This window comes from Burkholderia cepacia complex sp. TUM26381 (genome assembly GCF_057439935.1).
Window position 1 is genome coordinate 623,050 of the sequence record NZ_CM172006.1, and the last position, 55,850, is coordinate 678,899.

The window sequence follows — 55,850 nt, forward strand, 5'->3', positions numbered from 1 at the left end:
ACGCGCCGCAAGCGCACGACCGGCCACGATTTCTGCGTGGTGCGCCTCGCGCGGCCGGGCGTGATCTACGGCGTCGATCTCGATACGAGCCACTTCACCGGCAACTTCCCGCCGGCCGCGTCGATCGAGGCGTGCGCCGTCGACGGCGACACGCCGCCCGACGACGCTGAATGGCGCCCGATCGTCCCCGCGACGACGCTGCAGGGCAATGCGCATCACTACGTGAGCGTCGACGACGCGCAGCCGGTCACGCACCTGCGCGTGAACCTGTATCCGGACGGCGGGCTCGCACGGTTGCGCGTGTACGGCCAGCCGCAGCGCGACTGGCGCCGCGTGCCGGCCGGCGAACTTGTCGATCTCGCGGCGATCGAGAACGGCGGCTATCTGGTGGCCGCGAACAACCAGCACTTCGGGCCGGCATCGCAGATGCTGATGCCGGGGCGCGGCGCGAACATGGGCGACGGCTGGGAAACGCGGCGCCGCCGCGAGCCCGGCAACGACTGGGCGATCGTCGCGCTCGCGCGGCCGGGCATCATCCGGCGCGTCGAGGTCGACACGGCGTTCTTCAAGGGCAATTTCCCCGATCGCTGCTCGCTGCAGGCCGCGCACGTCACGGGCGGCACCGACGATTCGCTGGTCACGCAGGCGATGTTCTGGGCCGAACTGCTCGGCGAGCAGAAGTTGCAGATGGATCATGTGCACACGTTCGACTCGCTCGCGGCGCACGGCCCCGTCACGCACGTGCGTTTCAACATCTTCCCCGACGGCGGCGTGTCGCGCCTGCGTCTGTGGGGCGAGCCGGCCTGAAGGAGGGCAACGTCATGACCGGATCCCGCATCCTGCGCGTCGAGCGCCTGACCCGCGACGCGTTCGCGCCGTTCGGCGACGTGATCGCGCTCGAAGGCGCACGGCATTTCCCGATCAACGGCGGCACGACCGAGCGCTTTCACGATCTCGCGACGATCGACGTGTGTGCGGACGGCGGCCGGCCGCTCGTCAGCGTGTTTCGCGCACAGCCGCGCGCGCTGCCGGTCGCGGTCACGCTGATGGAGCGCCATCCGCACGGCAGCCAGGCGTTCATCCCGCTCGCGGCCGTGGCGCGCTACGCGATCGTCGTCGCGCCGGCCGGCGACTTCCGGCCCGACGCGATGCGCGCGTTCCTCGCCGAAGGCTGGCAGGGCGTGAATTATGCAAAGGGTGTCTGGCACCATCCGCTGCTCGCGCTCGACGCGGTCAGCGACTTCGTGATCGTCGATCGCGGCGGGCCGCAGCCGAACTGCGACGAGATCCCGCTCGACGGCGCATGGGCGCTCGAATTCGAGCCGGCCTGCGCGAGCGTCGAAGGGCATTCGTAAGCCTTCCGGCGGCCCGCGCGCCGCGCGACGCGATCCGGAAAAGAACACGGCCCGGGCGGCGAGATGCCGGCCGGGCCGTGCTGCGTGCGCGGGTGGCGCGAATCAGTGCTTGCGGTGCGGGCAGTTCTCGGTCGTGCACGAACCGTACATCGCGAGCGAGTGCTCCTGGAGCCGGAAGCCGCGCTCCTTCGCGATCGCCTGCTGGCGGCCTTCGATCTCGGCGTCGAAGAATTCCTCGACACGGCCGCAATCGAGGCACACGAGGTGGTCGTGGTGCGAGCCTTCGTTCAGCTCGAACACGGCCTTGCCGGATTCGAAGTTGCTGCGCGTGAGCAGGCCGGCCTGCTCGAACTGCGTGAGCACGCGATAGACGGTGGCGAGCCCGATGTCGAGCTGCTCGTTGAGCAGGTTCCGGTAGACGTCTTCAGCCGTCAGGTGGCGCACGGGGCTCTGCTGGAAGATCTCGAGAATCTTGAGGCGCGGTAGGGTGGCCTTTAGCCCGATATTCTTGAGATCCGTCGGATTGGTCATGGCTAGGCATCCCTAGAGTACAATGCAGGGCTTCAATGTTACCGGCTTTTCGCCGTTCCAGAAACACGCGCGACCTGTACGCGGGTCAGCACGGTGAAGGAAATGATCCCAGAATCGCTTTCGCACTTTCAGAGGAGTCGCATGCGGAGTGCCATCATCGCTGCCGCCGCCGTCGTCGCGCTGGCGGGTTGTTCGTCGTACGACAGCGTGACGCAGCGCATTGCGCAGAGCATCACGCCCTATCGGATCACCGTCGTGCAGGGCAACTTCGTGTCGCAGGAGAAAGCCGCGCAGTTGCAGGCCGGCATGACGCGCGAGCAAGTCCGCGCACTGCTCGGCACGCCGCTGCTCGCGGACATGTTCCACGCGGATCGCTGGGATTACCTCTTCTACTTCAAGCGCGGCTCGACGTCGATCGTCCAGCAGCGTGACCTCGTGGTGACCTTCTCGGGTGACCGTCTCGCGGGCTGGACCGGCGCCGACAACCTGCCGTCCGAGCTCGACCTGCTGGCCGACATCGACGGCGACCGCGGCGGCAAGAAGGCGAAGGCTGCCGAGGCGGCGAAGAAGGCGAGGGCCGCTTCCGAGGCCGCCGCCGCGAGCGCTGCGCAAGCGGCGAACGCGCCGGCGCCGGAAGCCGTCGCCAGCCCGGCCGCCGCGCCGGCGTCCGGCGCAGCGGTCGACCAGGACGCGAACGCACAGGCTGCCCGCGCGGCGAACCGCGCGACCAACCAGGTGTCGGGGCAGGGTTCGGCTTCCCGCCGCTTCACGCCGTCCGCGCAGGCTTCGGGCGGCGCGCCGGTGCCGGGCGGCCAGCCGCCGGGCGCCGCGCCGGCGATCCAGCCGCAGTTCCAGTTCCATCGTCCGCCGCAGCCGAACGTGTCGAACGAGGCGTCGCCGCCCGTCGGCCCGCAAGGCTCGGACAACCTGCAGAACCAGCCGCTCACCGCACCGGCGCAGTAAGCCCGGCTTGCGGAACCAGGGCGGCTCGGGCCGCCCGCCTTTAGACCTGTCGTGTAGAAAGCCATGAAGATTGCGATTGCCGGCGCATCGGGCCGAATGGGCCGGATGCTGATCGAAGCCGTTCTCAACGAACCCGACGCGCAGCTCGTCGGCGCGCTCGACCGCGCCGATTCGCCGTTCCTCGGCCAGGACGCCGGTGCGTTCCTCGGCAAGGAAACCGGGATCAAGCTGACCGACGACCTCGACGCCGTGTTCGCGCAGGCCGACACCCTGATCGATTTCACGCGTCCGGAAGGCACGATGGCCCACATCGAGGCCGCACTGCGCCACGACGTGAAGCTCGTGATCGGCACGACCGGCTTCACCGCCGAGCAGAAAGCCGGGCTGCAGGCTGCTGCGGCCAAGATCGGCATCGTGTTCGCGGCGAACATGAGCGTCGGCGTGAACGTCACGCTGAAGCTGCTCGAATTCGCGGCGAAGCATTTCTCGCACGGCTACGACATCGAGATCATCGAGGCGCATCACCGCCACAAGGTCGATGCGCCGTCGGGCACCGCGCTGATGATGGGCGAAGCCGTCGCCGGCGCGCTCGGCCGCTCGCTCGACGCGTGCGCGGTCTACGGCCGTCACGGCGTGACGGGCGAGCGCGATCCGTCGTCGATCGGCTTTGCGGCCGTGCGCGGCGGCGATATCGTCGGCGACCACACCGTGCTGTTCGCCGGGATCGGCGAGCGCATCGAGATCACGCACAAGTCGTCGAGCCGCGTGTCGTACGCGCAAGGCGCGCTGCGCGCGGTCCGCTTCCTGTCGGCGCGTGGCGCCGGCCTGTTCGACATGCAGGACGTGCTCGGCCTGCGCTGACCCCACGGGGAAACTCCGATGGCGATACCCACCGGCGTTGTCCACTACCTCGAAAGCGGCGATGCGATCACGCATGCGGTCGCCTATGTCCTGCTGGCGATGTCCGTCGCCAGCTGGTGCTTCCTCTTCATGAAAGCCTGGCTCCTGGTCCGCGCGAAGCGGCAGGGGCCGCGTGCGCTCGCCGCGTTCTGGCGCGCGCCGTCGCTCGACGCGGGCATTGCCGCGCTCGCCGGCGCCGATCGCGAGCGCGTGTTCGTGCCGCTCGCCGAAGCCGCACGCGACGCTGCCGACGATCACGACCCGGCCGCGCTGGCCGCGCGCGTCGAGCGCAGCGAACGCGTGCTGCGCGCGCTGCGTCACGCGATGCTGCGCTCGCAGCGGCGTCTCGAATTCGGCCAGGTGCTGCTCGCGTCGATCGGCAGCACCGCGCCGTTCGTCGGGCTGCTCGGCACCGTGTGGGGCATCTACCACGCGCTCGGCAGCATCGCCGCGAGCGGGCAGGCGCAGATCGAGAACGTCGCGGGGCCGGTCGGCGAGGCGCTGATCATGACCGCGTTCGGGCTCGTCGTCGCGATTCCCGCGGTGCTGGCCTACAACATCCTCGGGCGGCTCGTCCGGCAGCTCGCCGAGGAACTCGACGGTTTCGCGCGCGACCTGCACGTGTTCGTGTGCGCAGAGGGCGCCTGACGGACGGGCCCGGGAGAAACGACCATGGCATTCGGTGGGCTCGAGCACCACAAGACGTCCGCGCCGATGGCGGAGATCAACATGACGCCGCTGATCGACGTGATGCTCGTGCTGCTCGTCATCTTCATCATCACCGCGCCGCTGATGACGCACGCGATCCGGCTCGACCTGCCGAAGGTCGCCGCGAGCGTCGCGCGCGACACGCCGCAATCCGTCACTTTGTCGATCGACGACGCGGGCAAGCTGTACTGGGACGATGCACCCGTGGCGCTCGACGCGCTGCCCGCGCGCTTCCGGGCTGCTGCCGCGGGCGCCGCGCCGCCCGAGCTGCGGCTGCGCGCATCGCGCGCGACGCGCTACGACGTGATCGCGCAGGTGATGGGGGCCGCGCAGGCCGCGGGCCTCACGCGGATCGGTTTCGTGACCGACATGCCGCCGCAGGCGGGCGCCGCCGCGCCGGCTGCCGCCGCGGCAAGACCCTGACACGCCGTCGTTGCGGGCCCCGGCCCGCGAGACCGGCCGTGCGAGCCCGCACGGGCGGTATAATCGACGTTTTCCCCGGCGCGGGAACAGCCAGCCTGTTCCCGCGCCGGGCGAGCACGATTTTCGATCCAATCCTGCGCGCGAGCCGTCGCGCCGCTTAAAGCCTAGCCCGAACCACACCATGCACGAGAGATACGTACCCGCCGACGTCGAAGCCGCCGCCCAGGGCGACTGGCGCGCAGCCGATGCCTACAAGACGCAGGAAGATTCGCAGAAGCCGAAGTTCTACTGCGTGTCGATGCTGCCCTATCCGTCCGGCAAGCTGCACATGGGTCACGTGCGCAACTACACGATCAACGACGTGATGTACCGCTATCTGCGTATGAACGGCTACAACACGCTGATGCCGATGGGCTGGGATGCATTCGGGATGCCGGCCGAGAACGCCGCGATGGCGAACGGCGTGCCGCCCGCGAAGTGGACCTACGACAACATCGACTACATGAAGGGCCAGATGCAGTCGATGGGCCTCGCGATCGACTGGTCGCGCGAGATCGCGACGTGCAAGCCCGACTACTACAAGTGGAACCAGTGGCTGTTCCTGAAGATGCTCGAGAAGGGCATCGCGTACAAGAAGACGGGCACCGTGAACTGGGACCCGGTCGACCAGACCGTGCTCGCGAACGAGCAGGTGATCGACGGTCGCGGCTGGCGCTCGGGCGCACTCGTCGAGAAGCGCGAGATCCCGATGTACTACCTGCGGATCACGCAGTATGCGGATGAGCTGCTGAACGACCTCGACGGCCTCGGCTGGCCGGAGCGCGTGAAGATCATGCAGCAGAACTGGATCGGCAAGAGCTTCGGCGTGAACTTCGGCTTCCCGTACGAACTCGACGGCGAGCAGAAGCTGCTGCGCGTGTTCACGACGCGCGCCGACACGATCATGGGCGTCACGTTCTGCGCGATCGCGGCCGAGCATCCGCTCGCCACGCGCCTCGCCCAGGACAAGCCCGAGCTGCTTGCGTTCATCGACGAATGCAAGCGTGGCGGCGTCGCCGAAGCCGATGTCGCGACGATGGAAAAGAAGGGCGTCGCGACGGGCTTTTCGGTCAAGCACCCGCTGACCGGCGAGCCGGTCGAGGTGTGGATCGGCAACTACGTGCTGATGAGCTATGGCGAAGGCGCGGTGATGGGCGTGCCGGGCCACGACGAGCGCGACTTCGCATTCGCGAAGAAGTACGACCTGCCGATCAGGCAGGTGATCTCGTCCGAAGGTCAGGCGTACTCGCTCGACGCATGGCAGGAATGGTACGGCGACAAGGAAACCGCGGTCTGCGTGAACAGCGGCAAGTACGACGGCCTGCGCTACGCGGAAGCGGTCGATGCGGTTGCGGCCGACCTGAACGCCGGCGGCTTCGGCGACAAGCAGGTCACGTGGCGCCTGCGCGACTGGGGCGTATCGCGCCAGCGCTACTGGGGCACGCCGATCCCGATCATCCACTGCCCGTCGTGCGGCGACGTGCCGGTGCCGGAGCAGGACCTGCCGGTCGTGCTGCCGGAAGACCTCGTGCCGGACGGCTCGGGCAACCCGCTCGCGAAGTCGGAAGCATTCGTGAACTGCGCGTGCCCGAAGTGCGGCGCGGCCGCGAAGCGTGAAACCGACACGATGGACACGTTCGTCGACTCGTCGTGGTACTTCTCGCGCTACACGGCGCCGGACGCCGACACGATGGTCGACGCGCGCACCGATTACTGGATGCCGATGGATCAATACATCGGCGGCATCGAGCACGCGATCCTGCACCTGCTGTATTCGCGCTTCTGGACCAAGGTGATGCGCGACCTCGGCCTCGTTAAGTTCGGCGAGCCGGCGAAGAACCTGCTCACGCAGGGGATGGTGCTGAACGAAACGTTCTACCGCGAAGACGCATCGGGCAAGAAGACCTGGTACAACCCGGTCGACGTGACGGTCACGCACGACGACAAGGGCCGCCCGGTCGGCGCGACGCTGAACGCGGACGGCCAGCCGGTCGTGCTCGGCGGCATCGAGAAGATGTCGAAGTCGAAGAACAACGGCGTCGATCCGCAGGTGCTGATCGACCTGTACGGCGCCGACACCGCGCGCCTGTTCACGATGTTCGCGGCGCCGCCCGAGCAGCAGCTCGAGTGGTCGGGCGCGGGCGTCGAGGGCGCGAGCCGCTTCCTGCGCCGCGTGTGGAGCTTCGGCTATGGCAACCGCGAAGCGCTTGCGGTTCGTGCGGGCTTCGATGCCGCTGCGCTCGGCGAAGCCGACAAGGCACTGCGCCGCGAGATCTACAGCGTGCTGAAGCAGGCCGATTTCGACTACCAGCGCCTGCAGTACAACACGGTCGTGTCGGCCGCGATGAAGATGCTGAACGCGATCGACGGCGCGAAGGGCGCCACGCCCGGCGTGCTGCGCGAGGCGTACGGCGTGCTGCTGCGCGTGCTGTACCCGGTCGTGCCGCACGTCACGTTCGAACTGTGGAAGGCGCTCGGCTACGCGGACGAATTCGGCCCGCTGCTCGATGCGCCGTGGCCGAAGGTCGACGAGGCCGCGCTCGAGCAGGCCGAGATCGAACTCGTGCTGCAGGTGAACGGCAAGGTGCGCGGCGCGCTGAAGGTCGCCAAGGACGCGAGCCGCGAGGCGATCGAAGCCGCGGCGGTGGCCGACGAAGCGTTCGCGAAGTTCAGCGACGGCAAGCCGGCGAAGAAGATCGTCGTCGTGCCGGGCCGCCTCGTGAACATCGTCGTCTGACGGCCGCGGCCGTCGGACGTACCCAGAAGGAGCGAAGGTGATCCGCAGATCGTTTTTGATGCTCGCCGGCAGCGCGGTCATGCTGTCGGCATGCGGCTTCCAGTTGCGCGGCCAGCAGGACTACGCGTTCAAGCACCTGATGGTGGCCGGCGCGCCGGCACCCGTCGAGGCGCGGCTCACGCGTCTCGTCGAGGCCGGCAGCGACACGAAGATCGTCAAGTCGGCGGACGACGCCGACGCCGTGCTGACCATGTGGGAATCGCGTGGCCAGAACACGTTGACGCTCAACAAGTATGGTTCCGCGCAGGAATACGCGCTCTTCTACACGCTGCGCTACACGCTGGCGAGCAAGGACGGCACCGTGCTGATTCCGCCGAGCGTGATCGCGCTGAACCGCGCGATGACGTACAGCGACCAGTACACGAACGCGAAGTCGCAGGAAGCCGACATCCTGTTCGGCGACATGCAGAACGACGCGGTCGACCAGCTGATGCGGCGTCTCGCGATCGTCCACTCGCTGACGCCGGCGCCCGAGGACGTGGTGCCGGGCGTTGCGCCGCGCGCACCGCTGCCGCCGCCGCCGCTCTGATCGACGGCGCACGTATCGATGCAATTGCGACTTGATGCACTGGAGCCGCACCTCGCGAAGGGGTTGGCCGGGCTCTATACCGTCTACGGCGACGAGCCGCTGCTCGCGCAGGAAGCGTGCGACCGCATTCGTGCGGCCGCGCGTGCGGCCGGCTTCACCGAGCGTTCGGTGCATACGGTCGAGCGCGGCTTCGACTGGAGCGTGCTGCTCGGCGCGACCCAGGCGATGTCGCTGTTCGGCGAGCGCCAGCTGATCGAGCTGCGCATTCCGTCGGGCAAGCCCGGCAAGGAAGGCGCCGACGCGCTGAAGACGCTCGCGGCCACGCCCAATCCCGACGCGCTGATGCTCGTCACGTTGCCGCGTCTCGATGCGGCCACGCAGAAATCCGCATGGTTTACCGCGCTGCAGAACGGCGGCGTCGCGCTGAAGATCGATCCGGTCGACCGTGCGCAGCTGCCGAACTGGATCGGCCAGCGTCTCGCGATGCAGGGCCAGCGTGCCGCGCCCGGCGACGACGGGCGGCGCGCGCTGCAGTTCATCGCGGAGCGCGTCGAAGGCAACCTGCTTGCCGCACACCAGGAAATCCAGAAGCTCGGGTTGTTGTATCCGCAAGGTGCGCTGTCGTTCGAGCAGGTGCACGACGCGGTGCTGAACGTCGCGCGCTACGACGTGTTCAAGCTGAACGAAGCGATGCTCGCCGGCGACGCCGCGCGGCTCGCGCGGATGATCGACGGGCTGAAGGGCGAGGGCGAGGCAATCGTGCTCGTGATGTGGGCCGTCGTCGAGGAATTGCGCACGCTGTTGCGGATCAAGCGCGGCGCGACGGCCGGCAAGCCGCTGGCGACGCTGCTGCGCGAGAACCGCGTGTGGGGGCCGCGCGAGCGGTTGATCGGCCCCGCACTGAACCGCGTATCGGAAGCCGCGCTCGAGAAAGCGCTCGCGTTTGCCGCGAAGCTCGACCGGCAGGTCAAGGGGCTCACGGCCGTCGCGCCGGGCCGCCGCACGCAGGACGAACCGCCGCCCGATCCGTGGGACGGGCTGTTCCAGCTCGCGATGACGGTCGCGGGCGCGCGCGGCGAGCGACCGCCGACCGCGGGTCGCGTGCGACGCTAAGTCCCGTCCGGGCCTTCAGCGCGCAGTGCGCAACCCGCTTACAATGTCTCGATAGCTGGCGCGGCTTCTCGGCCGCTGCTTTGCCGGATGGCTGTCCCGCGGATGGCCGCCCCACGCTTCCCCCACGAATTCATGCCGCTCCGTGCGGCGCGCTTCTCGAGTCACACGATGGATATCGATCAGTACATGACCGACCTGGGCCGTCGCGCCCGGCACGCTTCCCGCGCGATGGCGCGCGCCAGCACGGCCGCGAAGAACGCGGCGCTCGACGCGGTGGCCCGCGCGATCGAACGCGACGCGCAGGTGCTGAAGGACGCGAATGCACGCGACGTCGCCCGTGCCCGCGAAAAGGGGCTCGATGCAGCGTTCGTCGACCGCCTGACGCTGTCGGACAAGGCGCTGAAGACGATGGTCGAAGGGCTGCGCCAGGTCGCGTCGCTGGCCGATCCGATCGGCGAGATCGGCAACCTCAAGTTCCGCCCGAGCGGGATCCAGGTCGGCCAGATGCGTGTGCCGCTCGGCGTGATCGGCATCATCTACGAATCGCGCCCGAACGTGACCATCGACGCGGCCGCGCTGTGCCTGAAGTCGGGCAACGCGACGATCCTGCGCGGCGGCTCCGAAGCGCTCGAATCGAATGCGGCGCTCGCGAAGCTGATCGGCGAAGGGCTCGAGGCGGCCGGCCTGCCGCAGGACGCGGTGCAGGTCGTCGCGACGGCCGATCGCGCGGCGGTCGGCAAGCTGATCACGATGACCGAATTCGTCGACGTGATCGTGCCGCGCGGCGGCAAGAGCCTGATCGAACGCCTGATCAACGAGGCGCGCGTGCCGATGATCAAGCACCTCGACGGCATCTGCCACGTGTACGTCGACGATCGCGCCGATCTCGCCAAGGCGCTGACTGTGTGCGACAACGCGAAGACGCACCGCTACGGCACCTGCAACACGATGGAGACGCTGCTCGTGTCGAGCGGCATCGCGGCCGCGCTGCTGCCGCCGCTCGGCAAGCTGTATCGCGACAAGCAGGTCGAACTGCGCGTCGATGCGGCTGCGCGCGCGGTGCTCGCCGATGCGGGCGTCGGCCCGCTCGTCGATGCGACCGAGGAAGACTGGCACACCGAGTATCTCGCGCCGGTGCTCGCGATCAAGGTCGTCGACGGCCTCGACGCCGCGATCGAGCACATCAACCATTACGGCTCGCATCACACGGATGCGATCGTCACCGAGGATCACGACCGCGCGATGCGTTTCCTGCGCGAAGTCGATTCGGCGAGCGTGATGGTCAATGCGTCGACGCGTTTCGCGGACGGCTTCGAATTCGGCCTCGGCGCGGAAATCGGCATCTCGAACGACAAGCTGCACGCACGCGGCCCCGTCGGCCTGGAAGGGCTGACGTCGCTGAAGTACGTCGTGCTCGGACACGGCGAAGGCCGCCAGTAACCAGCGAGGCGCACCACCAATGGCAATGCTCTGGGTCAAGACGTTCCATGTCGTTCTGATCGCCGCGTGGTTCGCGGGGCTCTTCTACCTGCCGCGCATCTACGTGAACCTGGCCATGGAGACCGATCCGGCCGCGGTGCGGCGCCTGCTGCTGATGGCGCGCAAGCTGTTCCGCTTCATGACGATGATCGCGGTGCCGGCGCTGGCTTGCGGGCTGTGGCTGTGGCTCGTGATCGGCATCGGGCAGGGGCAGGGCTGGATCCATGCGAAGGTGACGGTCGTGCTGTTGCTCGTCATCTACCACGCGTACTGCGGGCATCTGCTGCGGGTGTTCGAGCGCGGCGAGAACCGCCGCACCGACAAGTGGTATCGCGTGTTCAACGAGCTGCCGGTGCTCGGCATGCTCGCGGCGGTCGCGCTGGTCGTGATCAAGCCGTTCTGAGCGGCGCGGCCGGCCACGCACGGCCGGCGGGCGCGTACCGCTTCGAATCATGCAAAACGGCGCCCCGAGGGGCGCCGTTGTTCGTTTACACGCTGTGCCGTTTCGCGCACGATCCCGGTTCAATCCTTCGTGCCGTCGTCGATCCGGCGCCGCGTGATCGCTTCCTTCGCACGGCCGACCCGCTCCATCAGCGCGGGGCCGCGCGACAGCGCGACGCCGACCGCGAGGATGTCGCCGATCGCGAGATGCGACATGCGTGACGTCATCGGCGAGAACACGTCCGTTTCCTCGGCGACGTTCGACGCGAGGCTGACGGTCGCGAGCTTCGCGAGCGGCGAATGGCTTTGCGTGATCGCGACGACTTTCGCGCCGCACGCGAGCGCGGAGCGCGCGGCGTCGACGATGTCGCGCGTGCGGCCCGTGTTCGAGATTGCGACGACGACGTCGTGCGGCCCGAGCAGCGCCGACGACATCGAGAACGTGTGCGGATCCGAGTACGCGACGCTCGGCACGCCGAGCCGGAAGAACTTGTGCTGGATGTCCTGCGCGGCGATACCCGAGCCGCCGGCGCCGTAGAACTCGATCCGCGACGCATTCGACAGCAGCGCGATCGCGTCGGCGACGCTGCCCGCGGACAGGCTGTTGCGCACTTCGATCAGCGCGCCGATCGTGCGGTCGAACACCTTGCCGATGATGCCGGGCGCCGGCTCGTCGGGCTCGACGTCGCGGTACACCGACGACACGCCCGGCGCGACGCTCTGCGCGAGCCGGATCTTGAATTCGCGAAAGCCGCTGCAGCCGAGCGCCTGGCAGAAGCGCGCGATCGTCGGCTGGCTGACGCCCGCGCGCGTCGACAGCTCGGTCATGGCGAGGTCGAGCACCTCGCGCGGTGCGGCGAGGATGTAGTCGGCGAGCTTGCGCTCGGACGGGCGCAGGTCGGCGCGGATCGCTTCAATGCGAGGCAGCATGGGACGGCATGTGGAAATCGGGTTCGGATGAGCGAGTGTATCGCAATCGAATTGTAGAAAATCTACATGAAAATACTAGCGTTGTTTCGAGGTGTTCGACGTCAAGGCGGGGTGGGTGATTAGGGTTTTCACTAGGTAAAGCCTTGCTGGTGGCGGGAATAAGGGTTGCGCGCCCATCAACCCGCATTGCATGCTTGTAGTTTTTCTACTAGACTGGCTTCGTTCAGTCGAAGCACTCGACGGTCCCCACGATTCCAACCGCCGGTGTCGGCCGGCATACAGGAGCGCCCAGCATGACGTCGCTGCACCCCACTCTGGCGAAGGTCACCGAACGCGTGATCGCCCGCAGCCAATCGACCCGTTCCGCCTATCTGCAGCGCATCGACGGCGCGCAGGGCAAGTTCCCGGCACGCGGCGCGCTGTCGTGCGCGAACCTCGCGCATGGCTTCGCGGGCCTCGAGGGTAACGACAAGTTCTCGATCAAGGCAATCCGCGAGCCGAACATCGGCATCGTGTCCTCGTACAACGAGATGCTGTCCGCGCATGCGCCGTACAAGGATTTCCCCGAGATCATCAAGGCGGCCGCGCGCGAGAACGGCGGCGTCGCGCAGTTCGCGGGCGGCGTGCCGGCGATGTGCGACGGTGTCACGCAGGGCAACCCGGGGATGGAGCTGTCGCTGTTCTCGCGCGAAGCGATCGCGATGGGCACGGCGATTGCGCTCACACACAACATGTTCGACGCGGCGCTCTGCCTCGGCATCTGCGACAAGATCGTGCCGGGCCTCCTGATCGGCGCGCTGCAGTTCGGCCATTTGCCGACCATCTTCGTGCCGGCCGGCCCGATGACGAGCGGCCTGTCGAACGACGACAAGGCGAAGATCCGCCAGCAGTTCGCGACCGGCCAGGTCGGCCGCGACGCGCTGCTCGAAGCCGAATCGGCCGCATATCACGGCCACGGCACCTGCACGTTCTACGGCACCGCGAACAGCAACCAGATGCTGATGGAGCTGATGGGGCTGCACCTGCCGGGCTCCGCATTCGTTCATCCGCACACGCCGCTGCGTACCGCGCTGACCGCCGAGGCCGCGCGCCGCGTGCTCGACCTGACGGTCGAGCGCGGCCACTACACGCCGATCGGCCATGTGATCGACGAGAAGGCGATCGTCAACGGGATCGTCGCGCTGCTCGCGACGGGCGGCTCGACCAACCACACGCTGCACCTTGTCGCGATCGCGCGCGCGGCCGGCATCCTGATCGACTGGAACGACTTCGACGAACTGTCGGCCGTCGTGCCGCTGCTCGCGAAGATCTACCCGAACGGCAAGGCCGACGTGAACCACTTCCACGCGGCGGGCGGCGTCGCGTTCCTGGTGCGCAACCTGCTCGAGGGCGGGCTGCTGCACGAGGACGTGACGACGGTTGCCGGCAAGGGTCTCACGCACTACACGAAGGAGCCGAAGCTGATCGACGGCAAGCTGACGTGGCTCGACGGCACGGCCGAGAGCCACGACACGAAAGTGCTGCGCGGCATCCGCGACCCGTTCCAGCCGGACGGCGGCCTGCGCCTGATGCAGGGCCGGCTCGGCCGCGGCGTGATCAAGATTTCGGCGGTCGCACCCGAGCACCGCAAGGTGACGGCGCCCGCGATCGTGTTCGATTCGCAGGAAGCCGTGCAGGAAGCCTTCGATCGCGGCGAGCTGAAGCGCGATTTCGTCGCGGTCGTGCGCTTCCAGGGCGCGCGCGCGAACGGGATGCCCGAGCTGCACCGTTTGACGCCGCTGCTCGGCGTGCTGCAGGATCAGGGCTTCCACGTCGCGCTGGTCACCGACGGCCGCATGTCCGGCGCGTCGGGCAAGGTGCCGGCCGTGATCCACGTGTCGCCGGAGGCGCTGCTGGCCGGCCCGCTCGGCAAGGTGAAGACGGGCGACACGCTCGTGATCGACGCGGAAGCCGGTGTGCTCGACATCGAGGTCGACGACGCCGAGTGGCACGCGCGCCCGGTCGCGCAGCCGCTGCACCAGGCCGAGAACGAAGTCGGTTTCGGGCGCGAACTGTTCGGCGTGTTCCGCGCGGCCGCGGCGCCGGCCGAGCAGGGCGCATCGGTTTTCGGGACGCTGGTCGGCGAAACGGCCGCCCACGTCGCCGCATGAATTTCAAGGAGCCAATTCAATGAAGACGATTGCTGAAATCGTGAAGCTCGGCCCGGTCATTCCGGTGCTCGCATTCGACTCGGTCGAGCAGGGTGAAAACGTGTCGCGCGCGTTGCACGCGGGCGGCGTGAAGGTACTCGAGATCACGCTGCGCACGCCGGCCGGCCTGGAAGCGATCCAGCGCGCGAGCCAGCTCGCGGACGACATCGTCGTCGGCGTCGGCACGATCACGAAGCCCGAGCACTGCGCGCAGGCGAAGCGCGCGGGCGCGAAGTTCGGCGTGTCGCCGGGCCTGACGAAGGAGCTGCACCTCGCGTCGCTCGACGCAGGCCTGCCGCTGCTGCCGGGCGTGATGACGCCGAGCGACATCATCCAGGCGCTCGAATTCGGCTACGAGATCGTGAAGTTCTTCCCCGCGCAGCAGGCGGGCGGCGTGCCGATGCTGCAGGCGTTCCACGGCCCGTTCCCGGCGCTGAAGTTCTGCCCGACGGGCGGCATCACCGTCGAAACCGCGCCGAACTTCCTGAAACTGCCGAACGTCGTGTGCGTTGGCGGCTCGTGGCTCACGCCGAAGGCCGCGCTCGCCGCGCAGGACTGGGCCGAAGTCACGCGCCTCGCGCAAGCCGCGAGCCAGTTGCCCCGCTGATGCTTGTATGAAATGAAGGATCGACCCTCGGTGACAAGCGCTTAGTGCTTGTTTTACCGAGGGTTTTTGCTGATGGAACCGGTTCTATCCGCAGGCCGCAAAGATAAGTAAAATTCAGCGTCCTGACGGGGTGGGTACCCCCCGTGTTTCGGAGACCTGCATAGCCGGGCATACTCGCAACAACTCGCCCGGTTCGAACAATTCTAGGAGGAGTGCCACATGGGGGCTGTTCAAGGCAGCATGCTGCTCGTATTCACGCTGATCGCGATTGCCGCGCTGATCCTGATGATCGCGCGCTACAAGATCTACCCGTTCCTGGTGCTGATCATCGTGTCGCTCGGCCTCGGTCTCGTCGTCGGCATGCCGATGGACAAGATCGTCAAGTCGTTCGAGGCGGGCACCGGTGGCACGCTCGGCCACATTGCGATCGTCGTCGGCCTCGGCACGATGCTCGGCAAGATGATGGCCGAATCGGGCGGCGCCGAACGGATCGCGACCACGCTGATCGACTGGTTCGGTGAAAAGAACATCCACTGGGCGATGATGTTCGTCGCGATCATCGTCGGCCTGCCGGTGTTCTTCGAAGTCGGCTTCGTGCTGCTGATCCCGATCGCGTTCAACGTCGCGAAGCGCACCGGCAAGTCGCTGCTCGTCGTCGGCCTGCCGATGGTGGCCGGCCTGTCCGTCGTGCACGGGCTGATCCCGCCGCACCCGGCCGCGCTGCTCGCCGTTCAGCAATACGGCGCCGATATCGGCAAGACGATCGCGTTCGGCCTGCTCGTCGGCGTGCCGACCGCGATCATCGCGGGCCCGCTGTTCGCGCTGACGATCTCGAAGTTCGTGAAGCTGCCGGAAAACAACCCGCTGGCGTCGCAATTCGTCGATTCGCACGCGGACGGCCGCAAGCGCGAACTGCCGAGCTTCGGCATCACGCTGTTCACGATCCTGCTGCCCGTCGTGCTGATGCTCGTCGGCAGCTGGGCCGACCTGCTGTTCACGCCGAAGTCGCTGCCGAACAACCTGCTGCGCTTCGCCGGCAACTCGGACGTCGCGCTGCTGATCGCCGTGCTCGTGAGCTTCTTCACGTTCGGCAAGCTGCAGGGCTTCAACCGCGACCAGATCCAGAAGTTCTGCAGCGAGTGCCTGGCACCGATCGCCGGGATCACGCTGATCGTCGGCGCGGGCGGCGGCTTCGGCGGCGTCCTGCGCGACAGCGGGATCTCGCAGCAGATCGTCGAGACCGCGAAGCACGCGCACCTGTCGCCGCTGCTGCTCGGCTGGTTCGTCGCGGCGCTGATGCGTCTCGCGACGGGTTCGGCGACGGTCGCGATGACGACGGCCTGCGGCATCGTCGCACCGATCGCCGCGGCGGCCGGCACGACGGTCAGCCCGGAGCTGCTGGTGCTCGCCACGGGCTCGGGCTCGCTGATCTTCTCGCACGTGAACGACGGCGGCTTCTGGCTGATCAAGGAATACTTCGGGATGACGGTCGGTCAGACGTTCAAGACCTGGTCGCTGCTTGAAACCATCATCTCGGTGCTCGGTCTCAGTTTCACGTTGCTGCTGAGCATGGTTCTGTAACAAGGGGTAGTCAATGATTCTGATCGCAATGGGCGTGTCGGGCGCGGGCAAGTCGCGAATCGGCGAAATGCTGGCGGAACGCCTGTCATGCACCTATACCGACGGCGACGCGTTTCACAGCGCGGCGAACAAGGAAAAGATGCATCAAGGCATTCCGCTGACCGACGACGACCGCTGGCCGTGGCTGCGCACGATCCGCGCGGCCATCGAGGAAAAGCAGCGTGCCGGCGAGACGGCCGTGTTCACGTGCTCGTCGCTGAAGCGGTCGTACCGCGACGTGCTGCGCGGCACCGACACCGACGTGCGGTTCGTGTATCTGAAGGGTTCGTTCGAGGTGTTGCACGAGCGCCTGAAGAGCCGCACCGGCCATTTCTTCGATCCGTCGCTGCTGAAGAGCCAGCTCGACACGCTCGAGGAGCCGGGCCCGGACGAAGCGATCGAGGTCAGCATCGAGCTGACGCCCGAGCAGATCGTCGATCAGGTCATGCTGAAGATCGGCATCGCGCAGCAGCCCTGAGCTGCGGTTCGCGGCAATCGTCATGAAAAAGGCGCCCCTCGGGGCGCCTTTTTCGTTGGCGGCGAGCGCGTCGGTCAGGCCGCATGCGCGCGCCGTGCGATGCCGTCGAGCAGCACGTCGAGCATCGTGTCGTGCACGGCCGCCGGGTCGAGCTGCGCATAGAGCGGGGCGGCCGACTTGACGAGCGGATGCTCAGCGTCGGACAGCGCGTGCATCTCCGCGAGCTCGACGTCGTTGGCCGCGCGCGTAAGACCGCCGGCCTCGGCGGCGGCCAGGCCGATCACGCTCGCATACCAGCCGACGCACACCGACGGCAGCGCCGCGCGCGGGATGCCGGCATCGGTCAGCGCGCGATGCACGGCCTCGATATGCGCGAGATCGGCCGGCCCCGTGCTCATGTGCCGCTGCAACAGCGCAAACGCGGCAGGGTAGCGCAGCGCGAGCGCGCGGTACTGGCGCGCGAGATCGCGCAGCCGCTCGCGCCACGGCTGCGCGGGATCGACCGGCACGAGCGAGCGCGACAGCGCGTTCGCGATCGCGCGGCTCAGGCCTTCCTTCGACTTGAAGTGATACAGCACGCTCATCGGGTCGCAGCCGACCGATTGCGCGAGCTTGCGCACGCTGAACGCGGCTTCGCCGACGTCTTCGAGCAGCGCGAGCGCGGCCGCGACGATCGCGTCCTTGTCGAGGCCGCGCGGGCCCTGGGCGGGTTTGTCTTTCATCGAGGCGGGCTGGCATGCCGGCGCGGCGCCGGCTGTAAACTTGACGAAAGCTTATTCTACACTGTAGAATTATTTCTGCGGTGTAGAAATTGGGTGTCCCGGCACCTTTCAATACGTGCTTTCGCACAGTCCGGGATCCAGGCGGCACGAGCGTGCCCGCCGTCAACACGGGCCATTGCGCCCTTTATCTCGTTGACACCCATGTGGAACCGGCTGCCCCACCCGCGAAGCCAGATGGCTCTTCGACAGGCGGCCCAAGACCATGCAAGTGCAATCATGACTTTCAACCATCAACCCCTGATCCAGGGCGAATCGCGTTTCGAGCAAACGCAACTGAACATCGAAAAAGACAACTGGAACTGGTGCGACCCGGCCCGCTACGACGGCGAGCGCCCGGCGAACTGGTACGAGGCGTCGCTGTCGCGCCACGCGAACGGCGCGCCGCTCGCGCACGACGCCGTATGCGACGTGCTCGTGATCGGCGCGGGGCTGCTTGGCGCATCGGCCGCGCTGCATCTCGCGGAAGCGGGCGTCGACACGATTCTCGTCGACAAGCATCACGTCGGCTCGGCCGCGTCCGGCCGCAACGGCGGGCAACTGACGCCCGGCCTCGCGCGCTGGGAAGCGGCCGACATGATCGACCACCTGTCGCACGACGATGCGAAGCGGCTGTGGCGCTTCGCATCGGCCGAGTCGATGGACCTGATCGATGCGATCGGCGCGCGCTACGCGCTCGAACTCGACCGCAAGCGCGGCCACGTCACGGCGGCCGTTCACCCGGGCCACATGAGTGCGCTGCTCGACGGCGCGGATGCGCGCCGCCATCTCGGCGACGCGGGCGTGACGCTCGTCGGCCGCCATCAGCTGCACGACGAATACGTGCGCTCGGGGCTTTACCACGGTGCGGCGATCGACGCGATCGGCGGGCAGATCCATCCGCTCGCGCTGGTGCGCGGCCTCGTGCACGGCTTCCGGCTGAATGGCGGCGCGCTGTTCGAGGGCACCGAGGTGCTCGAGCTCGACGAGACGCCGGCGGGCGTCGTCGCGACGACGCCGGGCGGCACGATCACCGCGCGCAAGGGTGTCGTGCTCGCGCTGCACAACGCGACGTTCCGGCTGCTCGACGACGGCGCGGCGACGACCGTGCCGTTCTTCACGTACGTGAGCGTGACGGCGCCGCTCGACGTCGATGTCGCAACGCTGATGCCGGCCGGCATGCCCGTGTACGACACGCAGTTCCAGATCGACTACTACCGGCCGGTGCGCGGCAACCGGCTGCTGTTCGGCGGGCAGGGCACCGGTACCTGCTGGGCGCAGCCCGACGTCAACGCGTATCTGCTGACGCGGCTGAACACGGTGTTTCCGCAGGCCGACGGCAGCTTCGCGCTCGACTACTGCTGGAGCGGCGTCAGCGATTTCACGCTGAACGGCGCCACCGACAGCCGCAAGACCGACGGCCGCGTGCCGATGTACATGGTGCAGGGCTGGAGCGGCCACGGCGTCGCGCAGACGGTGCGGATCGGCAAGGCGATCTGCGACGATTTCGTCGGCCGCAACGACGATTTCTCGATGCTCACGGGCATCGATCACCGTGCGATTCCGCTCGGCCGGCAGTTGTCGCCGATCGCGATTCCCGCCGCGAAGGCCGCGATGAGCGTGATGAGCGCGCTGAACCCGGGGCGGATGATCTCGTTCTGACCGGCTGCGGCCTGCGGCAGCCAACAAAAAAGCCCGATGCGATTGCTCGCATCGGGCTTTTTCTCGTCTGGCGACGGCGGCGCTTACGCGATCCGCTTCGCGAGTTCGACGGCCTTGCCGATGTACGACGCGGGCGTCATCGCGAGCAGCAGATCCTTCGCGTCCTGCGGGATCGCGAGCGTGCCGACGAATTCCTGCAGCGCTTCGCGCGTGATGCCCTTGCCGCGCGTCAGTTCCTTCAGCTGCTCGTACGGATTCTCGATGCCGAACCGGCGCATCACCGTCTGCACCGGCTCGGCCAGCACTTCCCAGCAGTTGTCGAGATCTTCGTTCAGGCGCTGCGGGTTCACTTCGAGCTTGTCGAGGCCGCGGATCAGCGAGTCGTACGCGAGCAGCGAGTAGCCGAGCGCGACGCCCATGTTGCGCAGCACCGTCGAGTCGGTCAGGTCACGCTGCCAGCGCGACACCGGCAGCTTGTCGGCGAGGTGGCGCAGCGTCGCGTTTGCGAGGCCCAGGTTGCCTTCCGAGTTCTCGAAGTCGATCGGATTGACCTTGTGCGGCATCGTCGACGAGCCGATTTCGCCGGCCTTCGTCTTCTGCTTGAAGTAGCCGACCGAGATGTAGCCCCACACGTCGCGGTCGAGGTCGAGCAGGATCGTGTTCGCACGCGCCACGGCATCGAACAGCTCGGCCATGTAGTCGTGCGGCTCGATCTGGATCGTGTACGGGTTGAACGCGAGCTTCAGGCGGTTTTCGATCACGTCGCGCGAGAACGCTTCCCAGTCGAATTCCGGATACGCGGACAGGTGCGCGTTGAAGTTGCCGACCGCGCCGTTCATCTTGCCGAGGATCTCGACCTTCTCGATACGGGTGATCGCACGCGCGAGACGTGCGGCGACGTTCGCGAGTTCCTTGCCGAGCGTCGTCGGGCTGGCCGGCTGGCCGTGCGTGCGCGACAGCATCGGCTGCTCGGCGTGCGCGTGCGCGAGGGCGACGAGGCGCTGGTAGACCGTGCGCAGCGCCGGCAGGATCACGTGTTCGCGCGCGCCGGCGAGCATCATCCCGTGCGACGTGTTGTTGATGTCCTCGGACGTGCACGCGAAGTGGATGAATTCGCTGGCCTTCTCGAGTTCGGCCTGGCCCTTCACCGATTCCTTCAGCCAGTATTCGACGGCCTTCACGTCGTGGTTCGTCACGCGCTCGATTTCCTTGATGCGGGCGGCGTCGTGCGCGGTGAAGCGCTCGGCGAGCTGCAGCAGGAACTGCTCGGACGCATCGGAGAAGCGCGGGACTTCCGCGAAGCCGGCGCGCGACAGCGCGATCAGCCAGTGCACCTCGACGGTGACGCGGTGGCGCATGAAGGCGGCTTCGGAGAGCCAGTCGCGCAGCGCTTCGGTCTTGCTGGCGTAGCGGCCGTCGATGGGCGAGAGCGCGGTGAGGGCGAAAAGCGTATCGGGACGAGTGTCGGACATGATCGGGCGGGCCTTGGGGCCGGGTCGAGCGAGGGGAGGAGAATCCGGCATTTTACCATTGGCGCGCGACGATCCCGGGGACCGGCGGCCGGCCGCCGTTGCCGCGTGCCGCCGCCGCGCCGGCGCGGGTTCGCCGCGGGCTTGCCGGGCCGTGCGCGCTGCCGCCGGCCGGGCCCGCCCGCCGGTAGAATGCAGGCTTCTTCCCGACCGCCGCCCGCCGCGCCCGCCTGCATGGAACTGAAATGGCTCGAAGACTTCGTCTCGCTCGCGGAAACGCGCAGCTTTAGCCGGTCCGCCGAGCTGCGGCACGTGTCGCAGCCCGCGTTTTCGCGGCGGATCCAGGCGCTCGAGGCATGGCTCGCGACCGAACTGATCGATCGTTCGGTCTATCCGACGCGGCTCACGCAGGCCGGCCAGATCTTCTACGAACAGGCGCTGACGATGCTGTCGCAGGCGCACGAGGCACGCACGCTGCTGCGCGGCCACGTCGGCGCGCCGGTGCCGACGATCGAGTTCGCGGTGCCGCACACGCTGTCGCTCACGTATTTTCCGCGCTGGCTGCAGCGGATCGAGGCGAAGATGGGCCCGGTCCACACGCGGCTGCGCGCGCTGAACGTGCACGACGCGGTGCTGTCGCTCGTCGAGGGCGGCTGCGATCTCGTGATGGGCTATCACCACCCGAGCCACCCCGTCGCGCTCGACCCGGCGCGCTACGACATGCTGATCCTCGGCAGCGAGCCGATCAGCCCGTTCTCGGCGCCCGGCCGTGCGGGCCGCCCGCGCTATACGCTGCCGGGCGCGGCCGACGCGCGCGTGCCGTACCTGTCGTACACGCCGAACGCGTATCTCGGCCGGATGACCGAAGTCATCATCGCGAACGCGCCGACGCGGCTGTTCCTCGATCGCGTCTACGAAACCGACATGGCCGAAGGGCTGAAGGCGATGGCGCTCGCGGGCCACGGCGTCGCGTTCCTGCCGCACAGCGCGGTCGAGGATGCGGTTGCGGGCGGCCGGCTGATCCGGCTCGACCGGTCGGTGCGCGGCGGCGCGCATCCGTTCACGCTGACGATGGAAATCCGGCTGTACTGCGACAAGCTCGCGCTGCAGGGCGACGATCCGCGCCAGAAGCTCGTGCGTGCGCTGTGGGACGTGGTGCGCGACGAACTGCGCGACCCCGCGAATTAACCGCCGGCGGTTAATTTACCGCGGCCGGTCGGGCCCGGGCGGCTGACGGCGGGCTTGCAGCGCCTGTCGGACGCCTGTCCGGCGGCCCGCCCGCACCCATTCCGTGCGATTTTTCCCGGGCGCGATGCACGGCCGATCGCGGGCGTTCTTGCGCAAATCGACCGCAGATTTGCGAAAAATCGCGATCATGCAAGAAACGCATAATCGAATAAGCAAACGGCATTGGATAAAAAAAACGGGTTTTTCGACAATGTGCGCACTTCGTTGAACGTTGGAGCATCCATGTCTTCGCAACAGCAGTCCATCCCGTCCTACCTGCACGCCGACGATCTCGGCCCGTGGGGCAACTACCTTCAGCAGGTCGATCGCGTCGCGCCGTACCTCGGTTCGCTGTCGCGCTGGCTCGAAACGCTGAAGCGCCCGAAGCGCATCCTGATCGTCGACTGCCCCATCGAGCTCGACAACGGTACCGTCGCGCACTTCGAAGGCTATCGCGTGCAGCACAACGTGTCGCGCGGCCCGGGCAAGGGCGGCGTGCGCTACCACCAGGACGTGACGCTGTCGGAAGTGATGGCGCTGTCGGCATGGATGTCCGTGAAGAACGCAGCAGTGAACGTGCCGTACGGCGGTGCGAAGGGCGGCATCCGCGTCGACCCGCGCAAGCTGTCGCGTGGTGAGCTCGAGCGCGTGACGCGCCGCTACACCAGCGAAATCGGCATCATCATCGGCCCGAACACCGACATTCCGGCGCCGGACGTCAACACCAACGAACAGGTGATGGCGTGGATGATGGACACGTACTCGATGAACCAGGGCCAGACGTCGACCGGCGTCGTGACCGGCAAGCCGATCGCGCTCGGCGGTTCGCTCGGCCGCAAGGAAGCAACGGGCCGCGGCGTGTTCGTCGTCGGCTCCGAAGCGGCGAAGAAGAAGGGCCTGGAAATCGAAGGCGCGCGCATCGCGGTGCAGGGCTTCGGCAACGTCGGCGGCATCGCGGCGAAGCTGTTCCAGGAAGCGGGCGCGAAGGTGATCGCGGTGCAGGATCACACGGGCACGATCTACCAGCCGGCCGGCCTCGATTCGAACCAGCTGCTCGACCACGTGGCACGCACGGGCGGCGTCGCGGGCTTCGAAGGCGCTGAACCGATGCCGAACGACGAGTTCTGGACGGTCGAGACCGACATCCTGATCCCGGCGGCACTGGAAAACCAGATCACCGAGAAGAACGCAGCGAAGATCCGCACGAAGATCATCGTCGAAGGCGCGAACGGCCCGACGACGACGGCGGCGGACGACATCCTGAGCGCGAACGGCGTGCTCGTGATCCCCGACGTGATCGCGAACGCAGGTGGCGTGACCGTGTCGTACTTCGAGTGGGTGCAGGATTTCTCGAGCTTCTTCTGGACGGAAGACGAGATCAACCACCGTCTCGAGCGCGTGATGCGCGAAGCCTTCGCCGGTGTGTGGGCGGTCGCGGAAGAGCACAAGGTGACGGTGCGTACGGCGGCGTTCATCGTTGCGTGCAAACGCATCCTGATGGCGCGCGAAATGCGTGGCCTCTACCCCTGATCGTTGACTATGATCAATTCATGACGCAATCCACCCGATTGCGGATATGAACCCTCGCGGGCGGTGCCGGATCCGGCATCGCCCGCGCGCGCATTCGGGGCGCCCGGAGCCGGGAGGAAGGCTTCGTGCAGGGCGATTCGTAGTGCGGTAAACAACCAGTACTTTCAAAAATATTACTTTGATACACTGGCGCGGGTTTTAGCCAAGGAGATGACCAAAATGAAATACCACAAGGCAGTCCTGATGGTCGCGGCGCTTTGCGCGTTCGCAAGCGGCGCGCATGCTCAGGAGACGGGCACGCTGAAGAAGATCAAGGACACGGGCGTGATCGCGCTGGGCCACCGCGAATCGTCGATTCCGTTCTCCTACTATGACGAAAAGCAGCAGGTGGTTGGCTATTCGCGCGAATTCCAGATGAAGGTGGTCGACGCGGTGAAGAAGAAGCTGAACCTGCCGAACCTGCAGGTGAAGAACATCCCCGTCACGTCGCAAAACCGCATTCCGCTGGTGCAGAACGGCACGGTCGACATCGAGTGCGGCTCGACGACCAACAACGCCGAGCGCCAGCAGCAGGCTGCGTTCTCCGACACGATCTTCGTGATCGGCACGCGCCTGATGACGAAGAAGGATTCGGGCGTCAAGGATTTCGCCGACCTCAAGGGCAAGACGGTCGTGACGACTGCCGGCACGACGTCGGAGCGCCTGCTTCGCAAGATGAACAACGAGAAGCAACTGGGCATGAACATCATCAGCGCGAAGGATCACGGCGATTCCTTCAACACGCTGGAATCGGGCCGCGCGGTCGCGTTCATGATGGATGACGCACTGCTCGCGGGCGAGCGCGCGAAGGCGAAGCAGCCGGGCGAATGGGTGATCGTCGGCACGCCGCAATCGGAAGAGGCCTACGGCTGCATGATGCGCAAGGGCGACACCGACTTCAAGAAGCTCGTCGACGACGCGATCTCGCAAGTCGAGAAGTCGGGCGAAGCCGCGAAGATCTACGCGAAGTGGTTCGAGAACCCGATCCCGCCGAAGGGGCTGAACCTGAACTTCCCGCTGTCCGATTCGATGAAGAAGCTGTACGCGAACCCGAACGACAAGGCGCTCGACTGACCACACGGCCGTTGATGCAGAAATGACGCTAATGAGACGGAAGAGGCCACGCTTCTTCCGTCTCTTTTTGCTGGAGTCTTGCCCATGTCTTACCACTGGAACTGGGGCATCTTCCTGAGCCCCGTGTCGACCGGCGAGCCGACGACTTATTTCGGATGGCTGATGTCCGGCTTCTGGGTGACGATCGAAGTGTCGCTCGTCGCCTGGGTCATCGCGCTGATCGTCGGATCGCTGTTCGGCGTGCTGCGCACGGTGCCGAACAAATGGCTGTCCGCGCTCGGCACCCTGTACGTGTCGATCTTCCGGAACATTCCGCTGATCGTGCAGTTCTTCGTCTGGTATCTCGTGATACCCGAGCTGCTGCCCGCATCGATCGGCACCTGGATCAAGCAGTTGCCGCCGACCACGCAGTTCTTCACCGCGTCGATCATCTGTCTCGGCCTGTTCACGGGCGCGCGCGTGTGCGAACAGGTGCGCTCGGGGATCAACGCGCTGCCGAAGGGCCAGCGCGCGGCCGGCCTCGCGATGGGCTTCACGCAATGGCAGACGTATCGCTACGTGCTGCTGCCGGTTGCGTACCGGATCATCGTGCCGCCGCTCACGTCGGAATTCCTGAACATCTTCAAGAACTCCGCCGTCGCGTCGACGATCGGCCTGCTCGACCTGTCCGCGCAGGCGCGCCAGCTCGTCGACTACACCGCGCAGACCTATGAGTCGTTCATCGCGGTCACGCTCGCGTACGTGATCATCAACCTCGTCGTGATGTCGTTCATGCGCTGGATCGAAGGCCGCACGCGGCTGCCCGGCTATATCGGAGGCAAGTGATGCATCAGTTCGACTGGAGTAGTATTCCCGGCGCGCTGCCGACGCTGTGGACGGGGGCGGTCGTCACGTTCCAGATCACGCTGATCGCGATCGTGGTCGGGATCGTCTGGGGCACGCTGCTGGCGCTGATGCGGCTGTCGGGCGTCAAGCCGCTCGCGTGGTTCGCGCAGGGCTACGTGACGGTGTTCCGCTCGATTCCGCTCGTGATGGTGCTGCTGTGGTTCTTCCTGATCGTGCCGCAGCTGCTGCAGGGCGTGCTCGGGCTGTCGCCGACGATCGACATCCGCCTCGCCTCGGCGATGGTCGCGTTCTCGCTGTTCGAAGCCGCGTATTATTCCGAGATCATCCGCGCCGGCATCCAGGCGGTGCCGCGCGGGCAGGCGAACGCCGCGTTCGCGCTCGGCATGAACTACGCGCAGGCGATGCGCCTCGTGATCCTGCCGCAGGCGTTCCGGGCGATGGTGCCGCTGCTGCTCACGCAGGCGATCGTCCTGTTCCAGGATACGTCGCTCGTGTACGTGATCAGTCTCGCGGACTTCTTCCGCACGGCGGCCAACATCGGCGATCGCGACGGCACGACCGTCGAGATGGTCCTGTTCGCCGGCGCATGCTATTTCGTGATTTGCTCGTTGGCGTCTGCTCTCGTCAAGGGTCTCCAGAAAAAGGTCACAAGATGATTTCCATCAAGAACGTTTCGAAGTGGTACGGCCAGTTTCAGGTCCTCACCGAATGCACGACCGAGGTCAAGAAGGGTGAAGTGGTCGTCGTGTGCGGCCCGTCGGGCTCGGGCAAGTCGACGCTGATCAAGACCGTGAACGGCCTCGAGCCGTTCCAGCAGGGCGAGATCCTCGTGAACGGCCAGTCGGTCGGCGACAAGAAGACGAACCTGTCGAAGCTGCGCTCGAAGGTCGGGATGGTGTTCCAGCATTTCGAGCTGTTCCCGCACCTGTCGATCACCGAGAACCTGACGCTTGCGCAGGTCAAGGTGCTCGGTCGCGGCAAGGACGAAGCGAACGAGAAGGGCATGAAGCTGCTCGATCGCGTCGGCCTGAAGGCGCACGCGCACAAGTTTCCGGGCCAGCTGTCGGGCGGTCAGCAGCAGCGTGTCGCGATCGCGCGCGCGCTGTCGATGGACCCGATCGCGATGCTGTTCGACGAGCCGACGTCCGCGCTCGATCCCGAGATGATCAACGAAGTGCTCGACGTGATGGTCGAACTCGCGCAGGAAGGGATGACGATGATGGTCGTCACGCACGAGATGGGCTTCGCGAAGAAGGTCGCGCATCGCGTGATCTTCATGGACAAGGGCGCGATCGTCGAGGACGACCGCAAGGACGATTTCTTCTCGAATCCGAAATCGGAACGCGCGAAGGACTTCCTCGCGAAGATCCTGCACTGAGCGTGTGCGCGTTTTACGCGCGCCCGTGCGAAAACCGCCCGGCTGACCGCCGGGCGGTTTTTTTTCGTCCGCGTGCGACGGCGTTACCGGCGCGTTACCAGCTGTACCGGTAGCCGACCTGCCCGACGATCCCGCGCCGGTAGTCGCCGCCGATGTTGCGCGCGATTTTCGCGTTCGCGTACAGCTCGCCCGACTTGCCGAAGCCCGCGGTCACGCCGACGCCGAGCTCGTACCAGGTGCGGCCGAGGTGCGTCGCGAACGGCGTGCCGCCGACGACGGTCTGGCCCGGCGACAGGAAGTCGTGCAGCACGTCTGCCGTGAAGTACGGCGTCGCGGCGCCGCCGCCTGCGTCCGACTGGAGGTTCGGCCGGAAGATGCGCACGCCGACGCGGCCGCGCAGCGCGTTCGTCGCCGTGCCCGAGACGGCCGATACGTTGTCGTTGAACCCGTTGAGCTTCAGGTACTGATACATCAGCTGTGCCTGGGGCTCGACCGCGACGGGCAGGCTGCCGATCGCGAACGGCTTGCCGACTTCCTGCGACAGCGCGACGCCGAAGCCGTTCTGCGACGCCTCGTTGCCGTAGCTGTCGCGATAGCGGTTGCCGTAGTGCGTGACCTGCCCGACGCTGTCGAAGTAGGTGCCGTCGGACAGGTAGCGGGTCCAGTAGCCGCCGACGCTCTGCGCGTGCATCTCGACCGAGCCCGTCGACGTCGACAGGCCCGGCGTGCCGGCGCGCGCCATGTCGCTGAAGCTCGCATTCGACACGCCGATGCTCGCCGTCACGCCCGCATGCGTGCTGCCGGCGCCGTTCGGCGCCTGCTCGAGCGTCCAGTCCTTGCCGAACTGTGCGAAGAACGTGCGCGCGTCGGCCGCGAACCGGCCCGCGTTTGCGTCGAGGCTCTGGCCGCCGATGCGCCCCCACACGCCATCGCGGTTGCCGGGCTGCTGCTTCTCGAGGTTGTAGATGTCGCCGACGCGCTCGTGCAGCTTGCCGAGTGTCGAGAAGCCGTAGTCGGCGTTCAGCAGCGGCGTCAGCGCGTAGCCGGCGACGCCCGGGCGATACGCGAGCGTGCCGCCGTTCCCGTTCCCGCCGCCGTCACCGCCGCCGGACGGGTGGATCGGATCGCCGGGGTCGGACTGGTCGAGCTGCGAACGCAGGTACCAGCCGTTCGCGTCGCCTTGGCCGCCGCGATAGAGCCGGTATTCGTACGCGCCGGCCTGTACCGGGCCCGCGAGATGGAATGCCGATGGGGCGGTCGTGCCGCCGTTGGCCGTGACGACCACGGGAATCCCGTCGCCGGTCGTCTGCGCGCCGGTGCCGGCCGTGTTGGCGATCTTCAGGCCGGTCGTGCCGTTCGCGGCGCCGCCGTTCACGATCAGCCGGTCGGTCGGCGACGCATCGGCGCCGAGATACGTGTTCAGCGCGATCGTGCCGCCGTTGCCGACGTAGCTGCCCATCGTCAACGTCTTGTAGCTGCCGGTGAGCGTCGGCGAGCCGGCCGGCGCGGTGAAGGCGACGAGGCCCGCGTTGTTCAGGCTGCTCAGGGCCGAGCTGCCCGTCATGCGCCACGTGCTCGTGCCGTCGATGGTCAGCGCGACCGGATCGATCCTGCCGGTCAGCGTCGTGCCGTTCGCGAGGAGCACGGTGCCGGTGCTCGATGCGTCGGAGACGATGTCGCCCGCGAGGTTGACCGCCGATGCGCTGAACGTCACGTTGCTGCCGTTCGCGAGGTTCAGCAGCGTGCCGTTGCCGGCCGTGACGACCGTGCCGTTGCGCACGGCGATGTCGGCGGTGCCGCCGCGCGCGGCGAAGGCCGGCCCGGCGGTGGAGGCCACGCTGCCGCCGTCGACGAGCACCGAACTCGTCGTGCCGTTCGCGAGCGTGTCCGACGTCAGCACGCCGGCCGTCGCGCCCGCGAGCGTCGTGCCGGTCAACGCAAGCACGCCGCCGCTGTTCGCGGTCGCGCCGTTGCCGGCCGCGCTGGCGATCGACGAACCCGCATCGGCGATGCGGCCGCCGTTCTGCGCGACCATGCCATCGGCCGCAGCACCCGATGCGGTGACTTTCGCGCCCGACAGCATGGCCGTCGCCCCGCCGTCCATGAAGACCGCATGCGCGCCGGCGCCCGTCGTCGCGACGGTCGTGCCGCTGGCCGAGAGTGTCGAATCCGCGCCCGATACGAACAGGCCGCGCGCGTTGGCGCCGGTGGTGCGCACGAGCGCTGCCGCATCGGCCGCGATGCGCGCGCCCGCACCGGTGGACGCGAGGCCGTCGGCGCCGGTGCCCGTCGTGGCGATCTGCGTGCCGGCCAGCGCGATCGTGGCGTTCGCCCCGAGGTTGCGGATCCCGCTGCCCGATCCGCCGACCGCGATCGACGTCGCGCCGGCCGCGATGCCGCCGCCCGTGACGGTCGAATCGATCAGCACGCCGTCGGCGCTGCCGTTCGCGATCACGGTGCCGGCGCCCGACAGCGCGACCGATGCACCGGCGCCCGTGAGGCGCACGCCCGCGACGCCGTCGTCGGCTTCGATCGAGCCCGCGTTGGCGAGCGTTGCCGCCGCACCCTGCACGAGTGCCCCCGTACCGTTGGACACGCGGATCGTCGACGCGTTGTTCACCGTGCCTTGCGTGCCGACGACGACGCCCGTCGAGCCGGCGCCGGTCAGCAGCACCGTGCTGCGGTTGTCGAGCGTGCCGAGGTTTTGCGCGACGAAGCCCGTCACGCCGGCGGTCGACGACGTGACGGCGGCGTGGTTGGTCAGCGTCGTCGCGACCGGCGCACCCGCATTTGCACCGGCGAGGTCGTGCGCCTGGCCGTCGACGATGCCCGCGGTCGCGCCGGCCGCGTTCAGGTTGATCGTCGCACCCGCGTCGATCGTGCCTGTCGCGCCGCCTTCTACCGCGATCGCGATGCCGTTCGCGCCGTTGACGTTGTAGATCGCGTTGCCGGTCGACAGCGTGGTGCCGGCGTCGGTCGCGAGCACGCCGCGCGCACGCTGGCCGTTGACGTCGGTTGTCAGCGTGCCGGCCGTCGACGTGCCCGTATAGGCCGCGCCGCCTGCGACGCGGAACAGCGTCGAATCGTCGGTGTCGACGCTGAGGTGCTGCGCGGCGACGTTGATTTTCGAGCCCGCGCCGTACGCGTAGAAGCCGATCTGGTTCGTGCCGGACATGAAGGCCGGCACCGCGTTGGCGCCGACGTCGATCGTCGCGCCCGCGCGTGCGTGCACGCCGATTGCGCCGGTGCCCGTCAGGTTGAGCGCGCCGTCGAGCGTGGCTTTCGCGAGCGGCCCCTCGGCCCAGACGCCGTAGTTGCGCGTGCCCGAGGCGGGATCGAGGCCGCCGGCCACGTTGATCGTGCCGGTCGACGTCGCGGCCGTCGCGTGCGTGCCGGTCCCGACGACCATGATGCCGATGCCGTTGACACCGTTCAGCGTGATGGTGCCGGTGTTGGTCACGGTCGCGGCGGTATCGGCCGCGAGCATGCCGACGTTGGCGAGTGGCGTGCCGGTCGCCGCGCCGTTGACGACGATCGAGCCCGCATTGGTCAGCGAGCCGGAGGTCGAGCCGATGCTCGCCAGTGCGGCGCCGTTCTGCGTCTGCGAGCCGATCACGATCGTGCCGAGGTTGCTCGCGGTGCCCGACGCGCCGAGCAGGATGCCGTACGCATGCGCGGACAGCGCAACGTCGTTCGCGGCTTCGGGCGACGCGGCGTCGTACTGGGCCGCGCGCCCGAGATAGATCGTGCCGCCGGCTTCGTTCGTGAAGCTGCCGCCGGCGACGAGGCCGCCGATCACCTGGCTGTCGAGCGTCGTCGCATTGACGCCGACGTTGATCGTGCCGGCGTTCGAGGCGTACGCGCCGTCCGTCGCGGCCACCGCGTAGTTCTGCAGGTCGGGGCGCGTGCTGTTGTTGAAGGTCCATGCGCCGACGTTCATCACGCCGTTGTTGACGAAGCGCGTGCCGGCGCCGTTCGCGTAGATGCCGCTGCCCTCGGTGTACGCGTTGAGGCTGAAGTTGTAGGGCAGCGCGGTGCCGCCCGTGTCGAAGTTGTCGCCGGCCGCGTAGCCGGACGAGATCACGCCGTTGTTCACGCCGCTCGCGCCGGTCAGCAGGCGCACGAGCGTGAAGTCGCCCGACAGGCGCCCGTCGTTGACGAAGTGCGCGCCGTTCTCCGCGAGGACGGCCGAGCTCGAGTCGATCGTATTGGTGCCGCGGAAGTCGATCTGGCCGTCCTTGCCGATGTGCAGCGTCGCGTTGGCGCCGGTGCCGTGCATGACCGTCAGGTAGTCCATCTGCAGCGTGTTCTTGTCGCCCGGCGACACGTTGTTCGCATACTCGAACGATTGCGTGGAGAACGTGACGGCCTGGCTGAAAGCGTGGTCGTACGCGGCCTGCGAGCCGAGCGCGCCGCTCTGGACCGAGCGCACGAGAAAGGTGTTGTACGCGGCGAGCGACGCGGCGTCGGTGACCGTCCACGCGCTACCGTCGAAGGCGGTGAAGGTGCCCGCATACGCCGGCACGTCGAGCAGCACATGGCTGACGGGGCCGCCGCTCGCCAGATAGTCGCCGGTGCCGAGCCACACCTGGTTGCGCGAGTTCCAGTTGACGACGCTTTGCGCCGTGCCCGTGCCGTCCGCGACGAACAGGTCGGTCTGCTTCGGCGCCATCGTGATCGCGTTGCCGGCCGCCGCGGGCGACCCTGCCGGACTGCCGATCGACACGTCGAGCGTGCCGCCGGAGCGCTCGACGGTGCCGATCCGCGTGTTCACGTACTGGTTGCCGTTCACGTCGTGATAGACGGGCACGCTGGTCGAGCCCGCATTCGAGGCGGCGAACGCGGCCGAATCGTAGGTCGCGACCGAGCTGTGGCTGCCGGTGATCGAGTCGGGCGTGCTGACGCTTTGGGTCTTGCCGCCGATCGACAGCAGCGGCTGGTCGGGGTTGCCCGACACGACGGACGTGCTGCCGAGCGGCGTCAGCGTGTAGCCCATATCGCCGGTCGTGCCGGTCCATGCGCCCGTCAGTCCGACCCGGTCGCCGCCCGACACGGTCGTGGCGCCGGCCAGGTTGTCGTTGACGGTCGGGCTGAAACTGTCGAGTGCGCAGGCGCCGCCGTTCGCGACTGCCGCGCCGCTGCCGCACGTCGAAGCATGCGCGGCGCCGGTCGACAGCACGGCCAGCGCGGCACCGAGCGCCGCGACGCGAAGTGGCGACCGGCGCGCGGTCGCGCGTGCCGCACCGTGGCCGGTGCCCGATTCGCCGCGCGAGCGTTTGCCGCGCGCCCGTGCCGTTTCCGCAACCGCGACCCAGCAGCCGGCGGTTTCGCTCCATATCGATCGAAATGAGTGATTCACGACATACCCCTCTTTCTTCTTTTTGAAGTGGCATTCGCCGCCATTCGGCGAATTCGCATTCCGCGGTGCTGCAATCGATCGAAAGGGCGTGCGGCGGCTATGGCTGCGTAGCGCGCCAATCGTGTTTCGTTACACCGAGGATGGGCGGAGTCTACTGACTCGGGTGGCTGCCGATTATCAAGAAAATGGAAACTGTAATGATGCGAACCGTAACGGCCGGTATTTTTGATTTGTGTGGCTAATCGAACCGAAAGCTATGCTGGAGAAGGGTTTGACGGGCTTTGTGAAAGATCTTGAATGGCTGTCGGGGTAGGTGGGATAGCGCACGGTTCGGGTGAAGGCGGCGCGCTAAAATAAGAATCCGGGATTTTTTGATTTAGGCGGATGGTATTTTTTGTTTCGCCTGCGATTTATTTTCGCTTGTGAATGAATAAAATCAAGCGAATGTTGGGTGGCATCGAAGCGTTGCGCCGATGGCGGGGCCAACATGAATCCGTATCGGCCGGAGCGGGGCGATTTCCGCCGGTGGCGGGCATCGTCGTGCGTCTCGCGCGAGGTTCGCGCAAGCGGGCAGGAAGCGGGCAGGAAGCGGCCGCGGCCGGTGCCGCGCCGGGCTCAGAAGTCGATTGCGTCGTCGGAATCGCCGTCGGCCGCCGTGGCGAGCGCTTCGCGGGCCGTGCGCGGCGCGGACGCCGACGCGTCGAGCGCCGGATTGCGCAGCTTCTCGAGCACGCGCTCGGGCACCGGGATCTGCATCCGCGCGGCGACGTCGCCGCACTGGAACATGATCAGCTCGCCCGGCTCGAACGCGGTCCAGACTTCGTCGTCGGTGAGCGGCTGCGTCGCGATCACCGCGACGCGATCCTCGGGCGTCGTGTATTTCGCGAAATCGATCGACAGGTCTTCGTCGACCAGATGCGCGGTCGAAAACGGCCAGCGGCGCACGAGATAGTGCAGCCGCGTCGAGCAATGCGCGAACAGCGCCTGGCCGTTCGACATCAGGAAATTGAACACCCCGTGATCGGTGATCCCGCGCGTGAGCTCGCCGACGCGCTCGAACAGCTCGGGCAGCGGCGGCTGCGCGCCGGGAAAGGCCTCGCGCAACCCCTGCATCAGCACGCAGAACGCCTGTTCGCTGTCGGTCGTGCCGACCGGGTGGTAGACGCTGCCGTCCATGTTCGGCGCGTAGTCCTGCAGGTCGCCGTTATGCGCGAAGATCCAGTGCCGGCCCCACAGCTCGCGCATGAATGGATGGCTGTTCTCGAGCAGGATGTGCCCTTGCGTCGCCTTGCGGATGTGCGCGATCGTGTTCTTGGACTTGATCGGGTAACGCTTCACCATTTCGGCGATCGGCGACGTAGCCGATGCCTGGTGATCGATGAACAGGCGGCAGGCCTTGTCCTCGAAGAATGCGATGCCCCAGCCGTCGGCATGGTGATCGGTGAGCCCGCCCCGGGCCGCGAAACCTGTGAAGGAGAATGTGACGTCCGTCGGTGCGGCGCAGTTCATTCCTAGGAGTTGGCACATTTTACTTGGGGCGGCAGGCTGAAGCGGGGGGGTAACGAACCGGGCGAACCCCGGTACAATGCGGCTTCTAGCATATCACCGAGCCCTGAGCGGTAAAAAGCGGATTCCGCTGGCCAAAGGTCCCGTGTTGCGGTTTGCCGTCAGTCGGCCCGCGCACGCGCGTTCCGGCCCCGCCGATGGCAAGCCTGTTCCTCACGACGCCTCCTATGACTGCCTCGAACGCTTCTTCCCCGGCGACGCTCTCGCTCGCCCGTCCCGACGACTGGCACCTGCACCTGCGAGACGGCGACATGCTGGCCGCCGTGCTGCCGCACACCGCCCGCCAGTTCGGCCGCGCAATTGTCATGCCGAACCTGAAGCCGCCGGTCACGACCACCGCGCAGGCGCAGGCCTACCGCGAGCGCATCCTTGCCGCGCTGCCGGCCGGGATGACGTTCGAACCGCTGATGACGCTGTATCTGACCGACAACACGCCGCCCGACGAGATCCGCCGCGCGCGCGAAAGCGGCTTCGTGCACGGCGTGAAGCTGTATCCGGCCGGCGCGACGACGAACTCCGACCACGGCGTCACCGATCTCGCGAAATGCGCGAAGACGCTCGAGGCGATGCAGGAAACCGGCATGCCGCTGCTCGTGCACGGCGAGGTGACCGATGCGTCGATCGACCTGTTCGACCGCGAGAAAGTGTTCATCGACCGCGTGATGACGCCGCTGCGCCGCGATTTCCCGGGCCTGAAGGTCGTGTTCGAGCACATCACGACGAAGGACGCGGCCGACTACGTGCGCGACGCCGATGCGGCGCCCGGCCTGCTCGGCGCGACGATCACCGCGCATCACCTGCTGTACAACCGCAACGCGCTGTTCGTCGGCGGGATTCGCCCGCATTACTACTGCCTGCCGGTGCTGAAGCGCGAGACGCATCGCGTGGCGCTGGTCGAGGCCGCGACGTCGGGCAACCCGCGCTTCTTCCTCGGCACCGACAGCGCGCCGCATGCGCGCGACGCGAAGGAAACCGCATGCGGCTGCGCGGGCTGCTACACGGCGCTGCACGCGCTGGAGCTGTACGCGGAAGCGTTCGACACGGCCGGCGCGCTCGACAGGCTGGAAGGGTTCGCGAGCTTCTTCGGCGCCGATTTCTACGGGCTGCCGCGCAGCGCCGAGACAGTCACGCTGCGCCGCGAGGCGTGGGAACTGCCGCGCGAGATCTTCGCGGGCGACACGCCGGTCGTGCCGCTGCGCGGCGGCGAGACGATCGGCTGGAAACTGGCGTGATCGATGCGCCGCCGCGCGAGCCCGGCCATGCGGCCGGCCGCGCGGCGGCGGATTTCGCGCGGATCGACGGGGCCGCGCCGTGGTTCGCGCCCTATGCGGTGCCGGACCGGCCAGGCGGCCGCATTGGCGGGTGACGCCCGGTGCGATGCGCTGAACGGCGCGTTGCGCGACGGTGCGCGTGTCAGCGGTCGCGGCCGAACGCGCGACGCGCACTGACGAGCCGCGATTTCGCGCCGCTCCCGGCGCTTGGGGTACCGGGCGGGTGCGCCTCGGATGCCGATGCCGCGTTCTACGACGGTCCGGCCGAATTTCGCGGCGGCCGCCCCACGCGCGCTGCCGGCGGCGGCGCGCAGTGCTAGAATGCGCGTCGCAAAGCAGGCCAGGCAGTCGCGGCCTCGCCGCCTTCGGGCGCGCGGGGGCGAGGAAAGTCCGGACTCCACAGGGCAGGGTGATGGCTAACGGCCATCCGTGGCGACACGCGGAACAGGGCAACAGAAAGCAAACCGCCGATGGCCCGGCGCAAGCCGGGATCAGGTAAGGGTGAAACGGTGCGGTAAGAGCGCACCGCGGCGACGGCGACGTTCGCCGGCACGGTAACCTCCACCCGGAGCAATTCCAAGTAGGCAGGCGCGCATTTTCGGATGCAGGACGGGGCCCCCGTCTCGTCTGCGGGTAGGAAGCTTGAGCGCGTCAGCAATGGCGCGCCTAGAGGAATGGCTGCCACGCGCTGTGCGCTTCGGCGCGCAGTGTGCACAGAATCCGGCTTATCGGCCTGCTTTGCCGTTCGAATGCGAAAGGGCCGGCGTCTCCTTGCGGAGCGCCGGCCCTTTTTTCATGCGCGCGCCGCGCGATCAGACGGCGACGATGTCGAACGAATGCGTGAGTTCGGCCGTTTTCGCGATCATGATCGACGCGGAGCAGTACTTGTCGTGCGACAGGTTGATCGCGCGCTCGACCGTGGCCGGGTTCAGGTTGCGGCCGGTGACGGTGAAGTGGAAGTGCACCTTCGTGAACACCTTCGGATCTTCGCTGGCGCGCTCGGCCTTCAGCGTGACCGAGCAGCCGGTCACTTCCTGGCGGCTCTTCTTCAGGATCAGCACGACGTCATAGGCCGTGCAGCCACCGGTGCCGAGCAGCACCATTTCCATCGGGCGCGGCGCGAGGTTGTGGCCGCCGCCTTCGGGGGCGCCATCCATCGTGACGAGATGCCCGCTGCCGGTCTCGGCGGAAAACGCCATGCCGTCCTGGCCCATCCAGCTTACTTTGCATTCCATGCTTGCACTCCAGCGTTGCCTGATTCGGATTCGATCCGGCATTGTAGCCCGCTGCGCAACGGCCGGCTGATGCGCTGCACGACGTGCAATGCCGGCGCCGCTCGGGCAGGGCGCCGGACGGCAATTTCCTCGCGTCTTTTAGGGGTTTTGCTCTAGACGAGGACGATTTCCGCTCATGCCTTGCAGTGGCATGTAATTGATTTTAAAGAAGAAGAGGGTTTCTAGCGCGCCCTGCTCGAAATTTCGCATTATGGTTTTGGATTTCGTAATGCAAATTTTCTTGTGAAGTCGGCGGTGCATTCGTATAATGAGCCTCATTGGTTGTCGCGCTGCGGCAACCTCCGAATGTCTCCTCCACCCTCCTCCTAAGGTGGATTAAGCCCGAACCAGCCGTTCGGGCTTTTTTTCGTCCCATGCAAACATCGGCGCGCGGTTTGCGCACGCTGGCAGCGTCACGCGGGCTGCCGTGCGGCCGGTTGCGATGTCGCATCGGGCGCCGTGGCGCGCGAGCGTGCGTCAGGCGCCGGTGCGTGGGCGGCCGACGCATGGCCGTGGCCGCGAGCGCAGAAATGGCGGACGCGTTCGCGCACCGCGCGCAGGCGGGCGACGCGATCCTCGGCATGGGCGTTCCGGGCTTCGGTGATGCGCGCATCGAGCGCGTCGAGCTTGGCTTCGCAGCCGGCGTGGGCGGCGACGGCGGGCGCCGCGGTGGCCAGCAGCGCGGCCGCGAGGAAGGGCGTAAGTCGTTGTTTCTTCATGCTGGTTTGTTGTTTTCCGTGTTCGGCCGGTCGGGCGCGGCAAGGTCAGGTGCCGCGTGTCGATGGGTGCCTCCCCGGGCGCTCGGATCGCCTGGTCAGTTGGGGCACGACCGGATTTTGGCCCATTTCGGCCGCCACGGGCACGGGACGTGGATTCCCTTTGACCGCGTTGCCGTATTTCCTTTATAATTCAGGGCTTTTCCGCATTCATGCCCACGGAAAAAGAACAGGGAGAGCCTGCACCGCGCCTTGAAGCGCACATAGACAAGCAGGAAGAACACATCGGGCAAAGCATTTTTTTTGGATCGATCATGAAGACGTTTTCCGCAAAAGCCCATGAGGTGACGCGCGAATGGTACGTGATTGACGCGACGGATAAGGTTCTCGGCCGTGTTGCCAGCGAAGTGGCACGCCGTCTGCGCGGCAAGCACAAGCCTGAGTTCACCCCGCACGTCGACACTGGTGATTTCATCATCATCATCAACGCGAGCAAGTTGAAGGTCACGGGCAACAAGACTCTGGACAAGAAGTACTACCGTCACTCGGGCTACCCGGGCGGTATCTATGAAACGACGTTCGGCAAGATGCAAGAACGCTTCCCGGGCCGTGCGCTCGAGAAGGCGGTCAAGGGCATGCTGCCGAAGGGCCCGCTCGGCTACGCGATGATCAAGAAGCTGAAGGTCTACGCTGAAGCTACGCATCCGCATTCGGCTCAACAGCCGAAGGCGCTCGAGATCTAAGGGGAGCCCACATGATCGGTAACTGGAACTACGGTACGGGCCGCCGCAAAAGCGCAGTCGCACGTGTCTTCATCAAGGCTGGCAAGGGCGACATCATCGTCAACGGCAAGCCCATCGCTGACTACTTCTCGCGCGAAACGTCGCTGATGATCGTGCGTCAACCGCTGGAACTCACGAACCACGGCCAGACGTTCGACATCAAGGTCAACGTCAACGGCGGCGGCGAAACGGGTCAGGCAGGCGCAGTTCGCCACGGCATCACCCGTGCACTGATCGACTACGACGCGACGCTGAAGCCGTCGCTGTCGAGCGCAGGCTTCGTCACGCGCGATGCGCGTGAAGTCGAGCGTAAGAAGGTCGGTCTGCGCAAGGCACGCCGCGCAAAGCAGTTCTCGAAGCGTTAATTCCGCTTCATGGCCTCGCCGCCTTCGGGTGGCGTCCGCCGGAAAAACCGCCAGCTTTCATGCTGGCGGTTTTTTTATGGCCGCTTGTTTGCCCGCGCCCAGGCCGCCGCCGCGGCAGTCCGCGCGGGCACGTTTGATGAAATCGACAAGAACCTATTGATTTCATGGACTTCAGCACGATCTTCTGATCGGCCCTACAATAGCGGCTAAAGCTTCTTGGAGAGTTCGAATGAACGCTGTTACCGAATCCGCAGCAACGACGACCGATATGCCGCTGCCGTTCGTCTTCACCGACGCCGCGGCCGACAAGGTCAAGCAACTGATCGACGAAGAGGGCAACCCCGACCTGAAGCTGCGCGTGTTCGTGCAGGGTGGCGGCTGCTCGGGCTTCCAGTATGGCTTCACGTTCGACGAGGAAGTCAACGAGGACGACACCGTGATGAACAAGAACGGCGTCCAGCTCCTGATCGACTCGATGAGCTACCAGTACCTGGTCGGCGCCGAGATCGACTACAAGGACGACCTCAACGGCGCCCAGTTCGTGATCAAGAACCCGAACGCGACCACCACCTGCGGGTGCGGTTCGTCGTTCTCGGTCTGAGCGCACGACAGTTTCGCGCCGGTTCGCCGGAATGAAAAACGGGGCTTCATGCCCCGTTTTTTTACGTCCGTCTGCCATGCGGCACCCGCCATGCGGCGGGCGTCGCATCAGCGCGGATAGAGTGCGCCGAGCACGCGGTTGCCGTCCGCGCCGGTGACCGTCGCGAGATTGCCGGGCTGGCGCGCGGTGAAGCGGTAGGCGAGCCACGCGAACGCGAGTGCCTCGACCTGCTGCGGCGGCACGCCGAGCGCGGCCGTCGTATCGACGGTGGCCGGTACGCCTGCCTCGCGCAGCGCGTGCCTGATCGCGTCGAGCAGCACCGGATTGCGTGCACCGCCGCCGCAGACGAAGACGGCCTTGCAGCCCGGAGCATGCGTGGCGATCTCGCGCGCAACCGACACGGCGGTGAGCGCCGTGAGCGTCGCCTGCACGTCCTCCGGCGCGATCTGCGCGAACGCGGCGAGCTTTGCGTCGAGCCACGCAGGGTTGAACAGGTCGCGTCCGGTGCTTTTCGGCGGCGGCGCGGCGAAATACGGTTCGTCGAGCAGCGCGTCGAGCAGCGGCGCATGCACGGTGCCGCGCGCGGCGAACTTGCCGCCGTCGTCGTACGGCTTGCCCAGATGGCGGGTCGCCCATTCGTCGATCAGCGCATTCGCGGGGCCGCAGTCGAAGCCGCGCACGTCGCCGCCTTCGCCGGGCAGGATCGTGATGTTGCTGATCCCGCCGAGATTGCAGACGACGCGAGTTTCGCCGGGCGCACCGAACACCGTCGCATGGAACGCCGGCGCGAGCGGTGCGCCGTGGCCGCCGGCGGCGACGTCGCGGCTGCGGAAATCGGCGATCACGTCGACCTGGGCCAGCTCGGCGAGCAGCGCCGGGTTGTTGAGCTGCCGCGTATAGCCGCGCTCGGGGCGATGGCGCACCGTCTGGCCGTGCACGCCGATCGCGCGGATCTCGTCGCGCGACAGCCCGGCCGTGCGCTGCAGCTCATGGCAGCACACCGCATAGCGCGCGACGAGCGCATTCGCCGCGAGCGATTCGCGGTCGATTTCGTTGTCGCCCGGCTGCTGCAGCGCGAACAGCGCGTCGCGCAGCGATTGCGCGAAGCCGACGAACGCTTCCGCGAGGACGACCGGCGCCTTGCCGGCCTCGAAACGCACGGCGACGCCGTCGACGCCGTCCATGCTGGTTCCCGACATCAGCCCGAAGTAGATGCCGTCGGCCGGATGGGCGTGTTGCGGCTGTCGTTGCGGCACGTTGGGTTCTCCTGGATCGTGCGGCGCGGGCCGGTGCCGCGCGCCTTGCGCCCGATTATCCGCGCAACCTGACGTGTCGTTAAGCGATGCGCGCGCAAGTTATGGGAAAATCCCTGTTTTTGCGACATTCTTCCTGGCACCGATGAGCACCGAACCCAGTTCCAAGCCTGTTTTCCCGATCACCGACGAAGTCCGGCATGCGCTCGCCGTCACGAAGCGCGGCGTCGACGAGCTGCTGATCGAGGAAGAGTTCGCGCAGAAGCTCGCGCGCAGCGCGGCCACGAACACGCCGCTTCGCATCAAGCTCGGCCTCGACCCGACCGCGCCGGACATCCACATCGGCCACACGGTCGTGCTGAACAAGATGCGCCAGCTGCAGGACCTCGGCCACACGGTGATCTTCCTGATCGGCGATTTCACGTCGCTGATCGGCGATCCGTCGGGCCGCAATGCGACGCGCCCGCCGCTCACGCGCGAGCAGATCGAATCGAACGCGAAGACCTACTTCGAGCAGGCTGCGCTCGTGCTCGATCGCGACAAGACCGAAATCCGCTACAACAGCGAATGGTCGATGCCGCTCGGCGCGGACGGGATGATCAAGCTGGCGTCGCGCTACACGGTCGCGCGGATCCTTGAGCGCGAAGACTTCACGAAGCGCTTCCAGGGCGGCGTGCCGATCTCGATCCACGAATTCCTGTACCCGCTGATGCAGGGCTACGATTCGGTCGCGCTGAACGCCGATCTCGAACTTGGCGGTACCGACCAGAAGTTCAACCTGCTGGTGGGCCGCGAACTGCAGAAGCAGTACGGCCAGGAACAGCAGTGCATCCTGACGATGCCGCTGCTCGAAGGCCTCGACGGCGTCGAGAAGATGTCGAAGTCGAAGGGCAATTACGTCGGCATCAGCGAGAAGCCGACCGACATGTTCGGCAAGCTGATGAGCATCTCGGACACGCTGATGTGGCGTTACTTCGAGCTGTTGTCGTTCCGCAGCCTCGACGAGATCGCCGGCTTCAAGCGTGAGGCCGAAGGCGGTCGCAACCCGCGCGACTTCAAGGTGCTGCTCGCGCAGGAAATCGTCGCGCGGTTCCATTCGCAGCCCGACGCCGAGCGCGCGCTCGAAGACTTCAACCACCGCGCGAAGGGCGGTGTGCCGGACGACATTCCGTCGGTCACGCTCGCGGGTGCGCCGCTCGCGATCGGCCAGCTGCTGAAGCAGGCGGGCCTCGTGCCGTCGACCAGCGAAGCGCTGCGCAACATCGAGCAGGGCGGCGTGAAGATCGACGGCGCGACGGTGTCGGACAAGGGGCTCAAGGTCGAAGCCGGCGAATTCGTCGTGCAGGTCGGCAAGCGCCGCTTCGCACGCATTACGCTGACCGCATGATCGCGCTGATCCAGCGCGTCAGGCGCGCCGACGTGCGCGTCGGCGACCGCACGACGGGCGAGATCGGTGCGGGCCTGCTCGCGCTGGTCTGCGCGGAGCGCGGCGACACCGAGGCCGCGGCCGACAAACTGCTTGCGAAGCTGCTCGGCTACCGGGTGTTCAGCGATGCGGCCGGCAAGATGAACCTGCCGGTGTCGAACATCGACGGCGAGGGCCGCGCAGGTGGCCTGCTGCTCGTGTCGCAGTTCACGCTGGCGGCCGATACCAACAGCGGGCTGCGTCCGAGCTTCACGCCGGCCGCGCCGCCCGACGAAGGCGCGCGGCTGTTCGACTATTTCGTCGCGGCCGCGCGGGCGCGTCATCCGGTCGTCGAGACGGGCGAGTTCGGCGCCGACATGCAGGTGTCACTCGTCAACGACGGCCCCGTGACGTTCTGGCTGCAAGTGCGGCCCTGATTCTTTCCCGGAGACGCGCCGCGATGGCCACCACGCAGATTCTTTTCATCCGCCATGGCGAGACCGCCTGGAACCGCATCAAGCGCATCCAGGGCCATATCGACATCCCGCTGGCCGACACCGGGCTCGCGCAGGCAAAGCGGCTGGCTGTCCGGCTCGAGCGAGAGGCGCGCGAGGGCGCGCGGATCGATGCCGTGTATTCGAGCGACCTGATGCGCGCGCAGCAGACCGCACAACCCTTTGCCGATGCGCTCGGTCTGCCGCTGCAGCTCCGCGAAGGGTTGCGCGAACGCTCGTACGGCGCGTTCCAGGGACACGACAGCCCCGAGATCGAGACGCTGTTTCCGGATGCATATGCGGCCTGGCAGACGCGCGACCCGGGCTTCGCGCCGGAAGGCGGCGAGTCGCAGCGCGCGTTCTATCACCGCGTGCTGCATGCGCTCGAGCCGATCGTCGCCGCGCATCCGGGCGGCCGGATCGCGTGCGTCGCGCACGGCGGCGTGCTCGACTGCGTGTACCGCTTTGCGAACGGGATCGAGCTGTCGGCGCCGCGCACTTATCAGCTGCTCAACACGAGCATCAACGTCGTCGATTACGTGGACGGCCGCGCGCAGGTCGTGCAGTGGGCCGACGTGTCGCATCTGGAAGCCGCGAGCGACGACGACGGGTACCGCAAGGTCCTCTGAACCCCTGCGCCCCGGCCGGCCTGCCGGCCGGGGTTTCTGCGACTGCGTGACGCTTATTGCGGCAACGCGTGGCGCGTCTTGTAGTCGAGCGCGTACGCGATCTTGCCGGGCTTGTCGGCCGTGACCGGCTGGCGCAGCTTGTCGAATTCCCCCTTGTTGTACTTCTTCCCGCCGTTGATCGCGTCGGCACGCCCGAGGTCGGCGCCCGTCTTGCCGTCGATCACCGGGTCCGTCGCCGCGACCATGCGCGTCGACGCATTCCAGACTGCATTCAGGTAGCCCGTGTCGGCTTTCGCCGGATCGGGATCGGTCGTGCCGCCGCGCGTGAGGTCGTAGTTCGCCAGCGCGAACGTGCCCGGCTGCGCGCGCAGCCAGTCGGCCCAGTAGAACTCGAGATAGTCGGTGGCTTGCGCGGGCTTGCTGTAGCCGATGTCGCGCGTGAAATAGACGAGCGACCGGTAGCGGTCGTTCGTCATCCCGAGTTTCAGGCCAAGCCCGGCCGGCAGTTGCGCGGTCGTGATCGGCTTGCCTTCGCCGTTCTTCAGGCGCAGGTAGCCGCGGCTTTGCATCTGTTGCCAGAACGCGTCGCCCGAGTAGTTGCTGAGGTTGTCCTTGACGACGACGTGCACGTGCAGCGCCGGGCCACCGTTGGGCGTCTCGTAGTAGGTCGACAGGCCGTGGTGGCCGTCGGTCAGGTACAGCGCATCGCCGTTCGGGCCGATCACGACGGGATTCAGCACCGAGCGGTCGCGGGCGTTCGCGTCGGTCGTCGTGCACGTGTAGCTTGCGGGCTCGCGCAGCGACGATTTGGCCGTGTAGCCGCTCGATGCGACGCCGCCGAGCCCTTCGTCCGCGCAGAAGTCGTCGAATTTCTTGTCGGGCTGCAGTTCGTAGCGACCAAGCTTGTAGTAGATCTGGTCGTAGCCGATCGCGCCCTGCGTCGGATGGAGATCGCCGAGCGTGACGTCGATCAGGTCGCCTGCGCGGGCGGCCTTCCACTTGCCCGGTTGCGGCGTGGTGGTCGCGGGTGGCGTGGCGGGCGGCGCGGTCGTCGTGCCGCCGGCAGGCGTCTGCGCGTCCGTGCGCGCAACGGCGGCGACTTCGTCGCCCCCGCACGCAGACAGGGCGAGCAAGGTGGACAGGCTGGCGGCAAGGGCGAGACGGATCGGCAGGCGTGGCATCGCGGGTATCGGGTGTCGGTCGGGTGGGCGGGGCACTGCGCGGGTAACGGACGGCGCGCACGGGACGTGCAGCACGTGCGACCGCGCGCGGGTGCAAGCCCGTCAGCTTGTCACAGGTATTTGACAGTAAATTGAAATGATCGGAGGAAGCCGATCGTCAGGCGGGCGGCGTGCCGTCGGAAGGGAGTGCGGTGGCACGGCGGCGCGCGCGCTTCGACGCGCCGTTGACGAGCGCCCAGCGCAGCACGGGGGCGACGGCGCGTATGCCGGGCCGGACCACCGCGCGCCGCAACGGCGCGAACGTCGACACGCCGAGCATGCGCTGCGCCCAAGGCGGCAGCAGGTCGATCCCCGCATGCACCATCAGCGACGCGGCCGGCCGCAGCGCAGGCTTCGCGACCGGTACGTTCAGCAGGATCGACATCACGTCGAACGTGTGCGGCCCGGCTTCGAGTTCGGGCTGCATGCGCGCGAAATACGCGGCTACCTCGGCGCGCGAACGGGGCACCTCGTGTGCGCCGAGCAACTCGGCGATCAATGCCGTTTCGGCGTAGTAGCGATCTTGCTGCTCGCCCGACAGCGCCGGATTCACATAACGCAGATGCGCGACGAGGAAACTCGACACTTCCGCGACATGCACCCAGGTCAGCAGCGCCGGATCGTCGGCGCGGTACGGCCGCCCGTCGGGCGCGGCGCCCGAGATGCGCGCATGGATCGTCTTCACGCGCTCGATCAGCGCGAGCGCGTCTGCGCGGCTGCCGAACGTCGTGCCCGTGATGAACGTGGCGGTGCGCCGCAAGCGGCCGAGGATGTCGGTGCGAAAGGAAGAGTGATCCCAGACGCCCGCGAGTGCGAGCGGATGGAGCGCCTGCAGCAGCAGCGCGGCGATGCCGCCCGTCATCATCGACGTGAAGTCGGCATGGACGCGCCAGCAGACGGCGTCGGGGCCGAACAGCCCCGGGTCGCCAGGTGGCGACGAAAGATCGATCGACGGGCCGCCGCCGCCCACCGTCAGGTGCGTGATGCCGGCCACGAGCCGCTTGCGAATCGGCTCGGCCCAGCGCGGGCCCGGTGCGGGTGCGGCGGGGTGGCGGGCAGGCGGCGTGGTCATGGCGGGGTGGCGCGGGCGACGGGTTACTTCCCGTCCGGGGTATTCCACTCGTCGCGTTCGGGGCGGCGGGCGTCGGGCACCGAAAGCCCGAAATGCCGATATGTGAGCAGCGTCGCGACGCGCCCGCGCGGCGTGCGCTGCAGGAAGCCCTGCTGGATCAGGTACGGTTCGAGCACGTCTTCGATCGTGTCGCGCTCCTCGCCGATCGCCGCCGCGAGGTTGTCGATGCCGACCGGGCCGCCGTCGAACTTGTACAGGATCGCTTCGAGCAGCTTGCGGTCCATCAGGTCGAAGCCGACCGGATCGACGTCGAGCATCGCGAGCGCGGCATCGGCCACGGCCGAGGTGATCTGGCCGTCGGCCTTCACTTCCGCGAAATCGCGCACGCGGCGCAGCAGCCGGTTCGCGATCCGCGGCGTGCCGCGCGAGCGCTTCGCGATTTCCAGCGCGCCGTTCGGATCGATCTGCGCGTTCAGCAGCGACGCCGAGCGCCGCACGATGCGCGACAGCTGATCGGCATCGTAGAACTCAAGCCGCGCGACGATCCCGAAACGGTCGCGCAGCGGGTTGGTCAGCATCCCCGCGCGGGTGGTCGCGCCGACCAGCGTGAACGGCTGCAGGTCGAGCTTCACGCTGCGCGCGGCCGGGCCTTCGCCGATCATGATGTCGATCTGGTAATCCTCGAGTGCCGGATACAGGATTTCCTCGACGACCGGCGACAGCCGGTGGATCTCGTCGATGAACAGCACGTCGTTGGCTTCGAGGTTCGTCAGCAGCGCGGCGAGATCGCCTGCGCGCTCGAGCACGGGGCCCGAGGTCTGGCGCAGGTTCACGCCCATCTCGCGCGCGATGATGTGCGCGAGCGTCGTCTTGCCGAGACCCGGCGGCCCGAACAGCAGCACGTGGTCGAGCGGCTCGGAGCGGCGCTTCGCGGCTTCGATGAAGATCTCGAGCTGGCCGCGCACCTTTTCCTGGCCGACGTAGTCGTCGAGCTGGCGCGGCCGCAGCGCACGTTCGAACACCTCCTCGTGCGACGAGGTGGGCGTGGCGGCGATGATCCGCTGCTCGGTGGCGAGTTTGTCGGTTTCAATCATGCGGCCATTGTACCGCGCGCCGACGTCCGGCCTACCTGGCCGAACGGCCGACTGGCGGGTGCCGCGCCGCGGCGCGACACTGGCTTCGACGGCCGGATTGCCGAACGTGCGTTACACCTTCGACAGCGCCTTCAGCGCGAGCTTGATGCCTTCGGACACGCCGGTGCCGGCCGGCACGTTCTTGATCGCGGCCAGGCCTTCCTTCTCGGAGTAGCCGAGCGCGAGCAGCGCGTTGAGGATGTCGGTCGCGTGATCGGACGGCGATGCGGCCCCGGCAAGCGCACCGAGGTCGGCGCCGAGCTTGCCCTTCAGTTCGAGCAGCAGGCGCTCGGCGGTTTTCTTGCCGATGCCGGGCAGGCGCGTGAGGCGCGCGGCGTCCTGCATCGTCACGGCCTGCGCGAGCTCCTGCACGCTCATGCCGGACAGCACGGCGAGCGCCATGCGCGCGCCGATGCCGGTGATCTTCAGCAGTTCGCGGAAGGTCGTGCGCTCCTGCGGTGTCAGGAAGCCGTACAGCAGGTGCGCGTCCTCGCGGACGATCTGCTGCGTGAGCAGCACGATGCGCTCGCCCGTGTGCGGCAGGTTGTAGAAGGTGCTCATCGGCACGTCGATTTCGTAGCCGACGCCGTTGCAGTCGACGAGCAGATGAGGCGGGTTCTTTTCGAGCAGGATGCCGGCGATGCGACCGATCATGGAGGGCGGGATGCGAGGAATAAAGCGCGAGTGTAGCGCACGTGCGGCGCAATGCCGATGGGGCGGGACATCAGGCCGAAACGATGCGTGTCGCGGGTGCGCCGCGCGCGGTGGAAACGCTCACGGCGACCGGCCCGGCGTGCCGGGCGACTGCATACGCCGGCGTCAGCCGACCAGCCGCCCGCGCCGCACGCGCAGCCCCTTCTTCGCGAGCGCCGGCGCGAGGCCGCCGAGGGTGCTGAGCGTGTCGCCGCCGTGCGCATGGCAGATCGCCATGCCGAGCGCGTCGGCCGCGTCCGAGCCCGGTTGGCCGGACAGGTTGAGCAGGCGCGTGACCATTTCCTGCATCTGCGTCTTGGTCGCGCGGCCGTAGCCGACCACCGCCTGCTTCAGTTGCAGCGCCGTGTATTCGGCAACCGGCAGGCCGCCCGCAACGAGGCCGCAGATCGCGGCGCCGCGTGCCTGGCCGAGCAGCAGCGTCGACTGCGGGTTCACGTTGACGAACACCTTTTCGATCGCGGCCTGGTCGGGCGCATGTTCGCGCACGATCGTCGAGACGCCCTGGAAGATCGTGCCGAGCCGGGTGGCCAGGTCGGCCGTCGGCGTGCGGATCACGCCGCTCGTGACATAGGCGAGCCGGTGGCCGCTGACGTCGATGACGCCGAAGCCGGTGACGCGCAGGCCGGGGTCGATGCCGAGAATTCGCATGAGTGAGGAGAATTGCCTGATGCAGCGATACTACAACGAATGGTGCGTCGCGCCGGCCGCACGGTTGCATGCGGAGGCGCCGCGCAATAAAAAACCCGGCGGGTGCAACGCCGCCGGGCTTTCATGTTGCAGCCACGCGGGCCGCACGCGATCAGTGACGGAAGTGGCGCACGCCCGTCAGGACCATCGCGATGCCGTGCTCATCGGCTGCCGCGATCACTTCGTCGTCGCGCATCGAGCCGCCCGGCTGGATCACGCAGGTCGCGCCTGCCGCCACGACGACGTCGAGGCCGTCGCGGAACGGGAAGAACGCATCCGACGCGACGGCCGAGCCGGCCAGCGTCAGGCCCGCGTTCTGCGCCTTGATGCTCGCGATGCGCGCGGAATCGACGCGGCTCATCTGGCCGGCGCCGACGCCGAGCGTCATGCCGCTGCCGCAGAACACGATCGCGTTCGACTTCACGTACTTCGCGACGCGCCATGCGAACAGCAGGTCGTCCATTTCCTTCGCGGTCGGCTGGCGCTTCGTGACGACGCGCAGCTCGCTCGGCTGCACGTTCCGCGAGTCGAGCGACTGCACGAGCAGGCCGCCGCCCACGCGCTTCAGGTCGAATGCGTTATGGCCGTCGCCCAGTGCGATTTCGAGCAGGCGCACGTTCTGCTTCGCGGCGAACACCTGCTTCGCGGCGTCGGAGAACGACGGGGCGATCAGCACTTCGACGAACTGCTTCGCAACAGCCTGCGCGGCCGCTTCGTCGACTTCGCGGTTGAACGCGATGATGCCGCCGAACGCGGAAGTCGGATCCGTCTGGAATGCCTTTGCGTACGCGTCGGCCGAGTCGTTGCCGACCGCGACGCCGCACGGGTTCGCGTGCTTGATGATCACGCAGGCCGGCGCGTCGAACGTCTTCACGCATTCCCACGCCGCGTCCGAATCCGCGATGTTGTTGTACGACAGTTCCTTGCCCTGCAGCTGGCGGTAGTTCGCCAGTGCGCCGGCCGGCGTCGCGAGGTCGCGGTAGAACGCCGCGCTCTGGTGCGGGTTCTCGCCGTAGCGCAGGTCCTGCACCTTGTCGAACGCCATGTTCAGCGTGGCCGGGTACGCGCTGCGCGACGCGTGCTTCAGCTCGTCGGTCAGGCTCGTCAGGTAGTTCGTGATCGCGCCGTCGTATTGCGCGGTGTGCGCGAACACCTTCGTCGCGAGGCGGAAGTTGGTCGGGTAGCCGACCGTGTTGCCGTTCGCCTTCATTTCATCGAGCACGACCGCATAGTCGGCCGGGTCGACGACGACCGTCACGTCGCGGTGGTTCTTCGCAGCGGAGCGCAGCATCGTCGGGCCGCCGATGTCGATGTTCTCGATCGCGTCGGCGAGCGTGCAGTCGTCCTTCGCGATCGTCGCGACGAACGGGTACAGGTTCACGACGAGCAGGTCGATCGTCGGGATGCCGTGCTGTTCCAGCGCCTGCATGTGCTCGGGCAGGTCGCGGCGCGCGAGGATGCCGCCGTGCACCTTCGGGTGGAGCGTCTTCACGCGCCCATCGAGCATTTCCGGGAAGCCCGTGTAGTCGGCCACTTCGGTCACGGGCAGGCCCGCGTCGGCGAGGAGTTTCGCAGTGCCGCCGGTCGACAGCAGCTTGACGCCGAGGTCGGACAGCGACTTCGCGAAGTCGACGATGCCGGTCTTGTCGGAAACGGAAATGAGCGCTTGCTTGATCATGATGGAACCACCAATAGCCAGGGAAACGGGGACGGGACGGCCGGCTTACAGCAGGCCGTGCTGCTGCAGCTTCTTGCGCAGCGTATTGCGGTTGATGCCGAGGTACTCCGCGGCGAGCGACTGGTTGCCGCCTGCCTGTACGAGCACGACCTCGAGCATCGGCTTTTCGACGCAGGACATCACCATTTCATAGACGTCGTGCGGATTGGAGCCGTCTAGATCCCGGAAATACACGTCCAGGCTCTCGCGGACACATTGTTCGATGTTGTGCTTGCTCATGCTGCTAACTGGTTATGGTCGTCCGACTCGCCCTGGCCGTTTTCCTCTTCGTCATCGACGTAGACGAGGTGGTCCGACAGCGCTTTTTGCGCCTCGAAGAATGCATTGACGGCGGCGAGCTGCTCGCGGGAGGAATCGAGCGTGTTCATCCTGTGCCGGAACCCGTTGGCACCGGAAAGGCCGCGAGTGTACCAGCCGATGTGCTTGCGCGCAGTACGGACACCCGTGAATTCACCGTAGAAAGCGTAGTGGTCTTCCAGGTGTTCGTTCATCACGTGCTGGATCTCGTCGATCAGCGGCGGGGGCAGCAGTTCACCGGTTTGCAGGAAATGATCGATTTCGCGGAACAGCCACGGCCGGCCTTGCGCGGCACGACCGATCATCAGCGCGTCGGCGCCGGTTGCGTCGAGCACGGCCTTCGCTTTCGCGGGCGACGTGATGTCGCCGTTCGCGACGACCGGAATCCGAACGGCTGCCTTCACGGCCGCGATGGTGTCGTACTCGGCGTCGCCGCGGTACAGGTCGGCGCGCGTGCGGCCGTGCACGGTGAGCATCGAGATGCCGGCGGCTTCGGCCAGGCGCGCGACCGTGATCGCGTTCTTGTGCTCGCGGTCCCAGCCGGTGCGGATCTTCAGCGTGACGGGCACCGCATCGGGCCCCGTACCGACCGCCGCGACGACGGCCTCGACGATCCGCTGCACGAGCGGCTCGTTCTGCAGCAGCGCGGAGCCGGCCGCGACGTTGCAGACCTTTTTCGCCGGGCAGCCCATGTTGATGTCGATGATCTGCGCGCCGTTGTCGACGTTGTAGCGGGCCGCTTCGGCCATCATCGCCGGATCGGCGCCGGCGATCTGGACCGCGATCGGCTCGACTTCGCCTTCGTGGTTCGCGCGCCGCATCGTCTTTGCGCTTTTCCACAGCTGCGCGTTGGACGCGACCATCTCGGACACGGCGTAACCGGCCCCCAGCCGCTTGCAGAGCTGGCGGAACGGACGATCCGTCACCCCGGCCATCGGGGCGACGAACAGGTTGTTACGCAATACGTGAGGACCGATAGCGGGCATCGCAATGGCACCGCCCGCGACCGGCGCGGGCAGGGGAAGGGAAGACGGAAAACGAGCATTTTACCGTATTCCCATGCCCCGCCGATTTGACCCGGTTTGCCTGGCATGCCCGGGCAAACCGGGCGGCGCGCCCGCGTGTCAGTTGCGCTGGCCGAACATCATCTGGCGCGCGATCGCCTTCTTGAGCGGCGGCACGAATTCGAGTGCGGTCAGCGCCGCGCCGCGCAGCAGCGGAAGCGGGCCCGAGTCGATCGTAAACAGGCGGGCCAGCGTGTCGGTCGCACCGATCGTGAAGCGCCGGTCGAGCGCGCGGCGCGCGTTGAAGGTCGCGAGCGCGGTTGCTTCGAAGCCTTGCGCAGACAGCGCGTCGACGAGCGTATGCGCATCGCGCAGCCCGAGGTTGAGCCCCTGGCCCGCGACGGGGTGCAGGGTTTGCGCGGCATTGCCGACGATCGCGACGCGGCCGCTGACGAGCGTCGGCGCGGCGTTCAGCCCGAGCGGGAACGATGCGCGCCCGGCGATCGCGACGAACTCGCCCATGCGTGCGCCGAATACGCTGCCGAGTTCGCGCAGGAACGCGTCGTCGGGCAGCGCCGCGCGGCGTGCCGCTTCGTCGGGCGTACAGCACCAGACGAGCGAGTAGTCGGCCTGGCGCGGCCCGCCGAGCGGCAGCAGCGCGAGCGGGCCTTCGTGCGTGAAGCGTTCCCATGCGACGTTCGGGCGCGGCGCCGATACCGTGACCGTGCCGACGAGTGCGGTCTGCCCGTAATCGCGGCGATGCTTGGCCGTATCGGCCTGCTGTTCATGGAACAGCCCGCCTTCGGCATTGATGACGATCCGCGCGCGCAGCGTGCGCTCGCCCTGCGGCCCGTCGAGCGTCAGCGTGACACCGTCGGCGTCCTGCTGCGGTGCACGTGCGGTGGTCGACGTGAGCCAGTCGACGCGCGTGCTGCGCACGGCGCCGGCGAGCGCCTGCACGATCGAGCCGTAGCGCACCACATAGCCGAGCGCGGCGAGGTCGTGCTCTTCGCGGTCGATCAGCGTGCGGCCGAAATGGCCGCGCTGCGACACGTGGATATGTTCGATCGGCGTCGCGTCGGCGGGCCACGCGAGCGTGTCGAGCAGCACGCGGCTGCCGTGCGACACGGCGATCGCGCGTGGGTCGTTCGCATTCGCGGCCGGTTCGCGCGCGTCGATCAGCGCGATCGATGCGTGCTGCGTCGCGCTGCGGCGTGCGAGCCAGCCGGCGAGCGCGAGCCCGACGGGGCCCGCGCCGACGATGGCGAGGTCGTAGTCCGGCGTGGCCGGGGAGGAAGCGGTCGTCATCTTGATTCGTGAAACGGTGGTAACGGTCGGCGGCCGGTCATGCGCCCGCGCGCATCAGCGCTTCGATCTCGTCGGCCGCGACGGGCACGCCGCGCGTGATCAACTCGCAGCCGTGCTCGCGCACGATCGCGTCGTCCTCGATGCGGATGCCGATGTTCCAGTATTCGGACGGCACGTCGTCGGCCGCGCGCACGTACAGGCCGGGTTCGACCGTCAGCGTCATGCCGGGCTTCAGCGTGCGCCACGGCAGCGCGCCATTGTCGTCGCGCTCGGCGAGCCGCTCGCGGTAGTCGCCGCAGTCGTGCACGTCCATCCCGAGCCAGTGGCCGGTGCGATGCATGTAGAAGCGCGAATAGGCGCGCTCGGCGATCACGTCGTCGACGGTCGAGAAGCGCGCTTTCGGGATGATGCCGGTGTCGAGCAGGCCCTGCGCGAGCACGCGTACCGCCGCATCGTGCGGCGCCTCGAACGGCACGCCCGCGCGCGTTGCATCGATCGCGGCCTGCTGCGCGGCGAGCACGATGTCGTACAGCGTGCGCTGCGCGGGCGAGAAGCGCCCGTTGGCCGGGAACGTGCGCGTGATGTCCGATGCGTAGCCGTCGAGTTCGCATGCGGCGTCGATCAGGATCAGGTCGCCGTCCTGCGCGGCCGCGTTGCCGGCCGGGTAGTGCAGCACGCACGCATTCGCGCCGGCCGCGACGATCGAACCGTACGCGGGCGATTGCGCGCCGTGCTTGCGGAACAGGTACAGCAGTTCGGCCTCGAGTTCGTATTCGCGGATGCCGGGGCGGCACACCTGCATCGCGCGGCGGTGCGCGAGCGCGGAGATGTGCGCGGCGCGCATCATGATCGCGAGTTCGTGTTCGTCCTTCACGAGCCGCATGTCGTCGAGCAGCGGCGTGAGGTCGAGCAGCGCGTCCGGCGCGGCGACGCCCGTGCGTGCCAACGCACGCACCGCATCGATCCAGCCGGCAAGCTGGCGCTCGAAGTCGGCCGATGCGCCGAACCGGTAGTGCACGGTGCCCGCGTCGGCGAGCAGGCGCGGCATCTCGGTATCGATCACGTCGACCGCGAATGCCGCGTCGAAACCGAACGCGTCGCGCGCGGCGTCGGGCCCGTAGTGAAAGCCTTCCCAGATCTCGCGGTCGACGTTCTTGCCGCGGCAGAACAGGATCGACTCCGGCGCGCCGTGCGGTGCGGCCGCGTTCAGCACGAGCACGGCATCCGGCTCGGTGAAGCCCGTCAGGTAATGGAAGTAGCTGTCGAACCGGTACGGGTAGGCCGTATCGCGGTTGCGCAGCAGTTCCGGCGCGGTGGGGACGATGGCGATGCCGCCGCCCGCGGCACGCAGTGCGGCAAGCACGCGTTCACGGCGCTGGCGGTAGACGTCGACGGCGATGGCGGTATCGAGGGGCGCATTCATCGTGCGATTGTAGCGCCGCGCGACGCGGTGCGTGAGAGTGGGGCCGGAAGCCGCGCCGGAAGGCCCGCGCGGCGGCTGTTGCAAACCATCCACAGGCCGGACGGCCGATTTTCTGTCACGCGACGCTGGCCGGTTATGATCGACGACAACGTATACTCTCGGCGGTTCCCCAAAAAAGGCAGATGATGAAATTAATCGGTTCGCTCGGCAGCCCGTACGTCCGCAAGGCGCGGATCGTGCTCGCTGAAAAGAAGATCGACTACAAGCTGGAGCTCGAGAACGTGTGGGCGCCGGAGACGGATATTCATGCATCGAATCCGCTCGGCAAGGTCCCGTGCCTCGTGATGGAGGATGGTGCCGCGGTGTTCGATTCCCGCGTGATCTGCGAATACGTCGACACGCTGTCGCCGGTCGGCAAACTGATTCCGCCGTCGGGCCGCGAGCGTGTCGAGGTCCGTTGCTGGGAAGCGCTGGGCGACGGCGTCCTCGACGCGGCGGTCGCGATTCGCATCGAGCACACGATGCGCGACGAGGCGCAGCGCAGCGCGAGCTGGATCGCGCGCCAGCAGCGCAAGATCGACGACGGTCTCGTCGCGATGTCGCAGGGTCTCGGCGGCAAGACGTGGTGCGTCGGTAATCATTACACGCTCGCCGACATCGCACTCGGTTGCGCGCTCGGCTATCTCGACTTCCGGATGCCCGAGCTCAACTGGCGCGATCGCCACCCGAACCTCGACAAGCATTTCGTGAAGCTCCAGCAGCGGCAATCGTTCGCCGATACGCTGCCGCAGAACTGAGCGGTTGCCGGCCGCGCGTTCGCGCATTCGGCAGACGAAAGAAAAGCGCCCCGCGGGGCGCTTTTCTTTTTGTCGCGCAGGCCGCCGCCGGAGCGGGGCGGCAGCGCGTCACTCGATCGACGCGTACACGGCTTCGCCGAGCGTGAACGAATCGCTGCGCGCGATCGGCCACCACTTGTCGTACAGCGTGAAGCCGCAGGTCTGGCCGTCGAGCAGCGCACCGGGCTTCAGGTACTTCAGCAACTGCGACATCAGCCGCACCTCGTGCGGCGCGACCCGCTGCACGATGTGATGCGCGCGCAGCTCGGACGGATGCCCGAGGCCGGCGGCCTGCACGAGTTCCTGCAGCGCATGCAGCGTATTGCGGTGGAAGTTGAACACGCGCTCGGCCTTGTCGGGCACGACGAGTGCGCGCTGGCGCACCGGGTCCTGCGTCGCGACGCCGGTCGGGCAGCGGTCGGTGTGGCAGTGCTGCGCCTGGATGCAGCCGACCGCGAACATGAAGCCGCGCGCCGAGTTCACCCAGTCCGCGCCGATCGCGAGCGTGCGCGCGATGTCGAACGCGGTGATGATCTTGCCGCTCGCGCCGATCTTCACGCGATCGCGCACGCCGATCCCGACGAGCGTGTTGTGCACGAGCAGCAGCCCTTCCTGCAGCGGCACGCCGACGTGGTCGGTGAATTCGAGCGGCGCCGCGCCCGTACCGCCTTCCGCGCCGTCGACGACGATGAAGTCGGGCACGATGCCGGTCTCGATCATCGCCTTCGCAATGCCGAAGAATTCCCACGGATGGCCGATGCACAGCTTGAAGCCGGTCGGCTTGCCGCCGGACAGCGTGCGCAGCCGCTCGACGAATTCGAGCAGCCCGCGCGGCGTCGAGAATTCCGAGTGCGTCGCGGGCGAGATGCAGTCCTTGCCCATCGGCACGCCGCGCGTTTCGGCGATTTCCGGCGTGATCTTCGCGGCCGGCAGTACGCCGCCGTGGCCGGGCTTCGCGCCCTGCGACAGCTTCACCTCGATCATCTTGACCTGCGGATCGGCAGCCTGCTTCGCGAACTTGTCGGGGTTGAACGTGCCGTCGTCGTTGCGGCAACCGAAGTAGCCGGACGCGATTTCCCAGATGATGTCGCCGCCGTTCTCGCGGTGGTACTTCGACAGCGAGCCTTCGCCGGTATCGTGCGCGAACCCGCCTTTCTTCGCGCCGAGGTTCAGCGAGCGGATCGCGTTCGCGGACAGCGAGCCGAAGCTCATCGCCGAGATGTTGAAGATCGAAATGTCGTACGGTTGCGCGCGATTCGCGCCGACGCGGATGCGGAAATCGTGGTTCGGCAGTTTCGTCGGCGCGAGCGAGTGGCTGATCCATTCGTGCGCGACGGCTTTCACGTTCAGCTCGGTGCCGTACGGCCGGTTGTCGGCGACGTTCTTCGCGCGCTGGTAGACGAGGCTGCGCTGCGCACGCGAGAACGGCTTCTCGTCGGTGTCGTCCTCGACGAAGTACTGACGGATTTCAGGTCGGATGAATTCGAACAGGAAGCGGAAGTGGCCCCAGAGCGGGTAATTGCGCAGGATCGCGTGACGGTCCTGTTTCAGGTCGTACACGCCGAGCGCGACGAGGGCGACGGGGATGATGATCCACAGCCAGGAAAGCATATGGGCC

51 protein-coding genes, 1 other RNA gene and 1 pseudogene (2 of these 53 only partly in view) are annotated in these 55,850 nt (G+C 67.3%); 33 read left to right on the forward strand and 20 right to left on the reverse strand.

Going from position 1 to position 55,850, the window contains the following annotated elements:
* Positions 1-807 carry the 3' portion of an allantoicase gene (gene alc / locus ACWMMN_RS02995; RefSeq protein ID WP_059236172.1) on the forward strand. Its footprint begins 201 nt before the window's first position, so only the last 807 of its 1,008 coding nucleotides appear in the window; its start codon lies beyond the left edge, outside the window; the stop codon is at positions 805-807.
* Positions 808-821: 14 nt separating this feature from the next.
* Entirely contained in the window at positions 822-1,355 is a 534-nt protein-coding gene (locus tag ACWMMN_RS03000; RefSeq protein WP_174993273.1) for an ureidoglycolate lyase, read from the forward strand.
* A gap of 102 nt (positions 1,356-1,457) precedes the next feature.
* Here ACWMMN_RS03000 and fur read toward each other — a convergent pair whose 3' ends face one another.
* Positions 1,458-1,886 (reverse strand): ferric iron uptake transcriptional regulator, encoded by a 429-nt coding sequence (fur, locus tag ACWMMN_RS03005; RefSeq protein ID WP_011350926.1) that lies wholly within the window; start codon positions 1,884-1,886, stop codon positions 1,458-1,460.
* Between the two features lie 141 nt (positions 1,887-2,027).
* Between fur and ACWMMN_RS03010 the strand changes: the two genes are divergently transcribed.
* From ACWMMN_RS03010 to ACWMMN_RS03050, 9 genes are all read left to right on the forward strand, one after another.
* Positions 2,028-2,849, forward strand: coding sequence for an outer membrane protein assembly factor BamE (locus ACWMMN_RS03010; protein ID WP_174993272.1), 822 nt, complete (start codon positions 2,028-2,030; stop codon positions 2,847-2,849).
* Positions 2,850-2,912: 63 nt separating this feature from the next.
* Entirely contained in the window at positions 2,913-3,710 is a 798-nt protein-coding gene (gene dapB / locus ACWMMN_RS03015) for a 4-hydroxy-tetrahydrodipicolinate reductase (RefSeq protein ID WP_059236167.1), read from the forward strand.
* A gap of 18 nt (positions 3,711-3,728) precedes the next feature.
* The gene (locus ACWMMN_RS03020) at positions 3,729-4,397 is read left to right on the forward strand and encodes a MotA/TolQ/ExbB proton channel family protein (RefSeq protein WP_174993271.1); all 669 of its coding nucleotides are present in this window, start codon (positions 3,729-3,731) and stop codon (positions 4,395-4,397) included.
* A gap of 24 nt (positions 4,398-4,421) precedes the next feature.
* Complete coding sequence (locus ACWMMN_RS03025) at positions 4,422-4,880, forward strand: ExbD/TolR family protein (protein WP_059236163.1); 459 nt, start codon at positions 4,422-4,424, stop codon at positions 4,878-4,880.
* Between the two features lie 181 nt (positions 4,881-5,061).
* A complete protein-coding gene (leuS, locus tag ACWMMN_RS03030) occupies positions 5,062-7,656 on the forward strand; it encodes a leucine--tRNA ligase (protein ID WP_059236160.1) in 2,595 nt (864 codons plus the stop codon).
* A gap of 37 nt (positions 7,657-7,693) precedes the next feature.
* Entirely contained in the window at positions 7,694-8,245 is a 552-nt protein-coding gene (locus ACWMMN_RS03035) for an LPS-assembly lipoprotein LptE (protein WP_340623792.1), read from the forward strand.
* Positions 8,246-8,263: 18 nt separating this feature from the next.
* Entirely contained in the window at positions 8,264-9,358 is a 1,095-nt protein-coding gene (gene holA / locus ACWMMN_RS03040) for a DNA polymerase III subunit delta (RefSeq protein ID WP_059236156.1), read from the forward strand.
* Between the two features lie 168 nt (positions 9,359-9,526).
* Positions 9,527-10,798 (forward strand): glutamate-5-semialdehyde dehydrogenase, encoded by a 1,272-nt coding sequence (locus tag ACWMMN_RS03045; protein WP_059236909.1) that lies wholly within the window; start codon positions 9,527-9,529, stop codon positions 10,796-10,798.
* 19 nt (positions 10,799-10,817) lie between these two features.
* A complete protein-coding gene (locus ACWMMN_RS03050; protein ID WP_128841871.1) occupies positions 10,818-11,240 on the forward strand; it encodes a CopD family protein in 423 nt (140 codons plus the stop codon).
* Positions 11,241-11,359: 119 nt separating this feature from the next.
* Here the strand turns inward: ACWMMN_RS03050 and ACWMMN_RS03055 are convergent, their stop codons facing one another.
* Positions 11,360-12,208, reverse strand: coding sequence for a MurR/RpiR family transcriptional regulator (locus ACWMMN_RS03055; RefSeq protein WP_059236154.1), 849 nt, complete (start codon positions 12,206-12,208; stop codon positions 11,360-11,362).
* A gap of 293 nt (positions 12,209-12,501) precedes the next feature.
* Here ACWMMN_RS03055 and edd point away from each other — a divergent pair, with 293 nt between their 5' ends.
* The 4 genes from edd to ACWMMN_RS03075 all read left to right on the forward strand — a co-directional run bounded on the left by edd (position 12,502) and on the right by ACWMMN_RS03075 (position 17,102).
* Positions 12,502-14,358: a phosphogluconate dehydratase gene (edd, locus tag ACWMMN_RS03060; protein ID WP_486422964.1), complete on the forward strand. Its 1,857-nt coding sequence runs from the start codon at positions 12,502-12,504 to the stop codon at positions 14,356-14,358.
* A 19-nt stretch (positions 14,359-14,377) separates the two neighbouring features.
* Positions 14,378-15,004, forward strand: a complete 627-nt coding sequence (gene eda / locus ACWMMN_RS03065; protein ID WP_059236150.1) for a bifunctional 4-hydroxy-2-oxoglutarate aldolase/2-dehydro-3-deoxy-phosphogluconate aldolase — start codon at positions 14,378-14,380, stop codon at positions 15,002-15,004.
* A gap of 219 nt (positions 15,005-15,223) precedes the next feature.
* Positions 15,224-16,585, forward strand: a complete 1,362-nt coding sequence (locus ACWMMN_RS03070) for a GntP family permease (protein WP_059236147.1) — start codon at positions 15,224-15,226, stop codon at positions 16,583-16,585.
* A 13-nt stretch (positions 16,586-16,598) separates the two neighbouring features.
* A complete protein-coding gene (locus ACWMMN_RS03075) occupies positions 16,599-17,102 on the forward strand; it encodes a gluconokinase (protein ID WP_059236145.1) in 504 nt (167 codons plus the stop codon).
* A 74-nt stretch (positions 17,103-17,176) separates the two neighbouring features.
* Here the strand turns inward: ACWMMN_RS03075 and ACWMMN_RS03080 are convergent, their stop codons facing one another.
* A complete protein-coding gene (locus tag ACWMMN_RS03080; RefSeq protein ID WP_059236143.1) occupies positions 17,177-17,824 on the reverse strand; it encodes a TetR/AcrR family transcriptional regulator in 648 nt (215 codons plus the stop codon).
* Positions 17,825-18,100: 276 nt separating this feature from the next.
* On the opposite strand from ACWMMN_RS03080, the gene ACWMMN_RS03085 reads away from it, so the two are divergent.
* Entirely contained in the window at positions 18,101-19,522 is a 1,422-nt protein-coding gene (locus ACWMMN_RS03085) for an NAD(P)/FAD-dependent oxidoreductase (protein WP_174993269.1), read from the forward strand.
* Between the two features lie 83 nt (positions 19,523-19,605).
* Here ACWMMN_RS03085 and purB read toward each other — a convergent pair whose 3' ends face one another.
* On the reverse strand, positions 19,606-20,994 hold the full coding sequence (gene purB, locus ACWMMN_RS03090) for an adenylosuccinate lyase (protein WP_059236139.1): 1,389 nt from the start codon (positions 20,992-20,994) through the stop codon (positions 19,606-19,608).
* Between the two features lie 231 nt (positions 20,995-21,225).
* On the opposite strand from purB, the gene ACWMMN_RS03095 reads away from it, so the two are divergent.
* The 6 genes from ACWMMN_RS03095 (at position 21,226) to ACWMMN_RS03120 (ending at position 27,085) form a co-directional block, all read left to right on the forward strand.
* Positions 21,226-22,179, forward strand: coding sequence for a LysR substrate-binding domain-containing protein (locus ACWMMN_RS03095; RefSeq protein WP_059236137.1), 954 nt, complete (start codon positions 21,226-21,228; stop codon positions 22,177-22,179).
* A gap of 282 nt (positions 22,180-22,461) precedes the next feature.
* Positions 22,462-23,748: a Glu/Leu/Phe/Val family dehydrogenase gene (locus tag ACWMMN_RS03100; RefSeq protein WP_059236135.1), complete on the forward strand. Its 1,287-nt coding sequence runs from the start codon at positions 22,462-22,464 to the stop codon at positions 23,746-23,748.
* Between the two features lie 219 nt (positions 23,749-23,967).
* Complete coding sequence (locus tag ACWMMN_RS03105; RefSeq protein ID WP_059236133.1) at positions 23,968-24,861, forward strand: glutamate/aspartate ABC transporter substrate-binding protein; 894 nt, start codon at positions 23,968-23,970, stop codon at positions 24,859-24,861.
* Between the two features lie 84 nt (positions 24,862-24,945).
* Positions 24,946-25,686 (forward strand): amino acid ABC transporter permease, encoded by a 741-nt coding sequence (locus ACWMMN_RS03110; protein ID WP_059236131.1) that lies wholly within the window; start codon positions 24,946-24,948, stop codon positions 25,684-25,686.
* On the forward strand, positions 25,686-26,363 hold the full coding sequence (gltK, locus tag ACWMMN_RS03115) for a glutamate/aspartate ABC transporter permease GltK (RefSeq protein ID WP_011350948.1): 678 nt from the start codon (positions 25,686-25,688) through the stop codon (positions 26,361-26,363). The genes ACWMMN_RS03110 and gltK overlap by 1 nt, the downstream gene beginning before the upstream one ends.
* Entirely contained in the window at positions 26,360-27,085 is a 726-nt protein-coding gene (locus ACWMMN_RS03120) for an amino acid ABC transporter ATP-binding protein (RefSeq protein WP_059236129.1), read from the forward strand. Before gltK ends, ACWMMN_RS03120 begins: the two co-directional genes overlap by 4 nt.
* Before the next feature lie 94 nt (positions 27,086-27,179).
* Here the strand turns inward: ACWMMN_RS03120 and ACWMMN_RS03125 are convergent, their stop codons facing one another.
* A complete protein-coding gene (locus tag ACWMMN_RS03125; protein WP_486422965.1) occupies positions 27,180-32,444 on the reverse strand; it encodes an autotransporter outer membrane beta-barrel domain-containing protein in 5,265 nt (1,754 codons plus the stop codon).
* 615 nt (positions 32,445-33,059) lie between these two features.
* Positions 33,060-33,971, reverse strand: a complete 912-nt coding sequence (locus tag ACWMMN_RS03130; RefSeq protein WP_059236127.1) for a class II glutamine amidotransferase — start codon at positions 33,969-33,971, stop codon at positions 33,060-33,062.
* A 206-nt stretch (positions 33,972-34,177) separates the two neighbouring features.
* On the opposite strand from ACWMMN_RS03130, the gene pyrC reads away from it, so the two are divergent.
* The 4 genes and pseudogenes from pyrC to rnpB all read left to right on the forward strand — a co-directional run bounded on the left by pyrC (position 34,178) and on the right by rnpB (position 36,025).
* Positions 34,178-35,242, forward strand: coding sequence for a dihydroorotase (gene pyrC, locus ACWMMN_RS03135; RefSeq protein ID WP_059236125.1), 1,065 nt, complete (start codon positions 34,178-34,180; stop codon positions 35,240-35,242).
* Positions 35,239-35,376 (forward strand): hypothetical protein, encoded by a 138-nt coding sequence (locus tag ACWMMN_RS03140; RefSeq protein WP_174993266.1) that lies wholly within the window; start codon positions 35,239-35,241, stop codon positions 35,374-35,376. The genes pyrC and ACWMMN_RS03140 overlap by 4 nt, the downstream gene beginning before the upstream one ends.
* Positions 35,377-35,442: 66 nt before the next feature.
* Positions 35,443-35,601: pseudogene (locus ACWMMN_RS03145) on the forward strand (DUF3025 domain-containing protein); the annotation flags it as partial.
* A 12-nt stretch (positions 35,602-35,613) separates the two neighbouring features.
* Positions 35,614-36,025: RNase P RNA component class A (rnpB, locus tag ACWMMN_RS03150), an RNA gene on the forward strand.
* Positions 36,026-36,093: 68 nt separating this feature from the next.
* On the opposite strand, the gene ACWMMN_RS03155 is transcribed toward rnpB, so the two are convergent.
* Positions 36,094-36,558, reverse strand: coding sequence for an OsmC family protein (locus tag ACWMMN_RS03155; RefSeq protein WP_081051880.1), 465 nt, complete (start codon positions 36,556-36,558; stop codon positions 36,094-36,096).
* Between the two features lie 410 nt (positions 36,559-36,968).
* The gene (locus tag ACWMMN_RS03160; RefSeq protein ID WP_486422966.1) at positions 36,969-37,274 is read right to left on the reverse strand and encodes a hypothetical protein; all 306 of its coding nucleotides are present in this window, start codon (positions 37,272-37,274) and stop codon (positions 36,969-36,971) included.
* Between the two features lie 311 nt (positions 37,275-37,585).
* Here ACWMMN_RS03160 and rplM point away from each other — a divergent pair, with 311 nt between their 5' ends.
* From rplM to erpA, 3 genes are all read left to right on the forward strand, one after another.
* Complete coding sequence (rplM, locus tag ACWMMN_RS03165; RefSeq protein WP_009687896.1) at positions 37,586-38,014, forward strand: 50S ribosomal protein L13; 429 nt, start codon at positions 37,586-37,588, stop codon at positions 38,012-38,014.
* Between the two features lie 11 nt (positions 38,015-38,025).
* Entirely contained in the window at positions 38,026-38,418 is a 393-nt protein-coding gene (gene rpsI / locus ACWMMN_RS03170; RefSeq protein ID WP_006476904.1) for a 30S ribosomal protein S9, read from the forward strand.
* A gap of 229 nt (positions 38,419-38,647) precedes the next feature.
* Complete coding sequence (erpA, locus tag ACWMMN_RS03175; RefSeq protein ID WP_006759918.1) at positions 38,648-39,019, forward strand: iron-sulfur cluster insertion protein ErpA; 372 nt, start codon at positions 38,648-38,650, stop codon at positions 39,017-39,019.
* A 107-nt stretch (positions 39,020-39,126) separates the two neighbouring features.
* Here erpA and ACWMMN_RS03180 read toward each other — a convergent pair whose 3' ends face one another.
* On the reverse strand, positions 39,127-40,275 hold the full coding sequence (locus tag ACWMMN_RS03180; RefSeq protein ID WP_059236120.1) for an anhydro-N-acetylmuramic acid kinase: 1,149 nt from the start codon (positions 40,273-40,275) through the stop codon (positions 39,127-39,129).
* A 142-nt stretch (positions 40,276-40,417) separates the two neighbouring features.
* Between ACWMMN_RS03180 and tyrS the strand changes: the two genes are divergently transcribed.
* Genes tyrS through ACWMMN_RS03195 form a run of 3 tightly spaced genes read left to right on the forward strand, consistent with a single transcriptional unit; the run spans position 40,418 to position 42,800 of the window.
* The gene (gene tyrS, locus ACWMMN_RS03185; RefSeq protein WP_059236118.1) at positions 40,418-41,659 is read left to right on the forward strand and encodes a tyrosine--tRNA ligase; all 1,242 of its coding nucleotides are present in this window, start codon (positions 40,418-40,420) and stop codon (positions 41,657-41,659) included.
* Positions 41,656-42,114, forward strand: coding sequence for a D-aminoacyl-tRNA deacylase (gene dtd / locus ACWMMN_RS03190; protein ID WP_059236116.1), 459 nt, complete (start codon positions 41,656-41,658; stop codon positions 42,112-42,114). Before tyrS ends, dtd begins: the two co-directional genes overlap by 4 nt.
* Before the next feature lie 23 nt (positions 42,115-42,137).
* Positions 42,138-42,800 (forward strand): histidine phosphatase family protein, encoded by a 663-nt coding sequence (locus ACWMMN_RS03195; RefSeq protein WP_059236114.1) that lies wholly within the window; start codon positions 42,138-42,140, stop codon positions 42,798-42,800.
* A gap of 53 nt (positions 42,801-42,853) precedes the next feature.
* Here the strand turns inward: ACWMMN_RS03195 and ACWMMN_RS03200 are convergent, their stop codons facing one another.
* The 10 genes from ACWMMN_RS03200 to ACWMMN_RS03245 form a co-directional block, all read right to left on the reverse strand.
* Positions 42,854-43,981, reverse strand: coding sequence for a ParB/Srx family N-terminal domain-containing protein (locus ACWMMN_RS03200; RefSeq protein WP_486422967.1), 1,128 nt, complete (start codon positions 43,979-43,981; stop codon positions 42,854-42,856).
* A gap of 157 nt (positions 43,982-44,138) precedes the next feature.
* A complete protein-coding gene (locus ACWMMN_RS03205; protein WP_256085564.1) occupies positions 44,139-45,092 on the reverse strand; it encodes an oxygenase MpaB family protein in 954 nt (317 codons plus the stop codon).
* Positions 45,093-45,115: 23 nt separating this feature from the next.
* Positions 45,116-46,186 (reverse strand): Holliday junction branch migration DNA helicase RuvB, encoded by a 1,071-nt coding sequence (gene ruvB / locus ACWMMN_RS03210; protein ID WP_059236108.1) that lies wholly within the window; start codon positions 46,184-46,186, stop codon positions 45,116-45,118.
* A 111-nt stretch (positions 46,187-46,297) separates the two neighbouring features.
* Entirely contained in the window at positions 46,298-46,879 is a 582-nt protein-coding gene (gene ruvA, locus ACWMMN_RS03215; RefSeq protein ID WP_059236106.1) for a Holliday junction branch migration protein RuvA, read from the reverse strand.
* Positions 46,880-47,044: 165 nt separating this feature from the next.
* On the reverse strand, positions 47,045-47,587 hold the full coding sequence (ruvC, locus tag ACWMMN_RS03220; RefSeq protein WP_039361444.1) for a crossover junction endodeoxyribonuclease RuvC: 543 nt from the start codon (positions 47,585-47,587) through the stop codon (positions 47,045-47,047).
* 151 nt (positions 47,588-47,738) lie between these two features.
* Positions 47,739-49,304: a bifunctional phosphoribosylaminoimidazolecarboxamide formyltransferase/IMP cyclohydrolase gene (purH, locus tag ACWMMN_RS03225; protein WP_059236104.1), complete on the reverse strand. Its 1,566-nt coding sequence runs from the start codon at positions 49,302-49,304 to the stop codon at positions 47,739-47,741.
* Between the two features lie 45 nt (positions 49,305-49,349).
* Positions 49,350-49,583, reverse strand: coding sequence for a Fis family transcriptional regulator (locus tag ACWMMN_RS03230; RefSeq protein ID WP_006476892.1), 234 nt, complete (start codon positions 49,581-49,583; stop codon positions 49,350-49,352).
* The gene (gene dusB, locus ACWMMN_RS03235; RefSeq protein WP_059236102.1) at positions 49,580-50,647 is read right to left on the reverse strand and encodes a tRNA dihydrouridine synthase DusB; all 1,068 of its coding nucleotides are present in this window, start codon (positions 50,645-50,647) and stop codon (positions 49,580-49,582) included. Before dusB ends, ACWMMN_RS03230 begins: the two co-directional genes overlap by 4 nt.
* 138 nt (positions 50,648-50,785) lie before the next feature.
* Positions 50,786-51,973 carry a UbiH/UbiF/VisC/COQ6 family ubiquinone biosynthesis hydroxylase gene (locus tag ACWMMN_RS03240; protein ID WP_059236100.1) on the reverse strand — a complete coding sequence of 396 codons (1,188 nt, stop codon included), beginning with the start codon at positions 51,971-51,973 and terminating at the stop codon, positions 50,786-50,788.
* 37 nt (positions 51,974-52,010) lie between these two features.
* On the reverse strand, positions 52,011-53,396 hold the full coding sequence (locus tag ACWMMN_RS03245; RefSeq protein WP_059236098.1) for an aminopeptidase P N-terminal domain-containing protein: 1,386 nt from the start codon (positions 53,394-53,396) through the stop codon (positions 52,011-52,013).
* A 182-nt stretch (positions 53,397-53,578) separates the two neighbouring features.
* Between ACWMMN_RS03245 and ACWMMN_RS03250 the strand changes: the two genes are divergently transcribed.
* The gene (locus tag ACWMMN_RS03250; protein WP_059236096.1) at positions 53,579-54,193 is read left to right on the forward strand and encodes a glutathione S-transferase family protein; all 615 of its coding nucleotides are present in this window, start codon (positions 53,579-53,581) and stop codon (positions 54,191-54,193) included.
* A 108-nt stretch (positions 54,194-54,301) separates the two neighbouring features.
* Here the strand turns inward: ACWMMN_RS03250 and ACWMMN_RS03255 are convergent, their stop codons facing one another.
* On the reverse strand, positions 54,302-55,850 hold the 3' portion of the coding sequence (locus ACWMMN_RS03255; RefSeq protein WP_059236094.1) for an FMN-binding glutamate synthase family protein. 71 nt of this gene lie beyond the right edge of the window; 1,549 of the gene's 1,620 nt are visible here — the last part of the coding sequence; the start codon falls outside the window, past its right edge; the stop codon is at positions 54,302-54,304.

Bases quoted from the DNA above. Each gene is read 5' to 3' on its own strand.
- ACWMMN_RS03000 (WP_174993273.1), top strand. From the start codon at position 822: ATGACCGGATCCCGCATCCTGCGCGTCGAGCGCCTGACCCGCGACGCG.
- fur (WP_011350926.1), bottom strand. From the start codon at position 1,886: ATGACCAATCCGACGGATCTCAAGAATATCGGGCTAAAGGCCACCCTA.
- ACWMMN_RS03010 (WP_174993272.1), top strand. From the start codon at position 2,028: ATGCGGAGTGCCATCATCGCTGCCGCCGCCGTCGTCGCGCTGGCGGGT.
- dapB (WP_059236167.1), top strand. From the start codon at position 2,913: ATGAAGATTGCGATTGCCGGCGCATCGGGCCGAATGGGCCGGATGCTG.
- ACWMMN_RS03020 (WP_174993271.1), top strand. From the start codon at position 3,729: ATGGCGATACCCACCGGCGTTGTCCACTACCTCGAAAGCGGCGATGCG.
- ACWMMN_RS03025 (WP_059236163.1), top strand. From the start codon at position 4,422: ATGGCATTCGGTGGGCTCGAGCACCACAAGACGTCCGCGCCGATGGCG.
- leuS (WP_059236160.1), top strand. From the start codon at position 5,062: ATGCACGAGAGATACGTACCCGCCGACGTCGAAGCCGCCGCCCAGGGC.
- holA (WP_059236156.1), top strand. From the start codon at position 8,264: ATGCAATTGCGACTTGATGCACTGGAGCCGCACCTCGCGAAGGGGTTG.
- ACWMMN_RS03045 (WP_059236909.1), top strand. From the start codon at position 9,527: ATGGATATCGATCAGTACATGACCGACCTGGGCCGTCGCGCCCGGCAC.
- ACWMMN_RS03050 (WP_128841871.1), top strand. From the start codon at position 10,818: ATGGCAATGCTCTGGGTCAAGACGTTCCATGTCGTTCTGATCGCCGCG.
- ACWMMN_RS03055 (WP_059236154.1), bottom strand. From the start codon at position 12,208: ATGCTGCCTCGCATTGAAGCGATCCGCGCCGACCTGCGCCCGTCCGAG.
- edd (WP_486422964.1), top strand. From the start codon at position 12,502: ATGACGTCGCTGCACCCCACTCTGGCGAAGGTCACCGAACGCGTGATC.
- eda (WP_059236150.1), top strand. From the start codon at position 14,378: ATGAAGACGATTGCTGAAATCGTGAAGCTCGGCCCGGTCATTCCGGTG.
- ACWMMN_RS03070 (WP_059236147.1), top strand. From the start codon at position 15,224: ATGGGGGCTGTTCAAGGCAGCATGCTGCTCGTATTCACGCTGATCGCG.
- ACWMMN_RS03075 (WP_059236145.1), top strand. From the start codon at position 16,599: ATGATTCTGATCGCAATGGGCGTGTCGGGCGCGGGCAAGTCGCGAATC.
- ACWMMN_RS03080 (WP_059236143.1), bottom strand. From the start codon at position 17,824: ATGAAAGACAAACCCGCCCAGGGCCCGCGCGGCCTCGACAAGGACGCG.
- ACWMMN_RS03085 (WP_174993269.1), top strand. From the start codon at position 18,101: ATGACTTTCAACCATCAACCCCTGATCCAGGGCGAATCGCGTTTCGAG.
- purB (WP_059236139.1), bottom strand. From the start codon at position 20,994: ATGTCCGACACTCGTCCCGATACGCTTTTCGCCCTCACCGCGCTCTCG.
- ACWMMN_RS03095 (WP_059236137.1), top strand. From the start codon at position 21,226: ATGGAACTGAAATGGCTCGAAGACTTCGTCTCGCTCGCGGAAACGCGC.
- ACWMMN_RS03100 (WP_059236135.1), top strand. From the start codon at position 22,462: ATGTCTTCGCAACAGCAGTCCATCCCGTCCTACCTGCACGCCGACGAT.
- ACWMMN_RS03105 (WP_059236133.1), top strand. From the start codon at position 23,968: ATGAAATACCACAAGGCAGTCCTGATGGTCGCGGCGCTTTGCGCGTTC.
- ACWMMN_RS03110 (WP_059236131.1), top strand. From the start codon at position 24,946: ATGTCTTACCACTGGAACTGGGGCATCTTCCTGAGCCCCGTGTCGACC.
- gltK (WP_011350948.1), top strand. From the start codon at position 25,686: ATGCATCAGTTCGACTGGAGTAGTATTCCCGGCGCGCTGCCGACGCTG.
- ACWMMN_RS03120 (WP_059236129.1), top strand. From the start codon at position 26,360: ATGATTTCCATCAAGAACGTTTCGAAGTGGTACGGCCAGTTTCAGGTC.
- ACWMMN_RS03130 (WP_059236127.1), bottom strand. From the start codon at position 33,971: ATGTGCCAACTCCTAGGAATGAACTGCGCCGCACCGACGGACGTCACA.
- pyrC (WP_059236125.1), top strand. From the start codon at position 34,178: ATGACTGCCTCGAACGCTTCTTCCCCGGCGACGCTCTCGCTCGCCCGT.
- ACWMMN_RS03155 (WP_081051880.1), bottom strand. From the start codon at position 36,558: ATGCCGGATCGAATCCGAATCAGGCAACGCTGGAGTGCAAGCATGGAA.
- ACWMMN_RS03160 (WP_486422966.1), bottom strand. From the start codon at position 37,274: ATGAAGAAACAACGACTTACGCCCTTCCTCGCGGCCGCGCTGCTGGCC.
- rplM (WP_009687896.1), top strand. From the start codon at position 37,586: ATGAAGACGTTTTCCGCAAAAGCCCATGAGGTGACGCGCGAATGGTAC.
- rpsI (WP_006476904.1), top strand. From the start codon at position 38,026: ATGATCGGTAACTGGAACTACGGTACGGGCCGCCGCAAAAGCGCAGTC.
- erpA (WP_006759918.1), top strand. From the start codon at position 38,648: ATGAACGCTGTTACCGAATCCGCAGCAACGACGACCGATATGCCGCTG.
- tyrS (WP_059236118.1), top strand. From the start codon at position 40,418: ATGAGCACCGAACCCAGTTCCAAGCCTGTTTTCCCGATCACCGACGAA.
- dtd (WP_059236116.1), top strand. From the start codon at position 41,656: ATGATCGCGCTGATCCAGCGCGTCAGGCGCGCCGACGTGCGCGTCGGC.
- ACWMMN_RS03195 (WP_059236114.1), top strand. From the start codon at position 42,138: ATGGCCACCACGCAGATTCTTTTCATCCGCCATGGCGAGACCGCCTGG.
- ACWMMN_RS03200 (WP_486422967.1), bottom strand. From the start codon at position 43,981: ATGCCACGCCTGCCGATCCGTCTCGCCCTTGCCGCCAGCCTGTCCACC.
- ACWMMN_RS03205 (WP_256085564.1), bottom strand. From the start codon at position 45,092: ATGACCACGCCGCCTGCCCGCCACCCCGCCGCACCCGCACCGGGCCCG.
- ruvB (WP_059236108.1), bottom strand. From the start codon at position 46,186: ATGATTGAAACCGACAAACTCGCCACCGAGCAGCGGATCATCGCCGCC.
- ruvA (WP_059236106.1), bottom strand. From the start codon at position 46,879: ATGATCGGTCGCATCGCCGGCATCCTGCTCGAAAAGAACCCGCCTCAT.
- ruvC (WP_039361444.1), bottom strand. From the start codon at position 47,587: ATGCGAATTCTCGGCATCGACCCCGGCCTGCGCGTCACCGGCTTCGGC.
- purH (WP_059236104.1), bottom strand. From the start codon at position 49,304: ATGATCAAGCAAGCGCTCATTTCCGTTTCCGACAAGACCGGCATCGTC.
- ACWMMN_RS03230 (WP_006476892.1), bottom strand. From the start codon at position 49,583: ATGAGCAAGCACAACATCGAACAATGTGTCCGCGAGAGCCTGGACGTG.
- dusB (WP_059236102.1), bottom strand. From the start codon at position 50,647: ATGCCCGCTATCGGTCCTCACGTATTGCGTAACAACCTGTTCGTCGCC.
- ACWMMN_RS03240 (WP_059236100.1), bottom strand. From the start codon at position 51,973: ATGACGACCGCTTCCTCCCCGGCCACGCCGGACTACGACCTCGCCATC.
- ACWMMN_RS03245 (WP_059236098.1), bottom strand. From the start codon at position 53,396: ATGAATGCGCCCCTCGATACCGCCATCGCCGTCGACGTCTACCGCCAG.
- ACWMMN_RS03250 (WP_059236096.1), top strand. From the start codon at position 53,579: ATGATGAAATTAATCGGTTCGCTCGGCAGCCCGTACGTCCGCAAGGCG.